The sequence below is a fragment of the Methylobacterium sp. Gmos3 genome (assembly GCF_056430985.1).
This window is the reverse complement of the sequence record NZ_JBWJYL010000007.1, coordinates 219761-274926: the sequence shown is the minus strand read 5'-3', so window position 1 is coordinate 274926 and position 55166 is coordinate 219761. Positions and strand designations below refer to the sequence as shown.

The 55166-nt window shown below is 69.2% G+C and carries 54 protein-coding genes, 1 tRNA gene and 1 pseudogene (1 of these 56 cut by a window edge); 21 read left to right on the top strand and 35 right to left on the bottom strand.

Translation table 11 applies throughout. The features are described from left to right. The 11 genes from rpoC to tuf all read right to left on the bottom strand — a co-directional run. Nucleotides 1-1304: the start of a DNA-directed RNA polymerase subunit beta' gene (gene rpoC, locus ACS5Q7_RS16535; protein WP_478340387.1), read on the bottom strand. Its footprint begins 2905 nt before the window's first position; 1304 of the gene's 4209 nt are visible here — the first part of the coding sequence; the start codon lies at nt 1302-1304; its stop codon lies beyond the left edge, outside the window. A 173-nt stretch (nt 1305-1477) separates the two neighbouring features. Beyond that, nucleotides 1478-5602, bottom strand: coding sequence for a DNA-directed RNA polymerase subunit beta (gene rpoB / locus ACS5Q7_RS16530; protein ID WP_478340386.1), 4125 nt, complete (start codon nt 5600-5602; stop codon nt 1478-1480). A gap of 242 nt (nt 5603-5844) precedes the next feature. Next, nucleotides 5845-6225 carry a 50S ribosomal protein L7/L12 gene (gene rplL / locus ACS5Q7_RS16525; RefSeq protein ID WP_478340385.1) on the bottom strand — a complete coding sequence of 127 codons (381 nt, stop codon included), beginning with the start codon at nt 6223-6225 and terminating at the stop codon, nt 5845-5847. Nucleotides 6226-6276: 51 nt separating this feature from the next. Then, nucleotides 6277-6795, bottom strand: coding sequence for a 50S ribosomal protein L10 (rplJ, locus tag ACS5Q7_RS16520; RefSeq protein WP_378967013.1), 519 nt, complete (start codon nt 6793-6795; stop codon nt 6277-6279). Between the two features lie 980 nt (nt 6796-7775). Further along, nucleotides 7776-9419 (bottom strand): B12-binding domain-containing radical SAM protein, encoded by a 1644-nt coding sequence (locus tag ACS5Q7_RS16515; protein ID WP_478340384.1) that lies wholly within the window; start codon nt 9417-9419, stop codon nt 7776-7778. 144 nt (nt 9420-9563) lie between these two features. Continuing rightward, complete coding sequence (gene rplA / locus ACS5Q7_RS16510; protein WP_478340383.1) at nt 9564-10262, bottom strand: 50S ribosomal protein L1; 699 nt, start codon at nt 10260-10262, stop codon at nt 9564-9566. 10 nt (nt 10263-10272) lie between these two features. Next, complete coding sequence (gene rplK, locus ACS5Q7_RS16505; protein WP_478340382.1) at nt 10273-10722, bottom strand: 50S ribosomal protein L11; 450 nt, start codon at nt 10720-10722, stop codon at nt 10273-10275. Nucleotides 10723-10849: 127 nt separating this feature from the next. Further along, complete coding sequence (gene nusG, locus ACS5Q7_RS16500; protein ID WP_238248993.1) at nt 10850-11383, bottom strand: transcription termination/antitermination protein NusG; 534 nt, start codon at nt 11381-11383, stop codon at nt 10850-10852. 42 nt (nt 11384-11425) lie between these two features. Further along, complete coding sequence (secE, locus tag ACS5Q7_RS16495) at nt 11426-11722, bottom strand: preprotein translocase subunit SecE (protein ID WP_243952353.1); 297 nt, start codon at nt 11720-11722, stop codon at nt 11426-11428. A 170-nt stretch (nt 11723-11892) separates the two neighbouring features. Next, nucleotides 11893-11969, bottom strand: a tRNA-Trp gene (locus tag ACS5Q7_RS16490). A gap of 137 nt (nt 11970-12106) precedes the next feature. Beyond that, nucleotides 12107-13297 (bottom strand): elongation factor Tu, encoded by a 1191-nt coding sequence (tuf, locus tag ACS5Q7_RS16485; RefSeq protein WP_478340381.1) that lies wholly within the window; start codon nt 13295-13297, stop codon nt 12107-12109. A gap of 287 nt (nt 13298-13584) precedes the next feature. Here tuf and ACS5Q7_RS16480 point away from each other — a divergent pair, with 287 nt between their 5' ends. From ACS5Q7_RS16480 to ACS5Q7_RS16460, 5 genes are all read left to right on the top strand, one after another. Continuing rightward, nucleotides 13585-14445, top strand: a complete 861-nt coding sequence (locus ACS5Q7_RS16480) for an outer membrane protein (protein ID WP_478340380.1) — start codon at nt 13585-13587, stop codon at nt 14443-14445. A 92-nt stretch (nt 14446-14537) separates the two neighbouring features. Then, nucleotides 14538-15185: a maleylacetoacetate isomerase gene (gene maiA / locus ACS5Q7_RS16475; protein WP_478340379.1), complete on the top strand. Its 648-nt coding sequence runs from the start codon at nt 14538-14540 to the stop codon at nt 15183-15185. Between the two features lie 129 nt (nt 15186-15314). Next, nucleotides 15315-16646: an NAD(P)/FAD-dependent oxidoreductase gene (locus tag ACS5Q7_RS16470; RefSeq protein ID WP_478340378.1), complete on the top strand. Its 1332-nt coding sequence runs from the start codon at nt 15315-15317 to the stop codon at nt 16644-16646. Nucleotides 16647-16667: 21 nt separating this feature from the next. After that, nucleotides 16668-16970: an EthD family reductase gene (locus ACS5Q7_RS16465; RefSeq protein WP_478340377.1), complete on the top strand. Its 303-nt coding sequence runs from the start codon at nt 16668-16670 to the stop codon at nt 16968-16970. Next, a complete protein-coding gene (locus ACS5Q7_RS16460; RefSeq protein WP_478340376.1) occupies nt 16967-17281 on the top strand; it encodes a hypothetical protein in 315 nt (104 codons plus the stop codon). The genes ACS5Q7_RS16465 and ACS5Q7_RS16460 overlap by 4 nt, the downstream gene beginning before the upstream one ends. Before the next feature lie 4 nt (nt 17282-17285). Here the strand turns inward: ACS5Q7_RS16460 and ACS5Q7_RS16455 are convergent, their stop codons facing one another. From ACS5Q7_RS16455 to ACS5Q7_RS16445, 3 genes are all read right to left on the bottom strand, one after another. Next, the gene (locus tag ACS5Q7_RS16455; protein WP_478340375.1) at nt 17286-20594 is read right to left on the bottom strand and encodes a PAS domain-containing protein; all 3309 of its coding nucleotides are present in this window, start codon (nt 20592-20594) and stop codon (nt 17286-17288) included. Continuing rightward, nucleotides 20591-21868, bottom strand: a complete 1278-nt coding sequence (locus tag ACS5Q7_RS16450; protein ID WP_478340374.1) for an O-antigen ligase family protein — start codon at nt 21866-21868, stop codon at nt 20591-20593. The genes ACS5Q7_RS16455 and ACS5Q7_RS16450 overlap by 4 nt, the downstream gene beginning before the upstream one ends. Nucleotides 21869-22348: 480 nt before the next feature. Further along, nucleotides 22349-22855, bottom strand: a complete 507-nt coding sequence (locus tag ACS5Q7_RS16445; protein WP_478340373.1) for a thermonuclease family protein — start codon at nt 22853-22855, stop codon at nt 22349-22351. 153 nt (nt 22856-23008) lie between these two features. Here ACS5Q7_RS16445 and ACS5Q7_RS16440 point away from each other — a divergent pair, with 153 nt between their 5' ends. Then, on the top strand, nt 23009-23215 hold the full coding sequence (locus tag ACS5Q7_RS16440; protein WP_478340372.1) for a hypothetical protein: 207 nt from the start codon (nt 23009-23011) through the stop codon (nt 23213-23215). On the opposite strand, the gene ACS5Q7_RS16435 is transcribed toward ACS5Q7_RS16440, so the two are convergent. Then, nucleotides 23212-23886: a L,D-transpeptidase gene (locus tag ACS5Q7_RS16435; RefSeq protein WP_478340371.1), complete on the bottom strand. Its 675-nt coding sequence runs from the start codon at nt 23884-23886 to the stop codon at nt 23212-23214. The two genes, ACS5Q7_RS16440 and ACS5Q7_RS16435, sit on opposite strands and share 4 nt — an antisense overlap. Before the next feature lie 113 nt (nt 23887-23999). On the opposite strand from ACS5Q7_RS16435, the gene ACS5Q7_RS16430 reads away from it, so the two are divergent. Beyond that, a complete protein-coding gene (locus ACS5Q7_RS16430; RefSeq protein WP_478340370.1) occupies nt 24000-24443 on the top strand; it encodes a VOC family protein in 444 nt (147 codons plus the stop codon). Nucleotides 24444-24460: 17 nt separating this feature from the next. Here ACS5Q7_RS16430 and ACS5Q7_RS16425 read toward each other — a convergent pair whose 3' ends face one another. Continuing rightward, a complete protein-coding gene (locus ACS5Q7_RS16425) occupies nt 24461-24904 on the bottom strand; it encodes a cyclic nucleotide-binding domain-containing protein (RefSeq protein ID WP_478340369.1) in 444 nt (147 codons plus the stop codon). A gap of 99 nt (nt 24905-25003) precedes the next feature. Here ACS5Q7_RS16425 and ACS5Q7_RS16420 point away from each other — a divergent pair, with 99 nt between their 5' ends. Continuing rightward, nucleotides 25004-25774 (top strand): thioredoxin domain-containing protein, encoded by a 771-nt coding sequence (locus ACS5Q7_RS16420; RefSeq protein ID WP_478340368.1) that lies wholly within the window; start codon nt 25004-25006, stop codon nt 25772-25774. A 6-nt stretch (nt 25775-25780) separates the two neighbouring features. On the opposite strand, the gene ACS5Q7_RS16415 is transcribed toward ACS5Q7_RS16420, so the two are convergent. Further along, a complete protein-coding gene (locus ACS5Q7_RS16415; protein WP_478340367.1) occupies nt 25781-25978 on the bottom strand; it encodes a hypothetical protein in 198 nt (65 codons plus the stop codon). Nucleotides 25979-26167: 189 nt separating this feature from the next. Between ACS5Q7_RS16415 and ACS5Q7_RS16410 the strand changes: the two genes are divergently transcribed. After that, nucleotides 26168-26356: a con-10 family general stress protein gene (locus ACS5Q7_RS16410; protein WP_238248473.1), complete on the top strand. Its 189-nt coding sequence runs from the start codon at nt 26168-26170 to the stop codon at nt 26354-26356. A gap of 129 nt (nt 26357-26485) precedes the next feature. Here ACS5Q7_RS16410 and ACS5Q7_RS16405 read toward each other — a convergent pair whose 3' ends face one another. Together ACS5Q7_RS16405 and ACS5Q7_RS16400 are read right to left on the bottom strand one after the other, a co-directional pair. After that, nucleotides 26486-26845: a hypothetical protein gene (locus tag ACS5Q7_RS16405; protein ID WP_478340366.1), complete on the bottom strand. Its 360-nt coding sequence runs from the start codon at nt 26843-26845 to the stop codon at nt 26486-26488. 386 nt (nt 26846-27231) lie between these two features. Continuing rightward, the gene (locus tag ACS5Q7_RS16400; protein ID WP_478340365.1) at nt 27232-28035 is read right to left on the bottom strand and encodes a response regulator; all 804 of its coding nucleotides are present in this window, start codon (nt 28033-28035) and stop codon (nt 27232-27234) included. 315 nt (nt 28036-28350) lie between these two features. Between ACS5Q7_RS16400 and ACS5Q7_RS16395 the strand changes: the two genes are divergently transcribed. Continuing rightward, nucleotides 28351-28560 carry a NepR family anti-sigma factor gene (locus ACS5Q7_RS16395; RefSeq protein WP_478340364.1) on the top strand — a complete coding sequence of 70 codons (210 nt, stop codon included), beginning with the start codon at nt 28351-28353 and terminating at the stop codon, nt 28558-28560. Between the two features lie 82 nt (nt 28561-28642). On the opposite strand, the gene ACS5Q7_RS16390 is transcribed toward ACS5Q7_RS16395, so the two are convergent. Then, complete coding sequence (locus tag ACS5Q7_RS16390; protein WP_007568853.1) at nt 28643-28819, bottom strand: DUF1328 domain-containing protein; 177 nt, start codon at nt 28817-28819, stop codon at nt 28643-28645. Between the two features lie 192 nt (nt 28820-29011). Here ACS5Q7_RS16390 and ACS5Q7_RS16385 point away from each other — a divergent pair, with 192 nt between their 5' ends. From ACS5Q7_RS16385 to ACS5Q7_RS16375, 3 genes are all read left to right on the top strand, one after another. Then, on the top strand, nt 29012-29203 hold the full coding sequence (locus ACS5Q7_RS16385) for a hypothetical protein (protein ID WP_478340363.1): 192 nt from the start codon (nt 29012-29014) through the stop codon (nt 29201-29203). A gap of 286 nt (nt 29204-29489) precedes the next feature. After that, nucleotides 29490-30401, top strand: coding sequence for a DUF2865 domain-containing protein (locus tag ACS5Q7_RS16380; RefSeq protein WP_478340362.1), 912 nt, complete (start codon nt 29490-29492; stop codon nt 30399-30401). A gap of 42 nt (nt 30402-30443) precedes the next feature. Then, entirely contained in the window at nt 30444-31391 is a 948-nt protein-coding gene (locus ACS5Q7_RS16375; protein WP_478340361.1) for an MBL fold metallo-hydrolase, read from the top strand. On the opposite strand, the gene ACS5Q7_RS16370 is transcribed toward ACS5Q7_RS16375, so the two are convergent. Together ACS5Q7_RS16370 and ACS5Q7_RS16365 are read right to left on the bottom strand one after the other, a co-directional pair. Next, nucleotides 31349-32128 carry a DUF1499 domain-containing protein gene (locus ACS5Q7_RS16370; protein ID WP_478340360.1) on the bottom strand — a complete coding sequence of 260 codons (780 nt, stop codon included), beginning with the start codon at nt 32126-32128 and terminating at the stop codon, nt 31349-31351. The genes ACS5Q7_RS16375 and ACS5Q7_RS16370 overlap by 43 nt on opposite strands. Nucleotides 32129-32169: 41 nt before the next feature. Next, nucleotides 32170-33993, bottom strand: coding sequence for an AsmA family protein (locus ACS5Q7_RS16365; protein WP_478340359.1), 1824 nt, complete (start codon nt 33991-33993; stop codon nt 32170-32172). Nucleotides 33994-34257: 264 nt separating this feature from the next. Here ACS5Q7_RS16365 and ACS5Q7_RS16360 point away from each other — a divergent pair, with 264 nt between their 5' ends. Continuing rightward, nucleotides 34258-34998, top strand: a complete 741-nt coding sequence (locus tag ACS5Q7_RS16360) for a CoA transferase subunit A (RefSeq protein WP_478340358.1) — start codon at nt 34258-34260, stop codon at nt 34996-34998. A 20-nt stretch (nt 34999-35018) separates the two neighbouring features. Continuing rightward, nucleotides 35019-35678 (top strand): 3-oxoacid CoA-transferase subunit B, encoded by a 660-nt coding sequence (locus ACS5Q7_RS16355; RefSeq protein WP_478340357.1) that lies wholly within the window; start codon nt 35019-35021, stop codon nt 35676-35678. Between the two features lie 272 nt (nt 35679-35950). On the opposite strand, the gene ACS5Q7_RS16350 is transcribed toward ACS5Q7_RS16355, so the two are convergent. The 4 genes from ACS5Q7_RS16350 to ACS5Q7_RS16335 form a co-directional block, all read right to left on the bottom strand. Beyond that, entirely contained in the window at nt 35951-36634 is a 684-nt protein-coding gene (locus tag ACS5Q7_RS16350; RefSeq protein WP_478340356.1) for a metal ABC transporter permease, read from the bottom strand. Nucleotides 36635-36684: 50 nt separating this feature from the next. Next, complete coding sequence (locus tag ACS5Q7_RS16345) at nt 36685-37389, bottom strand: metal ABC transporter permease (RefSeq protein ID WP_478340355.1); 705 nt, start codon at nt 37387-37389, stop codon at nt 36685-36687. A 145-nt stretch (nt 37390-37534) separates the two neighbouring features. Beyond that, nucleotides 37535-40234 carry an aconitate hydratase AcnA gene (acnA, locus tag ACS5Q7_RS16340; RefSeq protein ID WP_478340354.1) on the bottom strand — a complete coding sequence of 900 codons (2700 nt, stop codon included), beginning with the start codon at nt 40232-40234 and terminating at the stop codon, nt 37535-37537. A 466-nt stretch (nt 40235-40700) separates the two neighbouring features. After that, complete coding sequence (locus tag ACS5Q7_RS16335; RefSeq protein ID WP_478340353.1) at nt 40701-41486, bottom strand: tetratricopeptide repeat protein; 786 nt, start codon at nt 41484-41486, stop codon at nt 40701-40703. A gap of 143 nt (nt 41487-41629) precedes the next feature. Here ACS5Q7_RS16335 and ACS5Q7_RS16330 point away from each other — a divergent pair, with 143 nt between their 5' ends. From ACS5Q7_RS16330 to ACS5Q7_RS16320, 3 genes and pseudogenes are all read left to right on the top strand, one after another. Then, entirely contained in the window at nt 41630-43027 is a 1398-nt protein-coding gene (locus ACS5Q7_RS16330) for a leucyl aminopeptidase family protein (RefSeq protein ID WP_478340352.1), read from the top strand. A gap of 70 nt (nt 43028-43097) precedes the next feature. Continuing rightward, nucleotides 43098-43310 (top strand): annotated as a pseudogene (locus tag ACS5Q7_RS16325) (DUF4160 domain-containing protein); the annotation flags it as partial. Between the two features lie 22 nt (nt 43311-43332). Continuing rightward, a complete protein-coding gene (locus ACS5Q7_RS16320) occupies nt 43333-43746 on the top strand; it encodes a DUF2442 domain-containing protein (protein ID WP_478340351.1) in 414 nt (137 codons plus the stop codon). On the opposite strand, the gene ACS5Q7_RS16315 is transcribed toward ACS5Q7_RS16320, so the two are convergent. The 4 genes from ACS5Q7_RS16315 to sugE form a co-directional block, all read right to left on the bottom strand. Next, nucleotides 43743-44915 carry a M20 aminoacylase family protein gene (locus tag ACS5Q7_RS16315; RefSeq protein ID WP_478340350.1) on the bottom strand — a complete coding sequence of 391 codons (1173 nt, stop codon included), beginning with the start codon at nt 44913-44915 and terminating at the stop codon, nt 43743-43745. The two genes, ACS5Q7_RS16320 and ACS5Q7_RS16315, sit on opposite strands and share 4 nt — an antisense overlap. A gap of 64 nt (nt 44916-44979) precedes the next feature. Next, nucleotides 44980-45435: a Cu(I)-responsive transcriptional regulator gene (cueR, locus tag ACS5Q7_RS16310; protein ID WP_478340349.1), complete on the bottom strand. Its 456-nt coding sequence runs from the start codon at nt 45433-45435 to the stop codon at nt 44980-44982. After that, nucleotides 45432-47888, bottom strand: a complete 2457-nt coding sequence (locus tag ACS5Q7_RS16305) for a heavy metal translocating P-type ATPase (RefSeq protein ID WP_478340348.1) — start codon at nt 47886-47888, stop codon at nt 45432-45434. The genes cueR and ACS5Q7_RS16305 overlap by 4 nt, the downstream gene beginning before the upstream one ends. A 47-nt stretch (nt 47889-47935) precedes the next feature. Next, entirely contained in the window at nt 47936-48256 is a 321-nt protein-coding gene (sugE, locus tag ACS5Q7_RS16300) for a quaternary ammonium compound efflux SMR transporter SugE (RefSeq protein WP_478340347.1), read from the bottom strand. Nucleotides 48257-48680: 424 nt separating this feature from the next. On the opposite strand from sugE, the gene ACS5Q7_RS16295 reads away from it, so the two are divergent. Next, complete coding sequence (locus ACS5Q7_RS16295) at nt 48681-49283, top strand: glutathione S-transferase family protein (protein WP_478340346.1); 603 nt, start codon at nt 48681-48683, stop codon at nt 49281-49283. On the opposite strand, the gene ACS5Q7_RS16290 is transcribed toward ACS5Q7_RS16295, so the two are convergent. Next, on the bottom strand, nt 49274-50521 hold the full coding sequence (locus ACS5Q7_RS16290) for an ATP-binding protein (RefSeq protein WP_478340345.1): 1248 nt from the start codon (nt 50519-50521) through the stop codon (nt 49274-49276). The two genes, ACS5Q7_RS16295 and ACS5Q7_RS16290, sit on opposite strands and share 10 nt — an antisense overlap. Before the next feature lie 15 nt (nt 50522-50536). Then, entirely contained in the window at nt 50537-51643 is a 1107-nt protein-coding gene (locus ACS5Q7_RS16285) for a lysylphosphatidylglycerol synthase domain-containing protein (RefSeq protein ID WP_478340344.1), read from the bottom strand. A gap of 214 nt (nt 51644-51857) precedes the next feature. Between ACS5Q7_RS16285 and ACS5Q7_RS16280 the strand changes: the two genes are divergently transcribed. After that, on the top strand, nt 51858-52151 hold the full coding sequence (locus tag ACS5Q7_RS16280) for a type II toxin-antitoxin system RelE/ParE family toxin (RefSeq protein WP_478340343.1): 294 nt from the start codon (nt 51858-51860) through the stop codon (nt 52149-52151). A gap of 2 nt (nt 52152-52153) precedes the next feature. Continuing rightward, on the top strand, nt 52154-52444 hold the full coding sequence (locus tag ACS5Q7_RS16275) for an addiction module antidote protein (RefSeq protein ID WP_478340342.1): 291 nt from the start codon (nt 52154-52156) through the stop codon (nt 52442-52444). Here ACS5Q7_RS16275 and ACS5Q7_RS16270 read toward each other — a convergent pair. From ACS5Q7_RS16270 to ACS5Q7_RS16260, 3 genes are read right to left on the bottom strand one after another with little or no spacing between them, the layout of a single operon-like run. After that, nucleotides 52425-53066: a uracil-DNA glycosylase gene (locus ACS5Q7_RS16270; protein ID WP_478340341.1), complete on the bottom strand. Its 642-nt coding sequence runs from the start codon at nt 53064-53066 to the stop codon at nt 52425-52427. The two genes, ACS5Q7_RS16275 and ACS5Q7_RS16270, sit on opposite strands and share 20 nt — an antisense overlap. Further along, nucleotides 53056-53814 carry a PIG-L deacetylase family protein gene (locus ACS5Q7_RS16265; RefSeq protein ID WP_478340340.1) on the bottom strand — a complete coding sequence of 253 codons (759 nt, stop codon included), beginning with the start codon at nt 53812-53814 and terminating at the stop codon, nt 53056-53058. The genes ACS5Q7_RS16270 and ACS5Q7_RS16265 overlap by 11 nt, the downstream gene beginning before the upstream one ends. A gap of 3 nt (nt 53815-53817) precedes the next feature. Further along, nucleotides 53818-55056, bottom strand: a complete 1239-nt coding sequence (locus tag ACS5Q7_RS16260) for a glycosyltransferase family 4 protein (RefSeq protein WP_478340339.1) — start codon at nt 55054-55056, stop codon at nt 53818-53820. Nucleotides 55057-55166 lie beyond the last annotated feature (110 nt).

Genomic DNA, 55166 nt, shown 5'->3' with positions numbered 1-55166 from the left:
CCCAGACGGTGGAGCGTCGGCGCGCGGTTCAGCATCACCGGGTGCTCGCGGATCACCTCATCGAGGATGTCCCAAACCTCCGGCTTCTCCTTCTCCACGAGCTTCTTGGCCTGCTTGACGGTGGCCGAGAAACCCTTGGCGTCGAGGCGCGCGTAGATGAACGGCTTGAACAGCTCCAGAGCCATCTTCTTCGGCAGGCCGCACTGGTGCAGCTTCAGCTCCGGGCCCACCACGATGACCGAACGGCCCGAGTAGTCGACGCGCTTGCCGAGCAGGTTCTGGCGGAACCGGCCCTGCTTGCCCTTCAGCATGTCGGCCAGCGACTTCAGCGGACGCTTGTTGGCACCCGTGATGACGCGACCACGGCGGCCGTTGTCGAACAGGGCGTCGACCGCCTCCTGCAACATCCGCTTCTCGTTGCGGATGATGATGTCCGGCGCGCGCAGCTCGATCAGCCGCTTCAGGCGGTTGTTGCGGTTGATGACGCGGCGGTACAGGTCGTTGAGGTCGGACGTGGCGAAGCGGCCGCCGTCCAGCGGGACCAGCGGGCGCAGGTCCGGCGGGATCACGGGGATCACCGTCAGGATCATCCACTCCGGCTTGTTGCCGGACATCTGGAACGCCTCGATGATCTTGAGGCGCTTCAGCAGCTTCTTAGGCTTCAGCTCGGAGGTCGTGACCGCGATCTCCTCGCGGAGGTCGTTGGCGATCTTGTCGAGGTCGAGCTCCTGGAGGATCCGGCGGATCGCCTCGGCGCCGATCATGGCGGTGAAGCTGTCCTCGCCGTACTCCTCCTGAGCGCGCAGGTACTCCTCCTCCGTCAGGAGCTGACGCTCCTTGAGGGGGGTGAGGCCCGGCTCGATGACGCAGTACGACTCGAAGTACAGGATCCGCTCGAGGTCCTTGAGGGCCATGTCGAGCAGGAGGCCGATGCGCGAGGGCAGCGACTTCAGGAACCAGATGTGCGCGACGGGGGCGGCCAGCTCGATGTGGCCCATGCGGTCGCGCCGGACGCGCGCCAGCGTCACCTCGACGCCGCACTTCTCACAGATGACGCCCTTGTACTTCATGCGCTTGTACTTGCCGCACAAGCACTCGTAGTCCTTGATCGGCCCGAAGATGCGCGCGCAGAACAGGCCGTCGCGCTCGGGCTTGAAGGTCCGGTAGTTGATGGTCTCGGGCTTCTTGATCTCCCCGTAGGACCAGGAGAGGATCTTCTCCGGCGACGAGATCGAAATCTTGATCTGGTCGAAGCTAACCGGCTGGGGCTGCTGGTTGAAAAGGTTCATGACCTCTTGGTTCATGATCCGCTCCTCGGCTCGACGCCGCCGGCCCCGCGCCGGGCCGCAGCGTCTTCAAAAAAAAGGGCCGGCGCCGCGCCCTCACGGGCTCTGCTGCCGTCGTGCCGGAGGCTCCTCCCCTCCCCGCTCGACCGTGGCGGCGCGAACGCCGCCACGGGAGGTGTTTTGCTACACGATCACTCCGCCGCGTCGGCGGGCGGCTCCAGCTGGTCGTTCGCCGCCTTCTTGGAGGACGTCAGCTCGACGTTGAGGCCGAGCGAGCGCATCTCCTTGACGAGCACGTTGAACGACTCGGGGATGCCCGCCTCGAACGTGTCGTCGCCGCGCACGATGGCCTCGTAGACCTTGGTGCGGCCGGCCACGTCGTCCGACTTGACGGTGAGCATCTCCTGCAGGGTGTAGGCGGCGCCGTAAGCTTCCAGCGCCCAGACCTCCATCTCGCCGAAGCGCTGACCGCCGAACTGCGCCTTACCGCCCAGCGGCTGCTGGGTGACGAGCGAGTACGGGCCGATCGACCGGGCGTGGATCTTGTCGTCCACGAGGTGGTGGAGCTTCAGCATATAGATGTAGCCCATCGTGACCTTGCGGTCGAAGGGCTCGCCGGTGCGCCCGTCGTAGAGCGTCGACTGCGCCGAGCGGTCCAGCCCGGCCATCTCCAGCATCTGCTCGATATCCGCCTCCTTGGCGCCGTTGAACACCGGAGTGGCCATCGGCACGCCGCGACGGACGTTGTTGCCCGCCTCCAGCAGATCCTCGTCGGACAGGCCTTCAAGCTCCGAGGGGGAGTAGATGGACTGCATCTCCTCCTTCAGGGGGGCGATGTCCTGGTTCTTCAGATAGGCATCGACCGCCTTCGCGACCTTGCGACCCAAGCCCGCAGCAGCCCAGCCCAGGTGCGTCTCGAGGATCTGACCGACGTTCATCCGGCTCGGCACGCCGAGCGGGTTGAGCACGATATCGGCATGGGTGCCGTCCTCAAGGAACGGCATGTCCTCGATCGGCACGATCCGCGACACGACACCCTTGTTGCCGTGACGGCCGGCCATCTTGTCGCCCGGCTGGATCTTGCGCTTCACCGCCACGAAGACCTTGACCATCTTCATGACGCCGGGGGGCAGCTCATCGCCGCGCTGCAGCTTCTCGACCTTGTCGAGGAAGCGCTGCTCGAGGCGCTTCTTCGACTCGTCGTACTGCTTCTGCATCGCTTCCATCTCGGTCATGAGACGGTCGTCGATGACGGCGAACTGCCACCATTGCGAACGGGGGTAGTCGTTGATCAGCTCGCGGGTGAGCGTGGTGTCCTTCTTGAAGCCCTTCGGCCCGGCCACCGGCGCCTGACCGATCAGCACATCCGCCAGACGGGCGTAGGTGTTGCGGTCGAGGATCGCCTGCTCGTCGTCGCGGTCCTTCGCGAGACGCTCGATCTCCTCGCGCTCGATCGCCTGGGCGCGCTCGTCCTTGTCGACGCCGTGCCGGTTGAACACCCGCACCTCGACGATGGTGCCGGTGACGCCCGGGGGCACGCGCAGGGACGTGTCGCGCACGTCCGAGGCCTTCTCGCCGAAGATGGCGCGGAGGAGCTTCTCCTCCGGCGTCATCGGGCTCTCGCCCTTCGGCGTGATCTTGCCGACGAGGATGTCGCCGGCATGGACCTCGGCGCCGATGTAGACGATGCCCGCCTCATCGAGGTTCTTGAGCGCCTCTTCCGAGACGTTCGGGATGTCGCGGGTGATTTCCTCCGGACCCAGCTTGGTGTCGCGGGCCATCACCTCGAACTCCTCGATGTGGATCGAGGTGAACACGTCATCCTTCACGATCCGCTCGGAGAGCAGGATCGAGTCCTCGAAGTTGTAGCCGTTCCACGGCATGAACGCGACGAGCACGTTCCGGCCGAGCGCCAGCTCGCCGAACTCGGTCGAGGGACCGTCGGCGATGATCTCGCCCTTCTTCACCGACTCGCCGACGCGGACCAGCGGCTTCTGCGTGATGCAGGTCGACTGGTTGGAGCGCTGGAACTTCTGCAGCCGGTAGATGTCGACGCCCGGCTTGTTGGCGTCGGCCTCTTCCGTGGCGCGGATGACGATACGGGTGGCGTCCACCTGATCGACGATGCCCGTGCGCCGGGCGGCGATGGCCGCGCCGGAATCGCGGGCGACCACCGCCTCCATGCCGGTGCCCACGAACGGGGCGTCGGCGCGGACGAGCGGCACCGCCTGGCGCTGCATGTTCGAGCCCATGAGGGCGCGGTTGGCGTCGTCGTTCTCGAGGAACGGGATGAGCGCCGCCGCCACCGACACGAGCTGCTTCGGCGACACGTCCATGAGGTCGACGCGCTCGGGGCCGACGACGATCACCTCGCCCGCCCGGCGGCAGACCACGAGGTCTTCCGTGAGCTTGCGGGCCTCGTCCATCTGCGCGTTGGCCTGGGCGACGTAGTACTTCGCCTCTTCCATGGCCGAGAGGTAGGCGACCTCATCCGTCACCACGCCGTCGCGGACGCGGCGGAACGGGGTCTCGATGAAGCCGTACTTGTTCACGCGGGCGAAGGTCGCCAGCGAGTTGATGAGGCCGATGTTCGGGCCTTCCGGCGTCTCGATCGGGCAGATGCGGCCGTAATGGGTCGGGTGCACGTCGCGCACCTCGAAGCCGGCGCGCTCGCGGGTCAGACCGCCCGGGCCGAGCGCCGAGAGACGACGCTTGTGCGTGACCTCGGAGAGCGGGTTGGTCTGGTCCATGAACTGCGACAGCTGCGACGAGCCGAAGAACTCGCGCACCGCCGCCGCAGCCGGCTTCGCGTTGATCAGGTCCTGCGGCATCACCGTGTCGATGTCGACCTGGCTCATGCGCTCGCGGATGGCGCGCTCCATGCGGAGCAGGCCCAGCCGGTACTGGTTCTCCATGAGCTCGCCGACCGAGCGCACCCGGCGGTTGCCGAGGTGGTCGATGTCGTCGATCTCGCCCTTGCCGTCGCGCAGCTCCACGAGGGCCTTCACCACCGCCAGCATGTCTTCCTTGCGCAGCGTGCGCACGGTGTCGGCGGCGTCGAGGTCGAGACGCATGTTCATCTTCACGCGGCCGACCGCCGAGAGGTCGTAGCGCTCGGAATCGAAGAACAGCGAGTGGAACATCGCCTCGGCGGTGTCGAGCGTCGGCGGCTCGCCCGGACGCATGACCCGGTAGATGTCGAACAGCGCGCCTTCACGGCCGGAGTTCTTGTCCACGGCCAGCGTGTTGCGGATGTACGGCCCGATGTTGACGTGGTCGATGTCGAGCACCGGCAATTCGGTGACGCCGACATCATCCAGCGACTTCAGCAGCTTCTCGGTGATCTCCTCGCCGGCTTCGGCCCAGATCTCGCCCGTCTGCATGTTGACGAGGTCCTCGGCGATGTACTGGCTGACGAGATCCTCGTCGGTCGCCTTGAGGAACTTCACACCCTTATCGGTGATCTGGCGGGCGTTGCGGGCGTTGAGCTTCTTGCCCGCCTCCAGCACGACCTCGCCGGATTCGGCGTCGATCAGGTCGGTGGTGGCCTTCATGCCCTTCATGCGCTCGGCATCGAACGGCACGCGCCAGTCGGCGCCGTCGCGGTCGTAGACCACGCGGTTGTAGAAGGTCGAGAGGATTTCCTCGCCGTCGAGGCCCAGAGCGTAGAGCAGCGAAGTCACCGGCAGCTTGCGCTTCCGATCGATGCGGACATGCACGATGTCCTTCGCGTCGAACTCCACGTCGAGCCACGAACCCCGGTACGGGATGATGCGGGCGGCGAACAGGAGCTTGCCCGAGGAGTGGGTCTTGCCCTTGTCATGGTCGAAGAAGACGCCCGGCGAGCGGTGCATCTGCGAGACGATGACGCGCTCGGTGCCGTTGACGATGAAGGTGCCGTTCTCCGTCATCAGGGGCATGTCGCCCATGTAGACGTCCTGCTCCTTGATGTCCTTCACGGACTTGGCCTGGGTGTCCGGATCGACATCGAACACGATGAGGCGCAGCGTCACCTTCAGCGGAGCCGCGAAGGTGATGCCGCGCTGGCGGCACTCGTCCACGTCGTATTTCGGGGGCTCGAACGTGTAGCGCACGAACTCGAGCAGGGCCGTCGCGGCGAAGTCCGAAATCGGGAAGACCGACTTGAACACGCTCTGCAGGCCCTCGTCGGCGCGGCCGCCCTCCGGCTCGTCGACCATCAGGAACTGGTCGTAGGATGCCTTCTGAACCTCGATGAGGTTCGGCATCTGCGCCACTTCCTTGATCTTGCCGAAGAACTTCCGAATGCGCTTGCGACCGACCAGCGTATTGGCCATGTGACCTCGCTCCATTCCGCGTGCCCGTTGCCCGGGGAAGCGCGAGGCTCCCGCACCGTGGCTGTGACGCGCGCCCCGCCGGACCACGCCACCCGTCCAGAATTCCGCCGAACCCGTTCCAGGGCCCATCGGTCGCCCGAAGCGACCTTAGCCCGCGGGTGCGAACACCCGCGGGCTCCGGTCCCGGTCAGCCCAGAGCGGACCGCCGGGGAATGATGGGCCGATGCCGGCCCATCGCCGTCTTACTTGAGCTCGACCTTGGCGCCAGCCTTCTCGAGCTGGGCCTTGAGCTTGGCGGCGTCGTCCTTGGACACGCCTTCCTTGACCGGCTTCGGAGCGCCCTCGACCAGGTCCTTGGCTTCCTTGAGGCCGAGGCCGGTGATCGCGCGGACCTCCTTGATGACCTCGATCTTCTTGTCGCCGGCGTTGGCGAGCACGACCGTGAACTCGGTCTGCTCCTCGGCGGCGGCGGCAGCGCCACCACCGGCGGCCGGGCCGGCGGCGACGGCGACGGCGGCAGCAGCCGAGACGCCCCACTTCTCTTCGAGCATCTTGGCGAGCTCGGCGGCCTCGAGAACGGTCAGCGACGACAGGTCGTCGACGATCTTGGCGAGATCAGCCATGGTGATGTCCTTTCAGAATATCGGTTCGAACGGTTGGGATTTGAAGGGGCCTCAGGCGGCCTCGTCCTTCTTGGCATAGGCCCCGAACACGCGGGCGAGCTTGGCCGCCGGCGCCGTGCTGAGCTGAGCGATCTTGGTCGCGGGAGCCTGGATGAGGCCCACGAGCTTGGCGCGCAGTTCGTCGAGCGACGGGAGCGAGGCGAGCGCCTTCACACCATCGGGGTTCAGGGAGGTCGTGCCCATCGCGCCGCCAAGGATCACGAGCTTGTCGTTGGTCTTGGCGAAGTCGACCGCGACCTTCGCGGCTGCGACCGGATCGCCCGAATAGGCGAGCAGGGTCGGGCCCTTCAGGAGCGGCTTGATGGAGGCGACATCCGTGCCTTCCAGAGCGATGCCGGCGAGGCTGTTCTTGGCGACCTTCACGGTGGCGCCGGCCTGCTTCATCTGCGAGCGCAGCTTCTGCATGTCGGCGACCGTGAGGCCCTTGTAGTGGGCCACGACGACGACGGCGCTCTGATTGAACACGCCGTTGAGCGTCGAGACGAGATCAGCCTTTGCTGTCCTGTCCACTGGGCTCTCTCCGGTTGGCGGAGCCTGGGTTGGCTCCGCCGGTTGCACATGCCGCCCGGACGTGCTCGGCCTCGCGAAAGACCGTGAACGTCCGAACGACGCTTCGCGGCCCTGTCCCCGACGAACCCCTGAGCGGGACCCCGCGGGTGAGTTGGTTCAAACCGATTGCCTGCCTGGGCCGAAGCCAAGGCGCGGCTGTCGTCAAACGTCGGTCATCCCCGTCTGTGCAGGCTGGGGGATTAAGCCGGCGAACCGGCGCCTGCAGTCTCGGACAGGACACGGCCGGACTGGGCTCCACCGGGCTTGTCGCCCACTGGATCCCGCCGGCCAGTGACGCCCGGTTGCCCGGACGACATTTCGAACGGAAACCGGCCTATCGGCCGTCTCCCTTAGTCAAGTGAATAGCGTGAGGCGCGGTGTATAGAACCTAGCAAGCCGCCTGCCAAGAGCCGAAGCGCGACTTTTCCGCCGCAGGCAAGGGGCAAAGGCCGGAATGGCTGCCATGCATCGCCTCGCGCAGCTGGCAGCGGCGATCCCGGTGGCTTTGCTTTTTCGCGAGTCGGGGATATCTTCCTTGGCGAGGACCCGCGGGAGGCACCCCGCGAGCTCTCTTATCAGACGATCAGGGCTAGATCATCAAAGCGAGATGGATGGCGAACCGCCACCCATCTCGCGTTTTCGCGATGGTGATTCTCACCATCAGCGGAAACATGATCAACGTCCTCACCTCCTCCGACAGGCCTGCTCTCTGGCGGCGGCCGGCTAGCTCCGCCACAGGCTTCCATGCCCGAAGCCGTCGCATCGGAGGATGATCGACTGACCGGCCAAGCTTAGGACCGGCGTCTCAGACTGTCACGTCTTGGCCCCGTCCTTGAGGGCCTATTTTCGCATCGAGGCAAAGCTTCCTTCGCCTCAATGGCTTATCCACACGACTTACACTGGTCTTTCGGTGGCCGGACAAAACCCGCGGTGGTTGCGACCTAGGCCGCCTCGCGCTCCGGCACGAATCGCCGCCGGGCGTTCTCCCACCATGTCCGCTCCTGCGCTTCTTTCGCCTCGGCGGCCTTGGCCGCGTAGAACGAGGCGTTGTGCTCGCCGCGCAGGGCCTCACGCGTGAAGCGGATCAGGTGGTGGGCGACGAAGCCCATGTTGAACACCGCCTCGATCTGCCCGCGCTTCAGGGCGAAACCCGCCGCCCGCCAGAACGGACCGCGATAGTCGGAGAACAGGCCGACCCGCGTGATGATGTTGAAGCCGAGGATCAGCCCGCGCCGCAGGTTGGTGAAGGTGAGCTTTCCCGCCGTCGGCGTGACGATCCGGTGCGGATAAGTCGTCTCGCACTGGTGCTTGAACCGCTCGAAGATCTTCTCCGGATCGTAGGCGTGGGCGATGGCCCGCCGCCAACTGGAGACCACCGTATCGTGCGGGCGCTTGAACAGGACGTTCGATTCGAGCGCCGCATCGTGGACGAGGCGGCCTTCCTTCTCCAGCCGGTCCCAAAGGGGGGTCTTCGGCAGGGCCTGGAGCAGATTGATCGTCAGCACGGGGATCGCAGAGCGATCGATGAAGTCGATCAGGTTCTGCTCGGACTGGTCGGAATCCGAGTCGAGGCCGAGGATGATGCCCGACGTGACCTCCAACCCGTAGGAGTTGAGGGTCGAGATGGCCTCGTACATCGGCACGGCGGCGTTGTGGGTCTTGTCGATGCCCTTCAGCGCCTCGGCCTCCGGCGTCTCGATGCCGACGAACACCGTCATGAAGTTCGCCTGCCGCATCAGCTCGAGAATCTCGGGCTGCTTGGCCATGTTGAGGGTCGCCTCGCAGGCGAACTGAAGCGGGTAGTTGTTCCGCTTCTGCCACTCCACCAGCACCGGCAGCATCTCGCGCGTCGCCTTGCGGTTGCCGATGAAATTGTCGTCCACGAAGTAGACGACCGCCGGGTGGCCCGGCTGGCTGACGATGGCATCGAGCTCGGCGCAGAGCTGCTCAGGCGTCTTGAGACGGGGCTGGCGGCCGTAGAGCTGGGGGATATCGCAGAACTCGCAGCGATACGGGCAGCCCGACGAGAATTGCAGCGAGCCGATCAGGTAGCGCTTGAGCGGCACGGCCTCGTAGGCCGGCGTCGGGAAATCGGCGAGGGCCAGACGGTCGCCGGTCTCGTAGGTCTCCTGCGAGGCGGGGCGTTGGACGCCGGCATCGAGGCGGGCGATCAGCCGGTCGGTGGCATCGCCGATCTCACCGATATGGAGACAGTCGAAATCCGGGTACTTCTCCGGCGCGCCGGAGACCGAGGGGCCGCCGAGAACCGCGAGCTTGCCGGCCGCCTGGGCCCGCTCGCAGATGTCGTGGATCTGCCCTTCCTGGATGTGCATGCCGGAGACGAACACCGCGTCCGCCCAGGCGAAATCGGCCGCTGTGGCGCGCTTGATGTTCTCGTCGATGAAACGGCACTCCCAGGTCTCGGGCATGTAGGCCGCGATGACGAGGAGCCCCTGGGGCGGCATGAACGCCTTCACCCCGCCCATCAATGGATAGGCGTGGGAGAATGTGCCGAAGGACGGCGTGTAGGCGGGGAAGACGCAGAGGATGCGTCGACGGGACGTGACGGAGACGGTGCTACGCATGGGGGCCTATCTAGCACAGCTAATCGCGTCGGCGCCCCCTTCGCGGCCACGAAGGTGCGATTGAACGCGCCGACCTGCGCTGGAAACACAAAACGCCCAGCCGTTGCCGGCCGGGCGCTTCGCTACGTCGCAGGTTGCGAGCGATCAGGCGGTCAGAACCGTGTTCGGCTCGACCTTCACGCCCGGACCCATCGTCGAGGTGACGGCGATGCGCTGGACATAGGTGCCCTTGGCCCCCGCCGGCTTGGCCTTGGCGACCGCATCGGCGAACGCCTTGATGTTCTCGACGAGCTTGTCGACGTCGAACGAGACCTTGCCGACGCCGGCATGGATGATGCCGGCCTTCTCGACGCGGAACTCCACGGCGCCGCCCTTGGCGGCGGCCACGGCGCCCTTCACGTCCATGGTGACGGTGCCGACCTTCGGGTTCGGCATCAGGCCGCGCGGGCCCAGCACCTTACCGAGACGGCCAACCAGCGGCATCATGTCCGGGGTCGCGATGCAGCGGTCGAAGTCGATCTTGCCGCCCTGGACGATCTCGAGGAGATCCTCGGCGCCGACGATGTCGGCACCCGCCGCCTTGGCGTCATCCGCCTTGGCGCCACGGGCGAAGACCGCCACGCGCACCGTCCGGCCGGAACCGTTCGGCAGGTTGCAGACGCCGCGGACCATCTGGTCGGCGTGGCGCGGATCGACGCCGAGGTTCATGGAGACCTCGACGGTCTCGTCGAACTTCGCGGTCGCCCGCTCCTTCACGAGCTTGACCGCCTCGGCGATCGAATAGAGCTTGGTCGGCTCCAGGCCCTCGCGGGCGGCGCGGATGCGCTTTCCTTCGCGTGCCATGTGTCCCTCCTCAGGCCGTAATTTCGAGGCCCATGGCCCGGGCGGAACCCCGGATCATGGCAACGGCCGCCTCGACGGAATCACAGTTGAGGTCGGGCATCTTCTTCTCGGCGATCTCGCGAAGCTGGGCCTCGGTGATCTTGCCGACCGTCGGGCCCTTGCCCGGGGTCTTGGAGCCGGAGGCCGGCTTCTTGCCGATCTTCAGGCCAACCGCCTTCTTGAGGAAGAACGTGACCGGGGGCTGCTTCATCTCGAAGGTGAAGGACCGGTCCTGATACGCGGTGATGATCACCGGAATCGGGGTGCCCTTCTCCATCTGCGCGGTCTTCGCGTTGAAGGCCTTGCAGAATTCCATGATGTTGAGGCCGCGCTGACCGAGCGCGGGGCCGATCGGCGGCGACGGGTTGGCGGCGCCGGCCGGGACCTGAAGCTTCACGTAGCCCGTGATCTTCTTCGCCATAGGGACTGCTCCCAATGTTCATCCGCCCCCACGCTGCCGAGGCGCGGCGGGTCGGACGGTTGCAGGTCGCGGTGCGATCCGAAGCTCCCGGAGGCGAAGCCGGGCGGATCTCCCGCGGGTGTTACGCTCAGGCCTTCTCGACCTGGGCGTATTCCAGTTCCACCGGGGTGGCGCGGCCGAAGATCGACACGGCCACCTTCAGGCGGGAACGGGCATCGTCGATTTCCTCGACGGTGCCGTTGAAGCTCGCGAACGGGCCATCCGCCACGCGGACGGTCTCGCCGATCTCGAAGGAGATCGAGGGCTTGGGACGGTCGACGCCTTCGGCGACCTGACCCTTGATGCGCTCGGCCTCGGCGTCCGGGATCGGCACCGGCTTGGACTTGTCCGCGCCGAGGAAGCCCGTGACCTTCGGGGTGTTCTTGATGAGGTGGTAGACCTCGTCGGTCAGGTCGCACTTCACCAGCACGTAGCCCGGGAAGAACTTGCGCTCGGCATCGACCTTACGGCCGCGACGAACCTCGACGACCTTCTCGGTCGGGACCATCACCTCGTCGAACAGGTCGGTCAGCCCGCGTTGCGCGGCCTGGTCCTTGATGGACTGGGCGACCTTGTTCTCGAAATTCGAATAGGCGTGGACGATATACCAGCGCTTGGACACGGCTTTCGCTCAACTCCGATGAAGTCCGGGGCGTGACGCCCCTCAGAGCCCGAGGATCAGGCCGACGATGAAGCGCATGGCCTGATCGACCACGGTGAAGAACAGGCTCGTCACCACCACCATGATGAAGACCATCATCGTGGTGATCGTGGTCTCGCGGCGGGACGGCCACGTGACCTTGCGTCCCTCGTCGCGCACCTGCGAGAAGAACTCGCCGGGCCCGACACGCTTCTGGGGCACCTTGGCAGGCGGAGTCTGACGGGCCGGCGGCGCAACATCGCGGCCGCGGTTCGTGCCGCGGGCGAGGTCCACCTTCTTCGTCGCTTCGTTCGATGCCATGGCGCCAGATTCGTTGACGGATTCGTGCCTTTCGGCCGCGTTCAAAAACGCGAACGACCGGCGCCGAGGGCCATTCCGGCCCACACCGACGGTCGTTTCAGATCTCGGATCGAAGCCGCTCTAGCGCAAGTCGGGAGACTTGTCGACCGAGGAGCGGCAGGCGCCCGGACTGGCAGGAGTGGAGGGACTCGAACCCGCAACCTCCGGTTTTGGAGACCGGCGCTCTGACCAGTTGAGCTACACTCCTGTGTGCACCGCTCGCGCGGCGCGAAGGCTCCATGCCGCAACCGCATCGCGGATGCAAGGGCCGCCGCGCCACCCGGAGGCCGAAAAAGGAAAAGGCCGGCACGAGGCCGGCCCTTCCCGTCATCGCTGTGGAAGCGATCAGTCGTTGATGGCGGCGACGACGCCGGCGCCGACGGTGCGGCCGCCCTCGCGGATGGCGAAGCGCAGCTTCTCTTCCATGGCCACCGGCACGATCAGCACCACGTCCATGGTCACGTTGTCGCCCGGCATCACCATCTCGGTGCCCTCGGGCAGCGTGCACACGCCGGTCACGTCCGTCGTGCGGAAGTAGAACTGCGGACGGTAGTTCGTGAAGAACGGCGTGTGGCGGCCGCCCTCCTCCTTCGTCAGGATGTACGCCTCGGCCTTGAACTTCGAGTGCGGCTTCACCGAACCCGGCTTGCACACCACCTGGCCGCGCTCCACGTCCTCGCGCTTCGTGCCGCGCAGCAGAACGCCCACGTTGTCGCCCGCCTGGCCCTGGTCGAGCAGCTTGCGGAACATCTCGACGCCGGTCACCGTCGTCTTCGTCGTCGGGCGGATGCCCACGATCTCGACTTCCTCACCGACCTTCACGATCCCGCGCTCGACGCGGCCCGTCACCACCGTGCCGCGACCCGAGATCGAGAACACGTCCTCGATCGGCATCAGGAACGGCAGGTCGATCGGGCGCTCCGGCTGCGGGATGTACTCGTCCACCGACTGCATCAGCTTCAGCACGGCGTCGTGGCCGATCGCCTTGTCGCCGTTGTCCAGCGCCACCTTGGCCGAGCCCTTGGTGATCGGGATGTCGTCGCCGGGGAAGTCGTACTTCGACAGAAGCTCGCGCACCTCCATCTCGACGAGCTCGAGGAGCTCCTCGTCGTCCACGAGGTCGACCTTGTTCAGGAACACCACCAGCGCCGGCACGCCGACCTGACGGGCCAGCAGGATGTGCTCGCGGGTCTGCGGCATCGGGCCGTCGGCCGCCGACACCACCAGGATCGCGCCGTCCATCTGCGCCGCGCCCGTGATCATGTTCTTCACGTAGTCGGCGTGGCCGGGGCAGTCGACGTGCGCGTAGTGGCGGTTCGTCGTCTCGTACTCGACGTGCGCGGTCGAGATCGTGATCCCGCGCGCCTTCTCCTCGGGGGCCTTGTCGATCTGGTCGTAGGCCGTGAACGTCGCGCCGCCCGTCTCGGCCAGCACCTTCGTGATCGCCGCCGTCAGCGACGTCTTGCCGTGATCCACGTGCCCGATCGTGCCGATGTTGCAGTGCGGCTTCGTACGAGAGAACTTTTCCTTGCCCATGATTCCCGTTCCTGCGGAGGGGGCAACGCGGGCGCCCCGGATCCAGCTCGGCCGCCCCGATGCTTGACGGGGGCGAAAAGCGCCGACCGCTTAGAGGGTCGGCAGGCCGGGATCAAGGGCTGCGACGAATTCGCGTGCAACTGTCAAGCCTGTCTCGCCCGCTGAGTGCAGACCGCGCCGCGGCCCCGCTTTGGGAGACTACTGTGTCTTAAAGGGCATAGCCGCTTCGAGGACCGGCGATTAACTTGGCCGCAGATACAAATGTACAAACACCGGGTCTCGCCGCAATGATGAAGAAAGTCCTGCTCTCCGCCGCCGCGACGGCTCTGATGGCGACCGCCGCCTCGGCTGCCGATCTGCCGCGCCGCGCCGCCCCGCCGCCGGTCTTCACGCCGGTGCCGGTCTTCACCTGGACGGGCTTCTACGCCGGTCTCGAGTCGGCCTACACCTTCACCGACAACCAGCGCATCAACACCAGCGGCCTGAACGCCGTGACCGCCGGCAACGTCGCCGCCGGCCGCCGCCCCGCCGCGGTGACGACTTCGCAGGATGGCATCGCCAACATCGGCGGCACCGCCGGTTACAACTACCAGTTCACGCCGGGCGCGGGCATCGTCGTCGGTGTCGCGAACAGCATCGACTGGACGGACATCACCAAGAACCGCTTCATCCTCGGCGCCCCGCTCGCCGGCGGCGTCCTGCCGAACCCGAGCCAGTACCGCCAGAGCCTCGACTGGCTCGGCACCCTCACCGGCCGCGTCGGCTACGCCTTCGACCGCGTCCTCGTGTACGGCACCGGCGGTCTCGCCTATGGCAACGTCTTCCACGACGTGAACTTCTACACCCCCGGCGGCGCCCTGCAGTTCGCCGGCCGCTACGACGACTTCAAGACCGGCTATGCCTACGGCGGCGGCATCGAGTTCGCCCTGCCGACCGACAGCTTCCTGAACACCTTCGCCGTCGGCCGCTACCTCGGCATCAAGTACGACGCCATCACCATCAAGGCCGAGTACATCCACTACGATCTGGGCACCCAGAACGTCGTGGTGAACGCGATCGGGACCGGCGCCCCGTCGTACCTCTCGCGCTTCCGCACCGAGGGCAACATCGTCCGCGCTGGCTTCAACTACAAGTTCGGCGGCTTCTAGGACTTCCGACGGGGAGATTTCCCCGCGATAGAAAAAGGGCGGGTGCCGGAGGCGGCGCCCGCCCTTTTTGTCGAACGGGAGGAGCGTGTCGCATGCACATGTACGGCAACTGGCGGTCCGCCGCCGCCTTCCGGGTGCGAATCGCCCTGAAGCTCAAGGGGCTGGCCTACGAGGAGACGTTCATCGACCTCGACGCCGGCGACCAGCACAAGCCCGAGTTTCGCGCCATCAACCCGCAGGGCGCGGTGCCGGCCCTGTTCGACGGCGATGGGCCGCCGCTCACCCAATCCCTCGCGATCCTCGATTACCTGGAAGAGACGAAGGGCGGCGAGCGCCTGCTGCCGGCGGATCCCCGCGAACGGGCGCGGGCGCGATCGCTCGCGCAACTCGTGGCCTGCGACACCCATCCGCTCTACGTGCCGCGGGTGCGCACCTTCCTGATGGAGGAGTACGGACTGCCGAAGGAGCGCATGATGACCTTCGTGCGCCACACCTTCGAAACGGGGCTGAAGACCCTGGAGACGCGCCTCGTCTCGGAGCCGGGCACCGGCCGATTCTGCCAGGGCGACGCGGTGAGCCATGCCGACCTCTGCCTAGTGAGCCTGTGGGTCGGAACGGGCATCTTCGGCGTCGACACGGCCCCCTTCCCCACCGTGAAGCGAATCGCCGAGACCTGCCTGGCCATGCCGGCTTTCGCCGAATCGCACCCCCTGCGCCAGCCCGGCGCGCCGCAGCCCTGACGCGACAACGCGGCGCGGCGAAGCAACGGAATCCGCCGCGCGGGAATAACTGGCAAAGCGATCCCGCGTCGGTCTATGCAGTTCCTTCATCGGCGCGACGGTCGCGGCGCCGAGATACTTGAGGCATCCATGGTCCCAGCGGGAAGCGAGTCAGCTCCTCATCGAGTTGTCGTGGTGGGCGGCGGCGCCGCCGGCCTGCAACTGGTGACCAAGCTCGGAGACCGGCTCGGGAAGCGGCGGAAGGCCGAGATCTCGCTGGTCGATCGGGCGCGCACCCATATCTGGAAGCCGCTGCTGCACGAGGTCGCCGCCGGCAGCCTCGATGTCGGCCATCACGCGGTGGATTACCTCCATCACGCGCACCAGCACCATTTCCGCTACCGGATCGGCCAGATGATCGGCCTCGACCGGGCGGCGCGGCAGATCACCCTGGCCCCGAGCTTCGACGCCGAGGGGCGGCAGGTCACGCCCGCGCGCACGGTCGGCTACGACACGCTGGTGATCGCGGTCGGCTCGACCACCAACGATTTCGGCACGCCCGGCGTGGCCGAGCACGCCATCGCCCTCGACACGCAGGAGCAGGCGGTGCGCTTCCACCAGCGCCTCGTGAATGCCAGCCTGCGGGCCCACACCCAGGACGGGCCGGTGCGTCCGGGCCAACTGCACGTGACGGTCATCGGCGCGGGCGCGACGGGGACCGAACTCGCGGCCGAGCTGCACCGCACCCTGCGTGACGTGGTGGCCACGGGCCTCGACAAGATCGATCCCGACAAGGACATCCGCATCACCCTCGTGGAGGCCGCCGACCGGGTGCTCCCGGCCGTGCCGGAACGGCTCTCAGCCGAGGTGATGCAGATGCTGCGCAAGATCGGTGTCGACGTGCGCCTGAAGGCCCGCGTCACCGAGGTGCGGGCCGATGGCGTCGCGCTGGCCGACGGCACGTTCCTGCCGTCGGAACTCGTCGTCTGGGCGGCGGGGGTGAAGGCCCCGCCCTTCCTGCAGGGAATCGGCGGGCTCGAGACCACCCGCACCAACCAGCTGGTCGTCACGCCGACCCTCCAGACCACCCGCGACCCGGACATCTTCGCGATGGGCGATTGCGCCTATCTCGTGGAGGCGGGCTCGGACCGGCCGATCCCGCCGCGCGCCCAGGCCGCGCACCAGCAGGCGACGCACCTGATCGGGCAGATCGAGGCCAAGATCGCCGGCAAGCCGCTGAAGCCGTTCAAGTATCGCGATTTCGGCTCGCTGGTCTCGCTCGGCCATTACTCCACGGTCGGGAGCCTGATGGGCTTCATCCGGGGCCGGAACATGCTGATCGTCGGCCTGTTCGCCCGGATGATGTACCGCTCGCTGTACAAGATGCACGAGCGCGCCCTGCACGGCAGCGTGAAGACGACCATCGACGCGATGGCCCGCGCCCTAACCCGGCGCACGGTCTCGCGCGTGAAGCTGCACTAGCAGACCAAAAGGGAGAACGCCGTGATCCTCGTGAGCGTGATGTACCCGGCCGGACCGAAGTTCGACATGGGCTATTACCTGAACACCCACATGCCGCTGGTGCGCGAGCGCTGGTCGAGCCTCGGCCTGCACGAGGCCACGGTGGTGACGGGCAAGGGCACGCCCGATGGCGGCCCGGCGCCGTTCCAGGTGATGGCGCTGCTGACGTTCGAATCGGCCGAGGCCTTCGCCAAGGCGGCCGAGGCGCACGGCGCCGAGATCTTCGCCGACATCCCGAACTTCACCGAGGCCCAGGCCCAGGTGCAACTCAACGACTTCGCGTGATCGACGTCATCGAAGCGGTCAAGAAGGCCGATCCGTCGCTCGGCCCCTATGTCCTCGTCCTGCGCGGCGACGCGCGGGCGCTCGCCGCGCCCGACCGTTTCACCCCGGAGGCGCAAGCCTGGATCGATGCGAACGCGCCGGGCGGCCGCCTCGTGCGGGTCGACGTAATGCTCAGCCCCTATCCGGGGGCCGCGCCGGCGCCCCGCAGCCTGAGCGTCGCGGCCCTCGCGGATCCGCGCCAGCTCGCGGCCTTCGCGACGGCCTGGACCGCCGATCCCCTCGAGGACGAGGACGAGGCGCCCGCCGCCTGAGCCCTCAGGCGGCGCGCAGGGTGCGGATGACCCGCAGGGTCTTGGCCCGCTGCACCTCCAGCCGTCGGATCAACGCCGAGAGGTCGCTGCCCGCATGGGCGGCGGCCTCCAGTTCGCGGCATAGGTCCGAGAGGCCGGCGAAGCCGAGCATCCCCGCCGCCGAGACCATGGCATGGGCGTCGTGGGCGATCTCCTGCCGGTCGTTCGCCGGCACGCGGAAGCGCTGCGAGAGTTCCCCCGCCAGCAAGTCGAGGAGGCCGTCCACGCGCTCCGGCCCGAAGCGCAGGCGCATGGCGTCCAGCACTTCGGCATCGAGGGTCTGCGGATCGACGGGCGGCGCGGCAGGATCCGCCTTCGCGAGGCGCTTGCGGGCGCCGGGCGCCGTCCAGCGCTCGATCGTCGCGCACAGGTCCTGGCGCTTGAACGGCTTGCCGACATGGTCGTCCATGCCGACCTTGAGCAATTCCTCGATCTGCTCCGGCAGGACGTTGGCCGTCATCGCCACGATGGGCACGTCGCTCGCGGGGCCGGGGAGGCTGCGGATGCGGCGCGTGGCGGCGAGCCCGTCGACCCCCGGCATCTGGACGTCCATCAGCACGAGGTCGAAACCGCGTCCCTTCGCGAAGGCCGCCTCGACGGCCGCCAGCGCCTCGGCGCCGTCCACCGCCACGGAAACCTCGTAGCCCTGGGCTTCCAGCACCGCGCAGGCGAGTTCGCGGTTGATCGCGACATCCTCCGCCAGGAGGAGCCGCAGATGGCGCCTCGCCTCGGCAAAGGGGGCGGCGGGCGGGTGCGCCGGGGCCGGGCCGTGGACCGGCTCTTCCCCGCTCGGAAGGAACAGGGTGAACCAGAAGGTCGAGCCCTCGCCCTCGCGGCTCTCGACGCCGATCCGGCCGCCCATCAGTTCGACGAGCTGGTGCGAGATGGCGAGACCGAGCCCGGTGCCGCCGAAGCGGCGGCTGATCGAGCCGTCGACCTGGCTGAAGCGCCGGAACAGCCGCGCCTGGTCCTCCGGCGCGATGCCGATGCCGGTATCGGTGACGGCGAAGCGCAGGGCCTCGCCCTGGCGATAGACGCTGAGGGTGACGGAGCCCTCGGGGGTGAACTTCACCGCGTTGTTCAAGAGGTTCAGCAGCACCTGCTGCAGCCGGCTCGAATCGCCGACCACGAAGCGCGGCAGGCCGGGATCGAGTTCGACGTTGATGGCGAGGCCGCTCTTGAGCGCCGCCCCGCGCACGATGGAGATCGCCGCCTCGATGACGGACACCAGCGGGAAGGACAGGGATTCGAGGGTCAGTTCGCCGGCATCGACCTTCGAGAAGTCGAGGACGTCGTTGACGACGGTCAGAAGGGCCGCGCCCGAATTCTGGATCAGGGCGAGGCGCCTGCGGTCCTCGCCGTGGATCGTATCGCCGTCGAGGAGCAGGTCGGCATAGCCGATGATGCTGTTGAGCGGCGTGCGGATCTCGTGGCTCATGGCCGCGAGGAAGTTGCTCTTGGCCGCGCTCGCCCGCTCGGCCTCGGCACGGGCGACCTCGGCGTCGTGGGTCGCCGCCCGGAGGGCAGCCTCCGTCGCCTTGGAATCGGTGATGTCGAGATGCAGGCCGACCATGCGCAGCGGGCGGTCGTCGGTGCCGAACACCGTGCGCCCGCGCCCGTAGATCCAGCGATCCCCGACGCGGAACTGCGCCGCATAGGTGCTGCGGGAATCGATGGCCCGGCGGACCTCGTTCCACGCATCGGCCGCATCGTCGGAATGGACGAGGGCGGTCCAGGCGGCGGCGCTCAGGAGGCGCGGCTCGCCGTTCGGGCAATCGAGCCCGTGCATCCGCGCGCTCTCCGGGGCCAGGGAGACCACGCCGGTCTGCATGTCCCAATCCCAGGTGCCGGCTCCCGCCGCCTCCAGGGCAAGGCCGAGCAGCTGGCGGGCGTCCTCCACCGCGATGCGGGCGGTGACGATGTCATCGACATCGAGGGCCGTGCCGAGCCATTCGAGGATGTCGCCCTTGGCATCGAGCAGGATCGGCGAGATCGAAATCTGGTGCCAGCGGTACACGCCATCGTGGCGGCGGATCCGCCACTGGCCGGAATAGCCGATCCCGCTGTCCAGCGCCCGCTTCCATGCCGCCTCCATGGCGTCGGCATCGTCGGGATGGTTGCGGGCCAGCCGCTCGGTCCGGCCCGCGCCGATGGGGCCGTAATAGGTGCGGAACTGCGCGTTGAGGTAGGTCGCCTCGCCGTCGCTGACGCGCATGGTCCAGACGAGGAGCGGCAGGCTCTCCGCGAGGCCCCGGTAGCGCACGTCGCCGCGGCGGACGGCATCCTGCACCTGGCGCATCTCGGTGACGTCGATGAGCACGCCGACGAGCCTCGTCACCGCGCCCGCCGCATCGGTCTGGGCGACGCCGCGCACCACCACATCGCGGATCGTGGCGTCGGGGCGCAGGATCCGCGCCTCGTAGGCGAAGGAGCCCCCCGCCGCGATGGCACCCGCCACCGTCGCCCGGACGCGGGCGCGGTCGTCGGGGTGATAGAAATCGGCGAGGTGTCCCATCGTGGGCGGGGGCTCACCCGGATCGTGGCCGGCGATCCGATAGAGGCCCGGAGACCATGTCACCCGCCCGTCCGCGAGGGTGACGTCCCAGGTGCCGATGGAGGCGAGCCATTCGGCCATCATCAACTGGGCGTCGGCGCTCTCCTGCGCGCGGGCGCGCAGTTCGATCTCGCCGTTCTGCTTGAAGATGACGGCCTCCCGCGCCTCCACCGTGGCGGCGGCCTTGGCGCGCTCGGCATCGGACAAGGCGAGCCTCAGATGGGCGATCACCGTTTCGGCGAGATCGGCGAAGGTCGCTTCCTCGTCCGCCGTGAAGTCGCGCGGGGCCGTGTCCACGAGACAGAAGGTGCCGAGGGGCAAACCCGGCTCCAGCGCGAGCGGGATGCCGGCATAGAAGCGGATGCCGCGCTCGCCCTTCACCCCGGCGAGATCGCGGAAATCGGGATGCTCCCAGGTGTCGCGGGCGACGATGGGCGCGCCGCGCTCGACGGTGAAATGACAGAAGGTCTGGCGCCTCGGCGCCGTGGTGGGGATCAACTCGCAGGGGGTCTTCAGCCAGACCTGCTCCTCGCCCATCAGCGCGACGAAGGCCCCCGCGACGCCGAAGATGCGCTTGGCGACCCGGCAGACCGCCTCGAAATGCGGTTCCGGCGCGGTGCCGAGGATTCCGAGTGCGGCCAGGGCCTCGACGCGCACGGCCTCGGTGCGGGCCGCCGCCGGCTCGCTCGCGTCAGGATGCCGACCGATGTCCTGCATCATGAGTTGCGAACCATGTCGTCCCTCGATGGCGTCGGAGATCTATTCTGCCAGGACAATCTGGCGGCTTCCAGAGCCCAGACCATGCCGAGCATCATGTAGACGTGGCGCCATTTCTCAATATCGATTTGGAAGGCCTGAAGAAAGAACATGAACAGCGCCGGCCAGACGATCTGCGCGTACTTGGTGAAGGGCGAGCGACGGGCGAGCAGCCGGAAGCCGACGAAGGTCGTGGCGCCGACGAGGAGGATGAAGGCCGCCCCGCCGATCCAGCCGCCATTGGCGAAGGAGCCGATGTAGGAATTGTGCGGCTCCAGGCCGAAGAACAGGCGCCAGTGCATCGGCCCCATGCCGAGGGGCCGCTCCATCAGCATCGGGATGCCGCGAAGCTGGTTGCCGAACCGCCCGGTCTCGCCTTCATCGTAATCCTGCGTGAGCGCGGCGCGGGTCTCGAACATCTGCCGCACCGAGTCGAGGCTCAGGAGGCCGGCGATGGCGACAAGCCCGAGGCCGAGGGTCGCGACGGTGAGGAGCACGATCCGCCGCCGCAGCCGCGCGGAATCGCTCGCCGCGTAGACGGACACCACCATGATCGTGACGGCGACGATCGTGCCGCCCCAGGAGCCGCGCGAGAACGACAGGAAGATCCCGGCGAGGATCACGAGCAAGCCCATCAGGCTGAGAGCGGGGCGGCGCGCCGTGCCGGTGATCAGGGCGTGCAGCAGGTACAGGGCGCCGAGGGTGAGGAAGGAGCCGAACACGTTCGGATCCTGGAAGGTGCCGGAGGCGCGGCCGTACCGGTAGAACAGGTCCTCGATCCCGAGGAGGTCGAGATACCCGACGATGCCGGCCGCCGCCGAGAACAGGCAGCTCGCGGTATAGGCCTTGAGTGCCAGCTCCATCCTGGCCTCCGTGTCGTCGGCGAAGAACATCGCGAAGAAGACGCCGGTGGTGCAGAGGTAGACGAGCTGGATCGTCCACGTGGCCGGGAACTCCTCGTCGAGATAGGGCAGCAGCGCGACGACGATCGCCGTGAGGTACAGGAGCAGCAGCGCGAGCAGCGGCACCACCCCGCGATGCAGCCGAACGCCGAGGCACACCCACAGGACGATGGTCGGGATGGCGATCACATCGTAGGGCGACGTGTCCGAGAAGGCGAAGCACGCGAAGAAGATGAAGGCCGCGAACAGCGCCCCGGCGATGCCGTGCAGCAGCGTGAGCAGCGGCAGCCCGGGCGCGGGCGCGATGGCCCCGGCATGGGCGGCGGACTGAGCCATGGAACGCGACTCCGCGGGCTGGATACGCTGGCCCGGCTCCCCTTCTTCGCGTGGAAAGGTTTCAGGCCCGTAACGGGGCCGTGTCCGCCGACCCACTTCGAAGTGCAAAGCGCGCCCTCGAAGGGTCCGGCGCAGAACACGAGCGTGTTCCCCACCTTCGACGCCGGGTCTGAACTCATGAGGCGGACGGCGACATAGGCCGGAAACATCGACCCGGCAGTTTCGCGACTCGGGAGGGCCGGCCGATGCTTCAGGACGATTTCGACAGCACCCGCAACCGGATGATCGACCGGGTCCTGCTTGCCGCCGCCCTGGTCTCGTTCTGCTTCGGCCTCACCGCCATGCTCGCCGGCCTGCTGCGGTGAACGAACGCATGAGCCGGCGTGCGGACGAGGCGGGCCGGGCGGCGCTCATGCTGGTGGGCGCCGGGATCGTCCTCATCGCCCTGGCGCTGGCGCTCGGCGGATTTCCCTGAGGGGTTCAGTGTGTCGCGGGCTCGGTGCCGGCGGCGGCTTCCAGGCGGCGGTGGTCGTGGCGCCAATCGGCCGGGGGCTCGAACGTGCCGGCCCAGATGCCCTTCCGGGTCGCCCAGGCGCGCGCCTCCTGCCGCACATAGGCGCTGGTGACGGACCGGCTCGCGAGGGCGTAGCCCTGGCTCACCAGCCAGGCCGAGAGGTCGTCGCCACCGGCCTTGCAGGTCGCCATCAGGCGGCCCTTGGCATCGGCGTTATGGGGCTCGCAGGTGACGGGTCCTTCCCCGATCCGCTTGCGCAGCAGGCGCGTGGCCTCGTGCCCGCAGGGGTAGGAGCGGCCGGTGGCGGTCTCGCAGTGCTGCCCGGCCTCCGGCGCGTCGATTCCGTAGAGGTGGACGCGGGTGCCGTGCAGGTCGAGCGTGTCGCCGTCCACCACGGTGGCGGGACCGGTCAGGGGTTCGGCCAGGCAAGGGGTGCAGCCGAGGAGGGCGAGGGCGAGAACGAAGCTCCGCATCGAAAGTATTGGATCCACGATGTCCTGTGAGGATGTCGGTCGAGGCGACGATCCCTGTCGGATGTTTGTGGCGGTTTTGGTGAAACGTTGACTTAACGGGGTGTGGCGCGCACCGGCCGTGGAACGGCGCGCGCGGCGTCCGGTTGATGCCACATGCGCACCTTCAGCACCCTCGCTTACGGTTTCGCCGCGGCGCTCGCCCTCATGATCGCGGCGGCCCACGTCATCGGCCCGCCGAACCCGGACGACGGGCGGCGCGGCGGCCTCACGGCGGCGACGGTGCTGGGCAGCGACGGCTCGCAGGCCGACGCCGCGCCGAGCCCGATCCCGAGGACGGCCGATGCGACCCCGTCGAGCTAGAGGGTCGAGACGCGGGAACGCCCGCCGCGCTTGACGATCACGCGGGCGCCCACCGGCACGCGCTCGTACAGGTCGGCGACATCCTCGTTGAGCATGCGCACACAGCCGGAGGACATCTGTTCGCCGATGCTCCACGGCTCGTTGGTGCCGTGGATGCGGAACAGGATGTCGCGGTTGCCCTGGTAGAGGTAGAGCGCCCGCGCCCCGAGGGGATTGTCGAGCCCGCCCTTGCGGGTGCGCGGCAGGTCCGGATGCAGGGAGACCATGGTCGGCGTCGGACTCCAATCCGGCCAGACGCCCTTGCGGCCGACCCGCGCCTCGCCCTTCCACGAGAAGCCCGCCTTGCCGACGCCGACACCGTAACGCAGCGCCGTGCCGCCCTCCTGCACGAGGAAGAGCTGGCGCTGGTCGATGTCCACGACGATGGTGCCGGGCGCCTCCAGGCCGGTATAGGCCACGGTTTGCCGCCGGTACTTCGGATCGAGCCGGCCGGTATCGACCAGGGGGATGTCGAAGGGCTTGTCCGCCTTGGCGCCGATGTACCAGGCCGAATCGTCGTCCTGCGCCAGTTGCGCCTGACGGGTCTGGCAGGCGCCGAGCGACAGGGCGGCCGTCAACGCGAGACAAACCGGCGTGATACGGCGGCGGCTGTTCGGGCGTGAGACGGCCATGATCGTCCTTCTATACTCGTGAAGTGACTGACTAGCCCGTTCACGCCCGCGCCGATGTAGCTTTTGCGCCGCATCCAGTGCCCTAGATCGATGGGGCCCGCAGGAGGCCCCCCATGCCCGAGACGCAAACCCAAACCGCCGAGATGGCCGAGGCGCCGGTGGTGGACCTCCGCCCGGCGATCCACCTCGACCATTGCGTCATCCATGTCAGCGATTGGGATCGCTCGAACGCCTTCTACCGGGATGTGGTCGGCGCCGAGGTGATCGCGCGCGGCCCCGGCTTCGCCTACCGCTTCGGTGGCGTGCAGCTGAATTGCCACGGGCCGGGCGTGACGCCGGAGCCGGTGGCGGCCCAGCCCGTCCTGCCCGGCAACAGCGACCTGTGCTTCCGCTGGTCGGGCAGCGTCGAGGAGGCCATCGCCCATCTCAAGGCGGCGGGCGTGCCGGTGGAACTCGGCCCGGTGGAGCGCCACGGCGCGGCGGGAGCCGGCCAGAGCGTCTATTTCCGCGATCCCGATGGATCGCTCCTCGAATTCATCACCTACCCGACGTCATGAGGGCGCGCGGGGAAGGCTCAGCCCCGGCTTTCCGCGAGCGCCTGGTTCGTCTGTTCGAGGCGCGTCGCCAGGACGCGCATCAGCGCGATGCTGATCTGGGGGAATTGCGCGAGCAGTTCGAGGAACACCCCCCGGTCGATGCGCAGCGCGGTGACGGCGGTTTCAGCCGTGACCGTGGCGGAGCGCGGTTGATCGGCCAGGATGCCCATTTCGCCGACCAGGGCATCGGCACCGAGGAGCGCGAGGCGCACCGGCCCGACCGGTCCGTCGATGCTCACTTCCGCGCTGCCTTCCAGGATGACGTAGGCGGCGTCCGACACGTCGCCCCGCGCGAAGAAACGCTGGCCGGGCTCGAAATGCACCCGCTCGCTGGTGAAGGCGAGGAGCTTGAGGCGCGCCGGCTCCACCTCCCGGAACAGCGGGACTTGGCGGAGGGATGTAACCTCGGTGTCGAGGGTCATGCGAAGCTCCGCGACCGGGAGGACAACCGGATGATGCGTCTTCGCCCGGCGGACTTATCCATGCGGCTTGTCCGGTCTTTGTCCAGCCCCGCGCGGAGGTTGACCCTCGCGAGCCTCCTGTGTCTCGCCTCCGCCGGGCTCGCCGAGGCGCGCTTGGCCCGGGTCGAACTCGACGCGGTGGCCGTGGCGCCGAAACCCGGCGCGCGGGCTCCCCTCGACCTCCCCGTCACCGATACGCTCACCGGCCGAACCACGCGCCTCGGCGCCTTGATTGACGGGCATCCGGTCCTGCTCCTGCCCGTGGACTATACCTGCGGCAATGTGTGCGACCCGATGATCGGGCTCTCCGGCGATGCCCTCGACAAGACGGGGCTCGATCCGACGGACCGGCGCCTCGTCCTCGTCGGCATCGACCCGAAGGACGACGCGGCGACGGCCAGAGCCAGGGTCGCCGCGATCTGGGGCGACCGGCCGGGGCATCCCGTCGCGCTGGTGGCGGATGCGGGTGGCATCGCCCGGCTCACCGGGGATCTCGGCTATCGCTACGCCTACGACGAAGCCAGCGACAGCTTCGCCCATCCCGCCGCCGCCCTGCTCCTGACGGGAGACGGACGGCTCGCCCGGGTGCTTTCCCCCCTCGCCCTCGACGGGAAGGACCTTCGCCTCGCCCTGACCGAGGCCGGCGAGGGACAGGTCGGCGCCCTTTCCGACCGCCTCGCCCTGCTCTGCTACGGCTACGATGCGGCAAAAGGCGTCTACACGCCCTTGATCGGGCGGATCCTGACGGTGGCGGCCGCCGCGACGGTCCTGGCCATCGCGGGGCTGATCCTCGTCCTCATCCGCGTGCGCCGCCGGCAGGAAGCCGCCTGACGCGCATCAACGCTTGGTGGCAAGGCCCTCCTTGTGCGCGTCGGGGGCGTCGCGCTTGGCGCTGGCGTTGGGCTGAGGCGAGTCGACCGGGTCGTCATGGGTGGTCGGCCGGGCCGCATCCTCCGGTGCCGGCATCGGCGGCAAGGGCGTCTCGTTGGGAGCGACTGTCTTGGCGTCGCCGTTCACCATGTTGCGATTGGTCATCCGCTGAAATCCTGCACTGCAACAAACGGCCAAACCGTGCTGGCCGCGATGTAGTCGCCAACGTTTTTGCGAGCGCGGGGGTTGCTGCCAAGCTCAGGTGCGGTTTCCGGCCCAGCTCGCAGGCCTAGCAGGAACCTTGGTTATTGCTGAAGGTTGATGCCGAGTGCAGCGAAGCCTGAGGAGGAACTGATGGCATCCGGAAACTCGACCTCGAAGCGGGGCTTTGCCTCGATGAACATCGAGCGTCAGCGCGAAATCGCGAGCAAGGGCGGCCGCAGCGTGCCGGCCGAGAAGCGCTCGTTCTCGCAGGACCGTGAACTGGCGTCGTCCGCTGGTCGCAAGGGCGGTCAATCGACCGGGACCGGCCGCGGCGAGTGATGTGTGAGGTTTAAGTCGCGTACGGCGCCGCGTCCCCCCGGACCGGCGCCGTTTTCATGAGCGCCGTCTTGAGACGGCAACAAAAAGCCCCGCACGAAGCGGGGCTTTTTTGTTGCTGGGTGGGCGGCGTCAGGAGATGCAGCGACCAGGAACCATCCGCCGCGCCTCGGGGCTCACCAGCGAGCTCAGCGGCGCCTCGCAGCCCTCGCGCTGGTAGCGGCGGACGGGCTTCACCGGCATCGGGCCGGTCGGGATCTCCATTTCGCTCGCCATCGGGCCGCGCGACCCCTTGTCGATGCCGGCGACACGGGTCGGGCTCAAGGCGATGGAGACGGGGCGCATGCCCGGGAGGGCGATCGGCGCGCTCGGCGCCGCGACCGGCATGAGGGGCGCCCAATGATCGGCGGTGTCCCTAACCACCGGCTGGGCAAGCACGGTGAGAAGAGCAGCAGGGGCACCGATTCCGAGGATGACACCAGACCGCCGCATCGCCGTGACCTCACGAAGAGCTTGACAGGATGTTCCGATAACGCCGACTGCGATCTTCGGTTCCTCCACTGTCACGCTTCTTTAATGAATCAGTATTCGCACTGCGCGGCGGCGTGCGTGCGGCGCCGCACGCCCGTTATCCACACCCCCTGCCTGTGACACGAAAAACACGGCCACCACTAAAAATAGCGGAACCGGGGTGCCCTGGCGCCGTTTCCTTTTCACCCGGCCACTTGGTCCTCCCCGCATTCCCCTTGTGCATCGGCCGGAACCTCTTTGACGGGCTGGAGCATGGCTCCGGCCCGTTTCTTTATGCGCGGACACGAAAAAGCCCCGGCCAGGACCGGGGCTCTTGTCGAACGTGTAAGGACCAGTCGCCAGATCGCTTACGCGGATTTGGCCTCGCGGCGCCGCGCCGTCTGCTGGAAGAACAGCGCCTGGCTGATGACGGCCGAGACGTTGGCAGGCTGGAACGGCTTGGCGATGAGGAAGGCCGGCTCCGGCCGCTCACCCGTGAGGAACCGCTCGGGATAGGCGGTGATGAAGATCACCGGCACCTCGAAGGTCTTCAGCAGGTCGTTGACCGCGTCGAGACCGGACGAACCGTCGGCCAGCTGGATATCGGCCAGGATCAGGCCCGGACGGTTCTCGCTGCCGGCGATCTTCACCGCCTCGGTGCGCGTCCGTGCGACGCCGATGACGTTGTGGCCCAGGCCCTCGACCAGCGCTTCGAGATCCATCGCGATGAGCGGCTCGTCCTCGATGATGAGGATGCCGGTCGCCATGTCGGCGGCGAGCTCGCGCCCGGCCTCGTCCACGAGGTCGCGGACCTCGGCGACGTCCACGCCCAGAATGGTCGCGGCATCCTCTTCCGAGAAGCCTTCGAGGCAGGAGAGCAGGAAGGCCTGCCGGGGCAGCGGGGTGATCTGGCCGAGACGAACCTCCGCCGGGAGATCGTGCTGGACCTGCTCGCTGCGGCCGTTCACCGAGAGCGAGTTCCAGATCCGCGTGAACACGCGGAACAGGTCCGCCTTGATGTTCGTGCTACGCCCGAGCGTATCGGGCTCGTTGACCAGGGTCTCGAGGGTCGCCGCCACGTAGGCATCACCCGCCACTTGGCTGCCGGTCAGCGCACGCGCGTAGCGGCGCAGGTACGGCAGATGCTGCACCACCAGTTGCGATGTCGACATTCGTTCTACCTGTGCCTCGCCTTTGACCTCGGACACCGCCCCGCCGGAATGACGGAAAAGGTGCCCGGACCGTGGCTATTTGGATCCTTGGCCTCCCGCCCAACGCGGGGACCGCAGCTCCGTTCCGCAAAAGCGGAACCGAAATGCGGAGCGGACGTTGCCGCCGAAGCCATGACGTAACTTGAGCCGCAGCACAATGTGGCCTTGTGAGTGCACGCAACAAGGGGCGCTTGGATGACGGTGGAGAGATCTGGAGAGGATCTCCGGAGCGAGAAGTCCGTTGCCCGAGCCAATGCCGAGACGGCTGAAGGTGACATGTTGGCCGAACGACCCGAGAGTGACGACGCCCACGACGAGACCGTGGCGGCGGGACCCCGCAAGGCGGCGACCCTGACGCCGCAGATACGTGACCGCATCGCGCTGCAATTGCGCTCGATGTACGACACGGTCGCCAACCAGCCGGTGCCTGATCGCTTCGCCGAACTGATCGCCCGGCTCGATGCCAACGACCGCGATCCGGTCTGACCTGTCTTTTCCGATATCCTGAAACGAAGAGGGCCGCCCATGTCCTGGGCGGCCCCTGTCGTGTCAAATCAGGCGACCCCGGTCAGAGGGTCGGCGAACGGCCGCGCATCAGGCCGACGACCGCCGAAATGGCGAAGAGGACGATCGCGACGAAGAACACCAGCTTCGCGGCTTCCATCGCGGTGCCGGCAATACCGCCGAAACCGAGCAGAGCGGCGACGAGTGCGACGACGAGGAAAGTGACGGCCCAACCCAGCATCTCGAAGATCCTTCTATAGCTCCGGCACGTCCGACGGTCCGTGCTGTGATTGCCTTGAAAACGCCAAGTTTCAGCTCCGGTTCCCATCCTAGGAGCCATTGTGTCGCGACTCTTCGTGTAGGGGTTCGGGAGGAACGGTCGGCAGCGGCCTGCGTTCGTGGAATGGTCGGGGACGTCTTCGCGAGGTGAGCGATGCCGGGTTTCGGGTTCAGGACTGCACGCAAGACGCGCCGCTCGGGCATCGGCGCCATTCCGGCCCGGCTGTCGGAGTTCGGGAAGGCGATGTCCGATCTCGCCGCCAGCATCGTCCGCGGCCTCGCCCCGGCGCCCGTGCTTCAACCGATTCCGGTCCGCGTGCGCGACCGTCGGCGGCACGGGGGCTGAAGCGGACTCGTGCTACGAAGATTGTCTTTGTGATTTGTCCGACAGTCGAAATCGGTCATGTCAGCGCGAGGCGTGACGCTTAGACGATACAAATTCGCTGAAGTTGCATTAATCAGTTGTTTACCGGTGTTGCCCGGCGCCGCTCCGCGCGCCTAATTCGCGCTTTGCGGGAAATCGGGCGCACCGGGGGCGAATCGTGCTGCAGGTGTTGCGACAAGTCTTGGGAGAACGTCGCCTCAACGCGGCGTTCGCCGCCGCCTTCGATTCGGGCGGAAGCCGCCGACAGATGATCGGCACTCTGCTGGCCGGGCTCATCCTCGGTCTCGGCTCGGTGTCCGTGGGTAGCACCCTCGTCCAGGCTTCGGAGAGGGATGGCATCGCCGGCTTCTTCGAGATGCTGTTCGGCGGCGGGGCGCCACGTCAGGCCGAAGTCCGGCCGCCGCCCCAGCCCACCCGCTACAATTCCCTTCCGCGCCCGAGGCTCGACCGGACGCCGAGGCGCGTGGTCCACACGCCCCGGCCGGAGGCGTTCCGCTACGCGACGGCCGAGCGCCGCCGTCCGGCGAAGCGGGCCGAGGTCGCGGCGCTCTCGCCGGGCCGGAGCGGTGACACCACGGTCTGCGTGCGCCGCTGCGACGGCTACCTGTTCCCCCTGGGCGCGCTGCGCGACACCGCCGACCTGCCCCTCCACCGTAACGCCTGCGCCGCCGCCTGCCCGAACGCGGCGACGGAGGTCTTCACCCTCGCGGCCGGCGAAACGGAACTGGATCACGCCGTCGGCCCGAACGGAATGCCCTATCGGGCTTCGGCGCTGGCCAATGTCTACCGCCAGCGGCGGGTGGCTGATTGCTCGTGCCAGCCCATCGGCGGGGCGGTCCACGCCGCACTGGAAGCGGACACGACGCTGCGACCCGGCGACATCGTCGCCACGGGCTCGAGCGCACAGGTCGTGACCCGTGTCCGCGCCGGCCGGGTCGACCTGCGCGACTATCGCCGCGCGGCCATCGGCAAGGGCGAGGTGCGGGCCATCGAGGCACGGGTCGGCACGATCCGCCGCGAGGCCGCCGCCCGCAGCTTCCGGCAGCAGCTCCGCGCCGCCGAGCGCAGCCCCATCGTGCAGGTGGCGGGCGCGGGCGACATCGCTCTTCCCGCTCGCTCGGGCCCCCGGGTGGTCTCGCCCTCGCCCTACAGCCGCTGAGATCCGGTCTTGCGCGCGCGCGAAATGCGCTAGATGCGGGCCATGGCCGATCCCGACGACACCACGCCCACCCTGAATTCAGCCCTGCCGGAGCCGGGGCATCTCGAAGAGGTCGCGCCGATGATCCGGCGCCGGGTCGCGGGCAATCGCAGCCCGTTCACGGCCACAGGCACCTGCACCTACATCATTGGGCATGGCCGGGTGGCGGTGATCGATCCCGGCCCCGACGACCCCGCCCATCTCGACGCGCTGATCGCCGACCTGTCGGGCGAGACCGTCGAGGCGATCCTCGTCACCCACACCCACAAGGACCATTCCCCCGGCGCCCGCCGCCTGAAGGAAGCGACCGGCGCACCGATCCTCGGCTGCGGCCCTCACCGCGCGGCGCGGCCCCTGGGCGAGGGTGAGATTCCGGCCCTCGACGCCAGCGCCGACCGCGCCTACCGCCCCGACCGTGAAATGCGCGAGGGCGATTCGGCCACCGGTCCGGGCTGGACGCTCACGGCGATCGAAACCCCCGGCCACACGATGAACCACCTCGCCTTCGCCTTCCCGGAGGCCGACGCGCTGTTCTCCGGCGACCATGTGATGGCGTGGTCCACCACGGTGGTCGCCCCGCCGGACGGGCAGATGCGCGCCTATATGGAGTCCCTCGACAAGCTGCGCGGACGCGGTGAAGCGGTCTACTGGCCGGGCCATGGCGGCCCGGTGCGCGAGCCCGCCCGCTTCGTGCGCGGCCTCGCCGGGCATCGCCGCCAGCGGGAGGCCGGGATCCGTGCCCGCCTCGCCGCCGGGGATGAACGCATCGCGGAGATCGTGGCGGCGGTCTACCAGGGGCTCGATCCGCGCCTGCGCGGGGCGGCGGCGCTCTCGGTCTTCGCTCATCTCGAGGATCTGGTGTCGCGCGGGCTCGCGGGGTGCGAGGGCCCGCCCCTGCTGGACAGCCGCTACTTCGTGGCGAGCGCCAGGGTGGACACGTCGTCGAGATAGGCGCGGATGCGGTCGGCATTGCCGCCGAAATCGCGGCTTCCGAGGCGCGAGGCCGAGCGCACGTCGATCCGCGCCCCGTCGGCGCGGGGGCGCACCCGCACAGTCACGTCGTCGGGCAGGTTGAGCACGAGGCCGCGGGCAATGGCGTCGATGCGCCCCTGCCCCATCCGCCCGCCGGGGCGGATCGCCTCCACGATCTGCCACTTGCGCTTCAGGGCCGCCTGCCGGGCGAGCTCGAAGGCTTGGTCGGCGTCGATGTCGAGGGTGAGCGGCGCGACCAGAGGATAGGCCTCGCGCTGAGCCTCCCGCGCGGCGCGGGGCGGCTCGGGCGGGATGCGCCCGTCCCGCGCGGCGAAGGCGACGCGCGAGCGCGAGAAGGCGGGCGGCGAATCCGGATCGGTCGAGATGTCGGACAGGGCGGGCAGACGCGCCCCGCGCAGGCCGGCATAAGCCGGGTAGGCCAGAACCAGCAGGGCCAGGAACAGGCCACCCAGCGCCGCGCCGAGACCCCGCGCGCCCTCGCGCCACACCCGCACGAAGGCGAAGGCCGCCGCCAGGATCGCCAGCACCGCCACCGACAGCCCCGCAGCCAGGGCGACGAGGGCGGCGGACACGTCGGCACGCGGATCGCGCACGACGAGGAGCGCGATGCCCGTCGCGAGGAGCGAGAAGACCGCGAGGTGCCGGGCCAGGGGGCCGGCGCGGGTAACGGGGTCCTCGACGAGCAGGCGGCGCATGGCTTTCCCTTATGCGTCGGCGTCGCGCGCCACCAGTGCGCTCAAGGCGCGTAGGCGCGGATATCGACCGGCAGGCCGAGAGCCGCCGGGACTTGGAGGATGCCGCGCATCCGGGCGAGCGAGGAGTTCTGGCCCGCCGGGTCGTCGGCATCGCCCCGTTGCGCTTCGGTGGTGAGCGCGTCCCATGGCCCGGCGATGGCGATGCGCACCGTGCGGGCGCCGTTCGGCGATTGGCGCGGGGCCAGCAGCGCCATCATGTCGAGGCGCTGGTCCGGCAGCGAGACCTGTCCCCGCAGGGTCGCGGCGACACCCGCGCCGCGCAGGTCCGCCTCGGTGATCTCGCCGATCCCGTCGGTGAAGCGAAGGGCGATCGTGGCCTTCTCGAAGCCCGTACGGCCGTTGCGCCGGGCGAGCGCCCCCGGCGCGAGGCCGCCGTTGCGGTGGATGACATCGGCCAGGTCGAGCCCCGAGAGCGCGCCGCCCTCGATGGAAACGCTGGCCCGGCCGCCGATCCCGCCGATCAGCGCGGCGACGTCCTTCCCGTGGCTTTCGAGGGAGAACTGCCCCTGCAGCGGCCCCGTCACCCAGCGGCTGCCGCCGAGATCGCTCATCAGCCCGCCGAGATCGACCTGATCGAGCCCCCCTTGCGCCTTCATGTCGGTCTCGGCCGGGTTCGCGCCCCTGGTGAGGGTGAGCCGGCCCTTGAGCACCCCATCCCTCAAGCGGGCGCGGTTGACCGCGACCTCGACGGCGGCGTCGCGCACCAGCACGCTGGCGGCGAGATCGCCCAACGTGACAGGCCCGACTTGCCCCTCGGAGGCCGACATGCGCAGGTCGAGATCGCCCCGGCTGAGGGGCGCGAGGGCGACGGGGGCGCTGCCATCCTCGAACAGCTTCACCAGGGCGCCGGCAAGCGGCGCGAGGTCGAGCCGTTCGGCCGCGAGCGTCGCCTGGATGGAGAGGCGCGGCGTCTCGCCACTCCCCAGTGAGACAGCGCCCGCCCCCTCCATGACCGTGCTGCCGGTGCCGATCCGCAGGATCGGCCAGGACACCGCCCGACCCTGCGCCTCGAAGGTGCCTTCCAGGCTGAAGCTGTTCGTCAGCGGGGCGAGCGGCGCGTCGCGGCCGAGCCAGGCCAGGGTCTGCGGCAGGGAGGTCGTCTCGAACCGCGCCCGGCCCGAGAGGGAGGGCGAGCCCGCCGCCTCGGCGGGCAGGAGGGCGAGGCCGTCGAGGGACAGGGCCCCGCCCGGCCATGTCGCCTCCGCGACGAAGGGGCTGCGGTGGCCGTCGATCAGGTCGGACGGCCGCAGGCGCGACAGCGAAAGCCGGGCCGGCACGCCGCGCCATGTCAGGCTCGCCTTGGCCGCGACCGCGCCGCTCCAGAACGGCCACGCGACGTCGAGATCGATGCCGCGCACCTCCTCACCGCCGCCGAGATCGGCCCCGGTGATGGTGACACGCGGTGGGTGCTGCCCGCCACCGACGCCCTCGCGGATGCGCGACACCGGGCTCGTCCAGGCAGCGCGTTCGGCCGCGAGCCGACCGCCCTCGAAGCGCAATCCGCCGATGGGCGAACGGCCGGTGGCGAGGCCGACCGGATCGATGTCGGCGATCAGGCGGTCGCTCTCGATGAGGGTCGGCCCGCTCGCATCGGCGATGCGCACCGCTCCCAGTGAGAGGGCGGGGAACGGCAGCAGCCGGAAGGATGCGGGGCCGGACGCCGTCAGGGTCAGGCCATAGGCGGCCAGCGGCCCGTTCGCGACGGCGACGGCCCGGTCCTTCCCCATCGGCCAGTCGCGCAGGCCGAGCCCGGCGACGGCGAGGGCGCCGATGGCGAGGAAGAGGAACAGGCGGCGCGGCGACATCGGGCTCCGGAAAAACCACGCCGCGACGCGGCCTGCGGGCCGGCGCGGCCCGGCAGGGCTCGTCGAGTGTCCAAGTCCTTAACGGCTTCCGACGCTTTTGTCTGCCCGCGCGATCCCATCCACACGGGGGGCTGTGAGTCGCGTGCATGACGGATCGGCCCCGCTGCCGCTCGGGGCACTGGACCCGGCGCCCGGAATCGGGAAGAGCAGGCCCGGATCATGCTTACCGGCTCAGCAGAGGCCGACGGGAGGAAGGACGGTTCGATGCGGAAGGTCTTTAAGGGTCCGACGGAGGCGCTGGCCGGCCTCCTGCGCGACGACATGATGATCATGTGCGGCGGCTTCGGCCTGTGCGGCATCCCCGACGAGCTGATCGACGCGGTTCAGGCGTCGGGCGTGAAGGGCCTCACCATCGTCTCCAACAACGCCGGCATCGACGGTGTCGGCCTCGGCAAGCTCCTGGAGACCCGGCAAGTCGCCAAGATGATCTCGTCCTACGTCGGCGAGAACAAGGAATTCGCCCGCCAGTATCTCGGCGGCGAACTGGAGATCGAATTCAACCCGCAGGGCACGCTGGCCGAGCGCATCCGGGCCGGCGGCGCGGGCATCCCCGCCTTCTTCACCAAGACCGGCTTCGGCACCAAGGTGGCCGAGGGCAAGGAGACCCGCCAGTTCGACGGCGAGGATTACGTGATGGAGCGCGGCCTCTTCGCCGACCTCGCCATCGTCCACGCCCATACCGGCGACACCGAGGGCAACCTCCGCTACCGGATGACCGCGCGCAACTTCAACCCGATGATGGCGACCGCCGCCAAGGTCACGGTCGCGCAGGTCGAGCACCTCGTGCAGCCGGGCGAGATCGACCCGGACACGATCCACACGCCGGGCATCTTCGTAAAGCGGATCATCGCGGTGAACACCGGCGAGAAGCGCATCGAGCAGCGCACCACCCGCAAGCGCGGCGACGCGACCCCGGCCGCTGCGGCCGGCGGCGGCACGCACTGATCGAGGGAGAGGAGACCACCATGGCCTGGACCCGCGAGCAGATGGCGGCACGCGCCGCCAAGGAACTGGAAGACGGCTTCTACGTGAACCTCGGCATCGGCATCCCGACGCTGGTGTCGAACTACATCCCCGACGGCATGTCGGTGCAGCTGCAATCCGAGAACGGGATGCTCGGCATGGGCCCCTTCCCCTACGAGGGCGAGGAGGACCCGGACCTGATCAACGCCGGCAAGCAGACGATCACCGCCCTGCCGACGACGAGCTACTTCTCCTCCGCCGATTCCTTCGGGATGATCCGGGGCGGGCACATCAACCTGTCGATCCTCGGCGCCATGCAGGTGGCCCAGAACGGCGACCTCGCCAACTGGATGATCCCCGGCAAGATGGTGAAGGGGATGGGCGGCGCCATGGACCTCGTGGCGGGCGTGAAGCGCGTCGTCGTGGTGATGGAGCACGTCGCCAAGAACAAGGACGGCACCGAGAGCCCGAAGCTCCTCAAGGAATGCGACCTGCCGCTCACCGGCACGCACGTGGTCGATCTGGTGATCACCGACCTCGGCGTCTTCACCATCGACAAGAAGGGCGATGGCGGCATGACGCTCATCGAACTCGCCGACGGTGTCAGCGAGGAGGATATCCGCGCCAAGACGGAAGGCGAGTACAAGGTCGGGCTGAAGTAAGCCCTCCGCGATGCCCTCCCCCCTCGGCGGGGGAGGGTGGCCCCCAAAGGGGGTCGGGAGAGGGGAGCGACGGTGCCGGATGCGGCACCGCCCCCCGGATCACCAAACCCCGTCATTGCGAGCGAGAGCGAAGCAATCCAGACGGCACAGTCTCATCCGGACGGGTCGCGCCCTGGATTGCTTCGGCTCCGCCTCGCAATGACGGTCAGGGTGTCTGGGGCCGCCTGGATGCCACAACGGCCCCGCAAGCGGGGAGAGGGGAAACCCTCGCCTTACATCGGCGGGGTCAGGCCGTCCTTGCCGACCGCGACGAGCTTGCCGTCCATCTTGCCGCCGTCCTTGTCGACCACGGCGAACACCTTCGCACCCGGCTTGAGCGCGGTGTTGTCCGCCGGCTCGAAGGCCACGATCGGGGCCGAAGGCGGCACGACGATCTGCTTCGAGCCATCCTTGTCGTAGGTGACCGTAAGCGTCCGCTCACCGCCGGCCGCCGCCTTGTCCGCCTTCACCGTGCCGTTCGTCATGGCGCTCTTCACCTTCGGGCCGGCGGAGGTCTCGGCCTTCACGGTGCCATTGGTCATCGCGCTCTTCACCTTGGCGCCGCCCGTGGCGGTGTGGTCGGTGATCGCGTCCCAGCCGTAATGGCCCTCGGCGGTGCCGCGCATCGAATCGGGGAACAGCACCACCTCCAGCGCCGTCATCGGGTTCTCGCCCTTGGTGGCGGTGCCGATGAACGTGCCTTCCTTGATCTGGTCGAGGCTCGACGGGACCACCGACACGACCTTGGCGCCGGTGAGCGCGATGGTCTCGGTGCCGCCGGACTCGGTCTTGAGGGTGAGCGAGCTGGCATCGGCCTTGTCGATGGTGCCGCGCACGCGCTCCAGGGCGGACGCTCCGGTGATGCCGGCGAGCGTGACGAGGCCGGCGGCGGCCAGGCGAAGGGTAGCAGACGTCATGGGGACTTGGCTCCGATGAGGGGGGACAGGAATTTCGGGGACCGAACCGGTCACATCGGCGGGGTCAGGCCGTCCTTGCCGACGGCCACGCGCGTCGCCGTCAAGCCGCCGTCGTTGCGGGTTGCGACCACGAACACCTTCGCGCCCTTGCTGAGAGCGGTTCGCCCGGCGGGCTCGAAGGTTACGACCGGGGCGGACGAGGGCACGAGGATCGTGCTCGACTGGCCGCTGCCGTAATTGACGGTGAGCGTCTTGGTGCCGTCCTTGCCGGCCTCGGTCTTCACCGTGCCGTTGGTCATGGCGCTCTTGACCTTCGGGTGCGCGGTGCTCCCCGTGGTCTCGGCCTTCACGGTGCCGTTGGTCATGGCGCTCTTCACCTTGGCGCCCCCGGCCCCCGTGGTGTCGGCGATCTCATCCCACGGATATTGCCCCTCGCCCGTGCCGCGCATGGCCTCGGGGAACAGCACGACTTCGAGGGCCGTCATCGGGTTCTCGCCCTTCGTGGCGGTGCCGATGAAGGTGCCTTCCTTGATCTGGTCCAGGCTCGCCGGGATCACCCAGGACACCTTGGCGTCGTCCGCCAGCGCCAAGCGCTCGGTCTTTCCGTCGCGGGTCATCAGGATGAGGGCGTTCGGCTCCACCGACTCGATCGTGCCCCGCAACCGCTCGGGCGGGGCGGCCTGGGCGATGGCCGTCAGGCCAAAGAACCCGGCGACGGCGAAGCCGGCCAACGTTGTCCTCACGAATGACGTCATGAATCATGTCCTGGCTGCGGGACCAGAACATGGGGCGCGCCCGAACGGCGACAAGCTTGCGCACGATTGATGTGTGCGCACCGTCACGGCACGAAAAAGGGGCGGCGCCAACGGCACCGCCCCTTTCGTCACACCGGATCGTACCTTACGCCGCGAGCGAGCGCAGCACGTAGGGCAGAATGCCGCCGTTGCGGAAATATTCGAGCTCGTCGAGCGTATCGATGCGGCAGGTCAGCGGGACCTGCTTCACCGAGCCGTCCGAGGACTTGATCTCGGCGGTCAGCGTCTGGCGCGGCTTCAGCTCGCCCGCCAGACCCTTGATCGTGACGGTCTCGTCGCCCTTGAGGCCCAGCGAATCCCAGCTCGTGTCGCCCTGGAAGACCAGCGGGACGACGCCCATCCCGACGAGGTTCGAGCGGTGGATGCGCTCGAAGCTCTCGGCGATGACGGCGCGGATGCCGAGCAGCTTGGTGCCCTTGGCCGCCCAGTCGCGCGAGGAGCCGGTGCCGTATTCCTTGCCGGCGAAGACGACCAGCGGCGTGCCCTCGGCGGCGTATTTCTGCGCCGCGTCGTAGATGAACATCTTCTCGCCGGAGGGCTGGAACAGCGTGTAGCCGCCCTCGACCACGTTGCCCGACGGATCGCGGACCATCTGGTTCTTGATGCGGATATTGGCGAAGGTGCCTCGCATCATCACCTCGTGGTTGCCACGCCGCGTGCCGTACTGGTTGAAGTCCTGCACGCGCACCTGGTGCGATTGCAGGTACTCACCGGCCGGTGAAGCGGCGCGGATGTTGCCGGCGGGCGAGATGTGGTCCGTCGTGATCGAGTCGAGGAACAGGCCGAGGATGCGCGCACCCTCGATGTCCGTGACCGGCGCCGGGGTCTTCTGCATGCCGACGAAGTAGGGCGGGTTCTGCACGTAGGTCGAGCCGCCGTTCCAGGCGAAGGTCTCGGCCTCCGTCACCTCGACGCCCTTCCAGTTGTCGTCACCGCCGAACACATCGGCGTAGCGGCTCTTGAACAGCTCGGAGGTGATGGTCTTCTCGATGAAGCTCTGGATCTCGGCGGCCGAGGGCCAGATGTCCTTGAGGTAGACCGGCTGACCATCCGATCCGGTGCCCAGCGGCTCCTTCACGAGGTCGATCTGCATCGAGCCGGCCAGCGCGTAGGCGACGACCAGCGGCGGCGAGGCGAGGTAGTTCGCCCGCACGTCGGGGTTCACCCGGCCCTCGAAGTTGCGGTTGCCGGAGAGCACGGCGGCGGCCACGACGTCGTTGTCGTTGATCGCCTTCGAGATCGCCGCCGGCAGCGGGCCTGAATTGCCGATGCAGGTGGTGCAGCCGAAGCCGACGAGGTTGAAGCCCAGCGCGTCCAGGCTGTCCTGAAGGCCCGCCTTCTCGAGATACTCGGCCACGACTTGGCTTCCGGGCGCGAGCGAGGTCTTCACCCACGGCTTGGAGCGCAGGCCCTTGGCGACCGCGTTGCGGGCGAGCAGGCCGGCGCCGATCATCACGCTCGGGTTCGAGGTGTTGGTGCAGGAGGTGATCGCCGCGATCACCACGTCACCGTGGCCGATGTCGAAGTTGGTGCCCTCGACGGGGAAGCGGCCGGAGATGTCGCCGCCCTTCTTGAACTCGCTCTGCATGGAGCCGGCGAAGCCCGCCTTGGCGTCGGCGAGCAGGACCCGGTCCTGCGGGCGCTTCGGGCCGGCCAGCGAGGGCTGCACCGTGCCCATGTCGAGCTCGAGGGTGTCGGTGAAGACCGGGTCCGGGGTCTGGGCGTCGCGCCACATCCCCTGCGCCTTGGCATAGGCCTCGACCAGGGCGATCCGGTCGTCGGCGCGGCCGGTGACCTTCAGGAAGTCGATTGTCTTCTGGTCGACGGGGAAGAAGCCGCAGGTGGCGCCGTATTCGGGGGCCATGTTGGAGATCGTGGCGCGGTCGGCGACGGGCATGTCGTCGAGGCCGGGGCCGTAGAACTCCACGAACTTGCCGACCACGCCCTTCTTGCGCAGCATCTGCGTGACGGTGAGCACGAGATCGGTGGCGGTCGTGCCCTCGGGCAGCTTGCCCGACAGCTTGAAGCCGACGACCTCGGGGATCAGCATCGAGAGCGGCTGGCCGAGCATGGCCGCCTCGGCCTCGATGCCGCCGACGCCCCAGCCGAGCACGGCGAGGCCATTCACCATCGTGGTGTGCGAATCGGTGCCGACGAGGGAATCCGGGTAGGCGATCTCTTCCGCGCCTTCCTTCTTCGTCCAGACCGTCTGCGACAGGTATTCGAGGTTCACCTGATGGCAGATGCCGGTGCCCGGGGGCACGACGGAGAAGTTGTCGAAGGCCGACTGGCCCCACTTCAGGAAGGTGTAGCGCTCGCCGTTGCGGGCGTATTCGAGGGCGACGTTCTCGCCGAGCGCCTTCGGGGTGCCGAACTCATCGACGATGACCGAGTGGTCGATCACGAGATCCACGGGCACGAGCGGGTTGATCTTCTGCGGGTCGCCGCCGAGCGCCACCATCGCGTCGCGCATCGCGGCGAGGTCGACCACCGCCGGCACGCCGGTGAAGTCCTGCATCAGCACGCGGCTCGGGCGGAAGGCGATCTCGACCTCGGCCTTGCCCTTCTGCTCCAGCCAGCCCACGGCGGCGGCTACATCGGCCTTCTTGACCGAGCGGTCGTCCTCGAACCGCAGAAGGTTCTCCAGGATCACCTTCATGGAGAAGGGCAGCGCGGTGGCGGAGGCGAGGCCGTTCTTCTCGGCCTCGGGGATCGAGTAGTAGGTGTAGGTCTTGCCCCCTGCGGTCAGGGTCTGGCGGGCCTTGAAGCTATCGAGAGATGCCACGGCTGGTCGTATCCTCGCTGCGAGATGTCGAACACGCGCAGGCATAACCCGCGCCACGAAGGTGTTCGGCCTGTTTAGCGCCCGACGGGCGCGCGCCGCCCCGGGAGTGCCCGGATCGAACGGTGCGCGGGGGGCGATTTGGACGCCCTGAATGCCGCGCGGCGCAGCCGTCGCCCGTATAGAACGTTTCGAATGTGCCCGCTACGGGGGCGTGATGACACGAACGGGCGGGTGTCGTGCGTGGCGCTCCTGCCGTTCCCTCGTTTGAGGTCCGGTCACTGACCGCCGATCCCAACGTTCCCCCTCATCCTGAGGTGCCGGCGCGAAGGGGCGGCCTCGAAGGAGGGCTCAAGGGATCGGGCGGCAGGCGGGAGCCCTCCTTCGAGGCCCGCTGATGCGGGCACCTCAGGATGAGGCGGAGGTTGGGATCACGCGGGCGACGGAGCCCTCGAAGGGAGGTGCGAGGTCAGCCCCGCTGCGCCTTCGCCAAGCCTTCCTTGAACTTGTTCGGCGAGGCGGCCAGCCGGCGCAGCGAGGCGACGTTGGCGGCGGCTTCGTCGGGACCCATGTCCTGACGCAGCACCGACTCGGCCTCCGCGTAGCGCCCCTTGAGGCCCAGCACGAGGGCGAGGTTCGCCCGCATCTTCGCGTCGGCGCCGGGCAGGGAGACGGCCAGCCGCATCGTCTCCTCGGCCTTGTCGAGGTCGCGCGACAGCGCATACGACAGGCCGAGATTCGACAGGAGCGAGGGCTCGTTCGGGCGGATCTTCAGGGCCGCCTCGTAGAAGCTCTGCGCGCGGGCCTGATCGCCCATCTGCGCCGAGGCCGAGCCTTCGGCCGAAAGGATCCGCCAATCGGGGTTGGACGGGGTGTGGGCGTTGGACAGAACTTCGAGCGCCTCGCGATAGCGCCCGGCCTCCACCAGCGACTTGCCGTAGGCGCCGAGGATCACCGTATCCTTCGGGTTGCGCAGGGCGGCCTGCTGCAGCACGGCGCTGGCCTGGTTGATTTGGTCCGTCGCCCGCAAGGCACGGGCGTAGCGGAACGCGGCGCGGGGATCGTTGGGGTTGGCCTTGTAGGCCTCGGCGAGGCCGTCGAGATCGCGGCGGGCGGTCGCGGCGGCAGAAGCGCCGGCATTCACGGTGCCGAGGGAGCCGGTGGTCTCGGGGCCGTCGGTGTTGCAGGCGCCGAGCGCCAGGGCGACGGCGAGGACGACGAACCCGCGACGGGCATTCGAGGCCGAGATCATCATACGCTCCGCACGCGCTCGGACGACGGCGGCCCGGATCGCGCGGACCCCGCTTCTCCGTCCCGTCGCCACGGTGATAGACCGTTAAGCCTAATCCGGGGTTAAGGGCGCGCCGGGCGCCCGTCCCGCACCATGCGCGAGGGTCCATGAGTCAGTCCGCAGCGGCACAGGGCAGCTCCATCACCGAGCTTCTGCCGGCCGACACGCCCGCCATCGGCGTGACCTGCCTGCGCGCGAGCGGCTGGGAAGACACCCTCACCGCCGCCGAGCGCGCCTTCGCCTGGGCGACCGACTTCACCGCCAAGGCGGGGAGCCTCGCCTACTTGCCGGCGGCGGATGGAAGCCTGTCGCGGGTGCTGTTCGGCCTCGGCGACCCGGACGCACCGGGCGCCGACCCGCTGATCGGCGGGCGCCTGCCGACGATGCTGCCGGTGGGCGCCTATCGCCTCGACGGCGCGCCGGACCCGTTCACCGCATCCCTGGCCTGGCTCCTCGGCAGCTATCGCTTCGACCGCTACCGCAAGGGCGACGGCGCAAAGGCCTGCCTCGTCGCGCCGGAGGACGTCGACGGCGCGGAGGTAACGCGCATCGCCGAAGCGGTGGCGATGGGCCGCGACCTCGTGAACACCCCGGCCAACGACCTCGGCCCCGCCGAGATCGAGGCCGCCGCCCGGGCCCTGGCCAAGAAGCACGGTGCGGCGATCCAGGTGGTGCAGGGCGACGCGTTGGCGCGCGAATTCCCCCTGATCCAGGCCGTGGGCGAGGCGGCGACGCGCCCTCCCCGCCTCATCGACCTGACCTGGGGGCCTGAGGATGCGCCGCGCGTGACGCTGGTGGGCAAGGGTGTGGCCTTCGATACGGGCGGCCTCGACATCAAGCCCTCCTCGGCCATGCTCCTGATGAAGAAGGACATGGGCGGGGCCGCCGTTGCCCTGGCGACGGCCGACATGGCGATGGGCGCGGGGCTGAACCTGCGCTTGCGACTGCTGATCCCGGCGGTGGAGAACGCGGTGGCCGGCAACGCCTTCCGCCCCGGCGACGTGCTGCGCAGCCGCGCCGGTCTCACGGTCGAGATCGGCAACACCGATGCCGAGGGCCGTCTGATCCTGGCCGACGCCCTGGCGCTGGCGGATGCGGAGGCGCCCGACCTGATCCTCGATTTCTCGACCCTGACCGGCGCGGCCCGCGTCGCCCTCGGCCCCGATCTGCCGGCCTTCTTCACCGAGGACGAGGCCCTGGCGCAGGAGGTGGCGCAGGCCGGCGCGCGGGCGATGGACCCGATCTGGCGGATGCCCCTGCACCAGCCCTATGCGGCGATGCTCGATTCGAAGATCGCCGACCTGAACAACGTGTCGAACGGCCCCTTCGCCGGGGCGATCACGGCGGCCCTGTTCCTGCGCCGCTTCGCCCCGAAGACGAAGCGACACGGCCATTTCGACCTCTACGGCTGGAACCCCTCGTCCAAGCCCGCCCGCCCCGAAGGCGGCGAGGTGCAGACCGCGCGGCTGGCCTATGCGCTGCTGAAGGCGCGGTATGGGGGATGAGGAGCGCTAAAACTGGGGGCAGTCCCGGGGCATAATTTCCCAAGCGAGCGGGTTTTGATAGCGATCGGCCATGCCGGTCGTCTATCGATTCGATGGGTTGCGTGTGGTCATCTATCCGAACGACCACCGCCCCGCCCATGTCCACGTGAAGGGTTCGGAGGGTGAAGCAGTCTTCATCCTGCACTGCCCTAAGGGACCGCCGAGCCTGCGGGAAAGTTTCGGCTTCAACCGGCGCGACCTTGGCCTGATCATTGACGAGGTGGCTCGGGTGCTCGCAATCTTATGCGCGGAATGGAGTGCCATTCATGGCCGTCACTCAGCAGGACGTCCGACAGGCCGAGGAGCGGATGGCCGCGCTGCGGCGGAACGGCTTCGCTCTGTCGGCACGCTACGACAGGGAGGCCGACCGCATCGTGATCGAACTGAGCACGGGCGTTCAGGTCGCCTTTCCGCCACGCCTCGCCGAGGGGCTGGCAGAGGCTGGCCCCGGCGAACTCGCGGTCATCGAGATCAGCCCGTCCGGTCTCGGTCTGCACTGGCCCATGCTGGATGCCAACCTCTACGTGCCCGCCGTCCTTCAGGGCATCCTGGGCTCGGAAGGCTGGATGGCGGCACAACGCGAAGCCGGGGGAGGCCGTCCCCGCTCTGCCCTGACGGCTGCGCCCGCGCGGGAGAACGGCCACACGGGCGGGCGACCGCCCAAGGCCGTTGCCAACTAACTCCCCACGGGCAACCCGGTCTCGATCAGCCGCGCCCAGAGAGCGGCGCCGTAGGGGGCGGCTTCGTCGTTGAAGTCGTAGAGCGGGTGGTGCAGCGAGGCGCTGTCGCCGTTGCCGATGAACATGTAGGCGCCGGGCCGGCGGCCGAGCATGTAGGAGAAATCCTCGGCCGTCATCATCGGCGCCACCGCGCGGTCGACCTGCTCCGGCCCGACCAGCGATTCCGCGACGCCGGCCATGAAGTCGGTCTCGGCGGGGTGGTTCTCGGTGACGGGATAGCTCGATCCGAATTCGACCCGGCCCGTGGCCCCGAAGCCCGCTGCGACGTCGCGCACCAGCGCTTCGAGCCGCGCCTTCACTGCCTCGCGGACCTCCTGCGACAAGGTGCGAACCGTGCCGCGCATGGTCACGCACTGCGGCAGGACGTTGAACGCCTCGCCGGCATCGAGCGCGCAGACCGAGACGACCGCCGATTGCAGCGGGTCGAGGTTGCGCGAGACGATCGTCTGCAGGGCGATGATGACGTGGCTGGCCACCAGCACGCTGTCGATGGCGTTCTGCGGCAGGGCGGCGTGGCCGCCGCGCCCCTCGATGGTAATGGTGAACCGGTCGGTGGACGCCATGATCGGGCCGGGCCGCACGGCGAAGGTGCCGAGTGCCATGCCGGGGATGTTGTGCATCCCATAGACCGATTCGATGCCGAACCGCTCCATCAGCCCGTCCTCGACCATCGCCTCGCCGCCGCCCCCGCCCTCCTCGGCGGGCTGGAAGATCAGCACGGCGCTGCCGTCGAAATCGCGGGTGTCGGCGAGGTACTTCGCGGCGCCGAGGAGCATCGCCATGTGGCCGTCATGGCCGCAGGCGTGCATCTTGCCCGGCACGGTGGAGCGATAGGGCAGATCGCGCACTTCCTGGATCGGCAGGGCATCCATGTCGGCGCGCAGGCCGATGGCGCGGTTCGAGCTTCGTCCCCGGCCGCGCACCACGCCGACCACCCCGGTGCGGCCGATGCCGGTGGCGACCTCGTCGCAGCCGAACTCGCGCAGGCGTGCCGCGACGAAATCCGCCGTGCGCTCCACGTCGTAGAGCAGCTCGGGATGGGCGTGGAGCGTGCGCCGCCACGAGGCCATCGGGCCGGACAGGGCTTGGATCGGTGCGGGGACGGGCATGCCGGCCTGAATTCGTTGGAGACGCGTCCTGGAGCCCCGAGCAAGCCGGAGGCCAGATGCGGCGTCAACCCGCCAGAGGCCGCCGCGTGAACGTCTTCCCCCGCGCAGGTGGCGGCGCGCCGGCCGCGAGATCGTCGAGGATCGGGCAATCGGGCCGCTCGTCGCCACAGCAATCGGCCGACAGACGCTCCAGGCTGCGCGCCATCCCCTCAAGTGCGGCGATGCGGCGATGCAGCTCCGCGATCCGCGCCTGCGCGATGGCCTTCACCGCCGCACTCGGGCGCTCCCGGTCGCTCCACAGGGCCAGCAGTTCCGCGATGGCCTCCACGTCGAAGCCGAGATCGCGGGCGCGCCTGACGAAGTGCAGGGTGCGGATCTCGGCCTCGCCGTAATGGCGGTAGCCGGCGGCCGAGCGCGCGGCCGGCGGCAACAGGCCCCGCGCCTCGTACCAGCGGATCATCTTGGCCGACACGCCGGTGAGCCGGGCGGCCTCTCCCACGGTGACGGTGTTCTCGCTCATGCCGGCCTCGGCGCGGCACGGCGCAACCGCAGGGCGTTGCCAAGGACGAACAGGCTCGACAGCGCCATCGCCCCCGCCGCCAGGATCGGCGACAGGGACGGCCCGCCAAGCGGCACCAGCAGCCCCGCCGCGAGGGGGATCAGCGCCGCGTTGTAGGCGAAGGCCCAGAACAGGTTCTGCCGGATGTTGGCCATCACCGCCCGCGACAGGTCGAAGGCGGCGCCCAAAGCCTCCGGCGCACCGGACATCAGCACCACATCGGCGCTCTCCACCGCGATATCGGTGCCCGTGCCGATGGCGAGCCCGACATCGGCCTCCGCGAGCGCCGGGGCGTCGTTCACCCCGTCGCCCACGAAGGCGACCGGTCCGTGCGCCGCGCGAAACCGCCGGACCGCCTCGGCCTTGCCGCCGGGCAGCACGCCCGCCGCCACCTCCGCGATGCCGAGGCGCTGCGCGACCCCGGCGGCGGCGCCGGGATCGTCTCCCGTCACCATCGCCACGGTGATGCCGCGCCCGCGCAGGGCGGCGACCATCTCCTCCGCGCCCGCCTTCACCGGATCGGTGACGGCCAAGGCCGCCGCGTGGCGCCCGTCCAGCACGAGGTGGACCGGGCTCATGCCGGCCTCGGCCCATTCCTTTGCCCGTGCCATCAATCCGGCATCGTGGACAATGCCGAGGCGGTCGAGATAGCGCGGGGCGCCGACGGCCACCGCGCGGCCCTCCACCCGGCCGGCGACGCCGAAGCCCTCGACGGCCTCGAAGCCCTCCGCCTCCGGCAGGGCGAGCCCACGCCCCCGCGCCGCCGCGATGATCGCCCCCGCGAGGGGGTGTTCGGAGCGGCCCTCGAGCCCCGCCGCGAGGCGAAGGGCCTCGTCCGGGGCGAGGCCGGAGATCGTCTCGCAACCGGCGAGCGTCGGGCGCCCCTCGGTGAGGGTGCCGGTCTTGTCGAGGGCGACGACCTTCACCCCTTCCAGCGCCTGCAAGGCGGCGCCGTCGCGGAACAGCACGCCGCGCTCGGCCGCCCGGCCGGTGCCGACCATGATCGCGGTGGGGGTCGCGAGCCCCATGGCGCAGGGGCAGGCGATGATCAGCACCGCCACCGCATGGACGAGGGCCGGACCCAGGGCGGGCGCCGGCGCGAGGAGCATCCAGGCGAGGAAGGTGAGGATCGCGAGGCCGATCACCGCCGGCACGAACCGGCCGGTCACGCGATCGACCAGCGCCTGGATCGGCAGCTTGCCGCCCTGCGCCCGCTCGACCATGGCGGCGATCTGCGCGAGCACGGTCGCGGCCCCCACCGCGCCGACGCGCAGGTCGAGGCTGCCCCCGCCGTTCAGCGTGCCGCCGACCACCTCGGCGCCCGCTGCCTTGCGGACGGGCGCCGGCTCGCCCGTCACCATGCTCTCGTCGACGCGGCTCTCGCCCGCGATCACCATGCCGTCGGCGGCGATGCGCTCGCCGGGGCGCACCCGCACCACGTCGCCGACCCTGAGGGACGCCAGCGGCACCTCGCGCTCGGCGCCGTCGCGGACCACCCGCGCGGTCTTCGGCGACAGATCCATCAGCCGGGCGATGGCCTGGCCGGTGCGTCCGCGCGCCCGCGCCTCCAGGGTGCGCCCGAGCAGGATCAGGGTGACGATGACGGCGCTCGCCTCGAAATAGAGATGCGCCGCGCCGTCCGGCATCGCCTGCGGGGCGAGCGCCGAGACCAGGGAGTAGAGGTAGGCCGCGCCCGCGCCGAGGGCGACGAGGGCGTTCATGTCCGGGTGGCCGCGCAGGAGGCCGGGAATGCCGGTGGCGAGAAAGCGCCGCCCCGGCCAGGCCAGCACGAGGGTCGCCAGCAGGGCCTGGAGCAGGGGGAAGGCCGGCATTCCGTGGCCGGCGAAGTGCCCGCCCATGTCGAGGATGACGATGGGCGCCGAGAGCAGGGCGGCAGCGATGAAATCGCGCCGCAGCGCCCGCGCCTCGGCCTCGCGCCGCTCGGCCTGATCGACCTTGGCGGCCTCCTCCGGCAGCAGGGCCGAATAGCCCGCCGCCTTCACCGCCGCCGCGAGGTCGGCGGGCGCGACGACGCCCTCCCCGTGCCGCACCAGCGCCTGCCCGGCGGCGAGGTTGACGCTCGCCTCGGTGACGCCGGGTACGGCGGCGAGCGCCCGCTCGACCTTGCCGACGCAGGAGGCGCAATGCATCCCCTCGATCGGCAGAACGGTCTCGGCGGTGGCCACGGGGTAGCCCGCCGTCTTGAGGGCGGCGGCGACTTCGGCGGGGGCGTGTCCGCCGGAGAGCGCGAGGCTCGCCCGCTTGGTCGCGAGATTCACTGAGACGTCGCTGGCACCGGGGAGGGCGCTGAGCACCCGCTCGACGCGCGAGACGCAGCCCGCGCAGGACATGCCCTCGACGGGCAGGCTCAGGCGGGTCCGCCCGGGCACGGAGGAGGAAGGGATCGTATCCATGCCCCCTCAGATGGACCTTCCCATCGTGGGAAGGTCAAGGGCTGCCGTCATGCGGCGGTGGCGAGCTTCATCGTCACGAGGCCGGACACGATGAGCCCCGCCGCGACGAGGCGCGCGAGGCTCGCGTCCTCGCCCAGCACCATGATGCCGACGATGAAGGCGCCCAGCGCGCCGATGCCGGTCCAGATCGTGTAGGCGGTGCCGAGCGGCAATGTCCGCATGGACAGGGCCAGGAGGCCGACGCTGCCGATCATCGCCACGACCATGATCACGGTCGGCCACACGCGCGTGAAGCCGTCCGACTGCTTCATCGCGAAGGCCCACACGACCTCGAGCAGACCGGCGACGATGAGGATGATCCAAGCCATGGCGGCCCTCTCCGTAAAGGGCCGGGCCGTCCCGGACTTCAACTCCCGCGTGCGGGAGGGAGGACGTGGCCTCTCGCGGCTGAGCTAGGCCCTCGGCTCCCGGGGTTCAAGTCCGCCGGGCCTCGCTTGACGCTTCCGCGTGATTTCCGCGAACTGGGCAACGACCGATCACATCGAGGCGGCCCCCACCCTCTCCCCTCATCCTGAGGTGCCCGCGTCAGCGGGCCTCGAAGGAGGGCTCCAGGGATCGCGCGGCAGGCTGGAGCCCTCCTTCGAGGCCGCCGCTTCGCGACGGCACCTCAGGATGAGGTATTCGAAGCGGCTGTCGCCGCATCTCAGGATGAGGGGAATATCTGAAGAAAGCTGGTTGAACCAACGCGTTTGCGTGTGATCCTAGGCCGTTGATTCCGGTGAGGGACCCGCGATGCAGCCGCTGACGATCTATGGTGATTCCGGCTCGGGGAACTGCCTGAAGGTGAAGTGGGTCGCCGCCCATCTCGGCCTGCCCTTCACCTGGGAGGAGGTCGATGTGCCGGCCGGTGGCACGCGGACGCCCGCCCTGCTCGCCCTCAACCCGGCGGGACGCGTGCCCTTCGTGGTACTGCCCGGCGGTGAGGTGCTCTCCGAGTCGAACGCGATCATCGCCTACCTCGCGGAGGGCTCGGCGCTGATCCCGTCAGCCGCGCTGGCACGGGCGCGGATGCTGCAATGGATGTTCTGGGAGCAGTACAGCCACGAGCCCTACATCGCCGTGCGGCGCTATCAGCTCCACTACCTGCGCCGCGATCCGGCGGAGCTCGATCCGAAGCTCAAAGAGCGGGGCGAGGATGCGCTGCGCCTGATGAAGGCGAGCCTCGGCCGCGCGCCCTACTTCGCCGGCGAGGCGCTGAGCCTCGCGGACGTGGCCCTCGTCGCCTATACGCGCATGGCGCATGAGGGTGGGTTCGACCTCACCCCCTACCCCCACCTGCGCGATTGGATCGGCCGCGTCGAGGACGGGCTCGGGATCGGGCCGTATCAGGCCTGATCCGCCCCGGCCCGATACTCGGGCAGGCTGACGCGGGCCACGGTGCCCTTCCCGACATCGCTCTCGATGGTCAGCCGGCCCCGATGGCGGCGCAGGCTGTGCTTGACGATGGCGAGGCCGAGACCGGTGCCGCCGCGCGCGCGGCTCGAGGCGACATCGACCCGGTAGAACCGCTCGGTCAGCCGGGGGATATGCTCGGGCGGGATGCCGGGGCCGTCATCGGCGACGGTCAGCACGATGCGCGCCCCGTGGTGAGGGTTGTGCTCGCGGGCGAGGCCGACGCGGATCTCGCCGCCGCCATACTTCACGGCGTTCTCGATCAGGTTCTCGATGACGCGCATGAGTTCGTCGGCGTCGCCCTGGACCGGATAGGGTCCATGGCCGTCGAGGAGCGTGACGCTCGCCCCGCGGGCGGCGGCCAGCGGCGCCTGCGTGTCCACCATCTGCCGGGCGAGCCCTCCGAGATCGACCGTGCCGGTCGGCGCAAGGTGCTCGCGCAGCTCGATCCGCGAGAGCGACAGCAGGTCGTCGATCAGCCGCCGCATCCGCTGCGCCTGGACGCGCATGATCTCCAGGAAACGCTCCCGTGCCGCCGCGTCGTCGCGGGCGGGGCCTTGCAGGGTCTCGATGAAGCCGAGGAGCGACGAGAGGGGCGTGCGCAGCTCGTGGCTGGCATTGGCCACGAAATCCACCCGCATCGATTCGAGCCGGTGGGCCGAGGTGAGGTCACGCAGGAACAGCATCGCGCCGGGTCCGGACCCGTCCGGCATCCGCAGGGGGCCGATCTGGATCTCGAAGGCCTGCTCGATCGGCACGCGCGTCTGGTAGGCGACCCGCTGCGGCGGGCCTCCGCTCAGCACCGCCTCCACCGCGTCGGTGATCTCGGGGTTGCGGAGAGCGAAGGCGAGAGGGTGCGACAGGTGCAGGGCCGGCAGAAGGGAGCGCGCGGCCGGGTTGGCTTCCAGCACGCGGGTGCGCCGGTCCACCAGGATCACCGGATCGGGAATATGGGCGAGCAGCGCCTCGGCGACCGCGTGGCGCGGGGTACTTGCGATGGGCCGGGTCGGCGGCTGCGCCCTCCTCCGCCCGGCGATCAGCCCGCCGAGGCCGACGGCGACCACGAGGCCCAGCGCCGTGACGACACCGAGGCTCCCCTCCCAGACGAGCACGGCGAACATCGATCCGCCCGCGATCGCCGCGCCGCTCCAGGCCGCCGGCCTTCGAGGATCGTCGATCACGGCGCGGTCTCCCGGTCAGCCTTCGCGCTGATCCGGCCAGGGCTTGCCGGAGGGGCCGGCGGTGCCCTCGGGCGGGGCGGCCAGCCGCTCCGCCTCGCGGTCGCGGGCGCCGCCCGCCCGCTTCACGATCTCGTACAGGCCGAGCATCGCCAAAGCGGTCACGAAGGGCACGACGTAGTAGCAGCCCCGGAACAGCAGCAGCGAGGTCAGCACCTCGTTGCGCGGCAGGCTCGACAGGGCCAGCAGGATCGTGGCCTCGAACACGCCGATCCCGCCCGGTGCGTTGGAGGCGATGCCGAGCATCGCGGCCAGCACGTAGATCGCGAGGAAGGTGGTGAAGGCGATGCCCGTCTGCTGCGGCAGGAGCACGTAGAGCACCGCCGCCGCCGCGCAGACATCGCCGATGCCGACGATCATCTGGCCGATGGAGACCGAGGCGCCCGGCAATTCGAGCCGCCATTGCTTGACCGTGACGCTGCGGCGCTTGGCCGAGACCCAGGCGAGGTAGCCGAGCACGGCGAGCAGCGCCGCGAAGCCGACGCCCTGGTTCAGCCGGATGGAGGTGAAGGCGAGCCCGGCGAGCTGCCCCGCCTCGATGATGAGGGACAGGCCCAGCACCACGCCCATGCCGAGCCAGAAGGTGAAGCCGGCGATCACCGTGAGCGCGGCGATCTTCGAGGCGGAGAGCCCCTGGCGGGCGTAGATCCAGTAGCGGATCGTCCCCGCCGTCAGCAGGGGGAAGCCGAGGGTGAAGCTCACCGCGTAGCTCGTGAACGAGGCGAGCGCGGTGATGCGGTAGGGCACCTTGATCCGCAATTGCCGCAACGCCAGCGCGTCGTAGCCGGTGAGGAACAGGTAGCTGATTCCGACGAACAGGAAGGCGAGGCCGAGCTGCCGGGCGGACGCATTGTGCAGGGCGTCGGTCACCTCCGCCCAGGACACGCTCTGCACGAGCTTCCACAGTACGCCGAGGGATACGGCCACCAGGACGATGCTGGCGACGGTACCGATCCATGCGAAGCGGTTGCGGCTGAAGCGCATCTTGCCCGCGTCGCCGCGCTTCGCGTCCTCGACCGGTTTGGCCGAGGCGACATCATCCCGATGCTGCCCCTGGAAATTCATGCCGTTCGGCGTCCGTCCCCTCGCTCGCGCGGGCCGGACGGGTGCGAAGCCCCATGCCGGATCATCCCGGACCGCGGCCCGTCGCCCGCCATGTAAGCCGAACCGGCGGTGATGGCCAGCGAGGCCGTATGCAATCCGAAGAAACAAGAGGTGATGGCGGAATCGGCTCGACACGGCCCCTTGCGAGTTTGTAGCTCAAAAGCTACATCGCGGCATGACGACGACGATCCGGCAGACGCGCGTGTTCTCCGCCTGGCTGGCGGACCTGCGCGATGTCCAGGCCAAGGCGCGCATCAACGCGCGGATCCGGCGGCTCTCTCTGGGCAATCCCGGCCAACACCGCGTACTGCACGGCGGCGTCGCCGAATTGAAGATCGATTACGGCCCGGGCTATCGCGTTTATCACACGCAGCGAGGCGAGGAACTGGTGATCCTGCTTTGCGGTGGAGACAAGCGGACGCAAATTCAGGACATCGAGCGGGCGATAAGCATGGCCGGGGAGGTCTGACGATGGCACTCGACACCACTGTCTGGGACGTGGCGGAACACCTGCAGGACGAAGCCGCCATCGCCGCCTATATCGAAGCCGTGCTCGAGGATGGCGATCCGGGCCTCGTCGCCGCCGCCATCGGCGACGTCGCACGGGCGCGTGGCATGGCGCAGATCGCCCAGGAAACCGGTCGCTCGCGGGAAAGCCTGTATCGAGCCTTGTCCGAGAAGGGCAATCCCCAGCTCGATACGCTGATCGGCGTCCTGAAGGCGCTCGGATTGCGGCTGAGCGTCAAGCCGGCAGGCGCCTGATCTTCACCCGCAGCGCGGCCGCCGCCTCCGCGAGGCCCCGCCGGATTCGGGCCGGCACCTCGGGCGAGGTGCAGACATAGGTCGGGCTCGGGTGCGGAATTGCGATGACGGGCAGGCCCGGCCGCAGGTTCGCCAGCGCCGGGGCGCACTGGCCCGCGACGCGCCCGGCGAGGATGACCACGGCGAGGCGCGGCAGCAGGTCGAGGAGCGGCGCGAGGTAGGGCTTCGCCTCCCGCGCCTCGCTCCGGCGCGGGGCGCGGTTCAGGGCGCCCGGCGCGTGGATCACCCAGGGGACGGCGTTCCAGATCAGCGTCTCGGAACGGGGGATGCCCGCCTCGCGCAGGAAGCGGAACAGGTTGGCGGCCGTGCCGTTCGCGCTGTCGCGGGTGACGAAGCCGGTGCGCAGCACCATCGGGCCGGGCGTTTCGAGGAGCAGCATGAGCCGCGCGTTCACGCCCCCGTCCATGGGGTCGGGATCGGGGACCGGCGCGCCGCGCTCGGTGGCGATCCGGCGGGCGAAATCCCGGATCGGGGCGACATGGGGCAGGGAGGCCATCTCGCGACGGGCGGCGAGGGCGGCCGGGTCGGCGAGGCTCTTGGGCACCTCGGGCTCAGGCCGCATCGGCGACGGGGAAGGGCTGCGGCAGCGTCCCCGTGAGGCGGTAGCGCTCGGTGCCCGCTTCCCGCGCGAGGCGTTCGGCCAAGCCGTCCCGCCCGCCGAACTGGAAGCCGATCTGGCTGGCATAGGCGGCGCAAGACGCGAGCTTCCTCGCCTGCGCCTCCGCATCGAACGCGAAGGCCCGCGCCGGCAGATCCGCGAAGAGCGGCGCCATGGGTTCCTTCGGGGTCGCCTCGCGCACCGTGTAGGGGAAATCGCGCCACCACAGGATCGGCGCGGCGGGGGCGAGGCTCCGCAGGGCCCGCACCACCTGGACATGATCGACATGCCCGCCCACCGCCTGCGGCGCGAGGAGGAGGTCGGGCGCCTCGGCGGCGATGAGGTCGGCGAGCGCCGGGGCGATGTCCCGGTCGATCGCGTCGTCCGCGCGCACATCCGCGAAGAGCTCGGGCGCCGATGCGTAGCCCCGGTGCGGCGCCTCGCGGAACGGCAGGTGGCGGGGCGCCGCGAGGCCCAGCGCCTCCGCCGCCGCATCGTCCTCGGCCCGACGCAGGGCCATGTAGTCGATGTCGGGGGCCAAGCCCTTGTCGAGTTGGCAGGCGAGGGCGAAGCCCTGCGGCGCCGATACGCTCTGCGTGAAGACCGTCGCCATCACCACCCGCCAGCCACCGGCGGCGAGGGTGGTCAGCAGCCCACCTGCCGAGAAGGCGGCGTCATCGAGATGGGGCGAGAGCGCGAGGGCTGTCGGCATCGGTCAGAGCAGGTGCGGTTCTGCGCGGAAGCGGCAGGACGGGTCGAACGGCAGTTCGTCCGGCACGTCCTGCGAGGGATGCTCGCGCAGCACGTCCGCGTAGACGCCCATGATCTGCGCCCCCACCGCCCGCCAGGAATAGACCCGGCGGCACTCCTCCAGCCCGGCGGCGGCGATGCGGTGGCGAAGCTGTGCGTCCGTCACGATCCGCGTCAGCGAGGCGGCGAGCGCCGGGATGTCGCCGGGTTCGGTGAGGAGGCCGTTCTCCCCGTCGCGCAGGCAATCCGAAACGCCGACGGCGTGGCAGGAGACCACCGCGAGCCCCGCCGCCATGGCTTCGAGGATCGTGTTGGAAAACCCCTCCGCGTAGGTCGGCGAGGCGAAGACATCGGCCTCGCGGTAGAGGGCGGGGACGGTGTCGTACTCGGCGTAGCCGGTGAAGCGGATCGCGTCCGGCCCGAAGCCGCGTTCCTCGGCCAGCGCCTTGGCCGGGTCGACATCGGGGCCGATGCCGGAGATCGTCGCAGCGAAGGGCGTGCCCTGCTCGCGCAGGAGCGTCAGGGCCTCGATGAAGTCGAGCACGCCTTTCCGGCGGTCGACGCGGCCGTGGTAGAGCATCCGCACCGGGCCGGAATGCGCCTCCGGCAGCCCGTCCGGCGTGCCTTGCGCGAACCGGGCGGTATCCACCGCCCCCGGCACGATGGTGAAGCGGGCGGGGTCCGAGCCCAGCCGGTCGCACACCTCCTTCACAAAGGAGGTGCCGCCGATCAGCAGGGCGTTGGCGTGGTCGAGGACGGCGCGCATCCCGAGGCGGTGCGTCTCGCAGCACGAGCCGACCCAATGGCCGTCGCCCCCCTGGATCGAGACGACGTTCGGCACCCCGAGGCGCTTCGAGGCCAGCAGCACGGCATAGCCTGTAGGGTAGCCGTACTGGGCGTGGAGCACGTCGAAGGGTTGCTTGGCGTGCTCGGCGCAGATGGTCTCGACCATCGTGGCGATGTCGCGCTCGAAATCGCCGTTGGTCTGCTCGCCGACTTGTTCCAGGCCGATCACCTTCACCCCCGGCACGGGCGGGGGCGGGCCGCCGCCATAGACGCGGGTGCCGAAGGCATCGCCCCGGTACTGCGAGACCATGGTGACGTCGTGCCCGGCGGCGACGAGCTCGCGCAGCAGGTTCTGGGCGTAGACGCTCATCCCGGAAATGGCCGGGAAGTAGCGGCGGCTGAGGAAGAGGATTCTCATTGGGCTTGCCCGTTGCGCCAGCTTGTCCCTCCCCCCTCTGCGGGGGAGGGAGCGCGGCGGCGCTCACGACGCTCACTGCCGCCGGGTCTCCTGTCCGCTGGCGACGACCG

Excerpts from the sequence above, each read along its gene's own strand:
- tuf (WP_478340381.1), bottom strand. The coding sequence starts at position 13,297 with ATGGGCAAGGAAAAGTTCTCTCGTACGAAGCCGCACTGCAACATCGGC.
- ACS5Q7_RS16345 (WP_478340355.1), bottom strand. The coding sequence starts at position 37,389 with ATGACGTCATTCGTGAGGACAACGTTGGCCGGCTTCGCCGTCGCCGGG.
- secE (WP_243952353.1), bottom strand. The coding sequence starts at position 11,722 with ATGGCATCGAACGAAGCGACGAAGAAGGTGGACCTCGCCCGCGGCACG.
- ACS5Q7_RS16305 (WP_478340348.1), bottom strand. The coding sequence starts at position 47,888 with ATGGATACGATCCCTTCCTCCTCCGTGCCCGGGCGGACCCGCCTGAGC.
- ACS5Q7_RS16350 (WP_478340356.1), bottom strand. The coding sequence starts at position 36,634 with ATGACGTCTGCTACCCTTCGCCTGGCCGCCGCCGGCCTCGTCACGCTC.
- ACS5Q7_RS16380 (WP_478340362.1), top strand. The coding sequence starts at position 29,490 with ATGATCGGCACTCTGCTGGCCGGGCTCATCCTCGGTCTCGGCTCGGTG.
- ACS5Q7_RS16410 (WP_238248473.1), top strand. The coding sequence starts at position 26,168 with ATGGCATCCGGAAACTCGACCTCGAAGCGGGGCTTTGCCTCGATGAAC.
- ACS5Q7_RS16415 (WP_478340367.1), bottom strand. The coding sequence starts at position 25,978 with ATGACCAATCGCAACATGGTGAACGGCGACGCCAAGACAGTCGCTCCC.
- ACS5Q7_RS16265 (WP_478340340.1), bottom strand. The coding sequence starts at position 53,814 with ATGCCGACAGCCCTCGCGCTCTCGCCCCATCTCGATGACGCCGCCTTC.
- ACS5Q7_RS16365 (WP_478340359.1), bottom strand. The coding sequence starts at position 33,993 with ATGTCGCCGCGCCGCCTGTTCCTCTTCCTCGCCATCGGCGCCCTCGCC.
- ACS5Q7_RS16260 (WP_478340339.1), bottom strand. The coding sequence starts at position 55,056 with ATGAGAATCCTCTTCCTCAGCCGCCGCTACTTCCCGGCCATTTCCGGG.
- rplK (WP_478340382.1), bottom strand. The coding sequence starts at position 10,722 with ATGGCGAAGAAGATCACGGGCTACGTGAAGCTTCAGGTCCCGGCCGGC.
- ACS5Q7_RS16440 (WP_478340372.1), top strand. The coding sequence starts at position 23,009 with ATGCGCACCTTCAGCACCCTCGCTTACGGTTTCGCCGCGGCGCTCGCC.
- ACS5Q7_RS16455 (WP_478340375.1), bottom strand. The coding sequence starts at position 20,594 with ATGATGCAGGACATCGGTCGGCATCCTGACGCGAGCGAGCCGGCGGCG.
- ACS5Q7_RS16355 (WP_478340357.1), top strand. The coding sequence starts at position 35,019 with ATGGCCTGGACCCGCGAGCAGATGGCGGCACGCGCCGCCAAGGAACTG.
- ACS5Q7_RS16385 (WP_478340363.1), top strand. The coding sequence starts at position 29,012 with ATGCCGGGTTTCGGGTTCAGGACTGCACGCAAGACGCGCCGCTCGGGC.
- ACS5Q7_RS16375 (WP_478340361.1), top strand. The coding sequence starts at position 30,444 with ATGGCCGATCCCGACGACACCACGCCCACCCTGAATTCAGCCCTGCCG.
- ACS5Q7_RS16395 (WP_478340364.1), top strand. The coding sequence starts at position 28,351 with ATGTTGGCCGAACGACCCGAGAGTGACGACGCCCACGACGAGACCGTG.
- ACS5Q7_RS16405 (WP_478340366.1), bottom strand. The coding sequence starts at position 26,845 with ATGCGGCGGTCTGGTGTCATCCTCGGAATCGGTGCCCCTGCTGCTCTT.
- ACS5Q7_RS16295 (WP_478340346.1), top strand. The coding sequence starts at position 48,681 with ATGCAGCCGCTGACGATCTATGGTGATTCCGGCTCGGGGAACTGCCTG.
- cueR (WP_478340349.1), bottom strand. The coding sequence starts at position 45,435 with ATGAGCGAGAACACCGTCACCGTGGGAGAGGCCGCCCGGCTCACCGGC.
- ACS5Q7_RS16480 (WP_478340380.1), top strand. The coding sequence starts at position 13,585 with ATGATGAAGAAAGTCCTGCTCTCCGCCGCCGCGACGGCTCTGATGGCG.
- ACS5Q7_RS16425 (WP_478340369.1), bottom strand. The coding sequence starts at position 24,904 with ATGACCCTCGACACCGAGGTTACATCCCTCCGCCAAGTCCCGCTGTTC.
- ACS5Q7_RS16450 (WP_478340374.1), bottom strand. The coding sequence starts at position 21,868 with ATGGCTCAGTCCGCCGCCCATGCCGGGGCCATCGCGCCCGCGCCCGGG.
- ACS5Q7_RS16330 (WP_478340352.1), top strand. The coding sequence starts at position 41,630 with ATGAGTCAGTCCGCAGCGGCACAGGGCAGCTCCATCACCGAGCTTCTG.
- ACS5Q7_RS16370 (WP_478340360.1), bottom strand. The coding sequence starts at position 32,128 with ATGCGCCGCCTGCTCGTCGAGGACCCCGTTACCCGCGCCGGCCCCCTG.
- ACS5Q7_RS16335 (WP_478340353.1), bottom strand. The coding sequence starts at position 41,486 with ATGATGATCTCGGCCTCGAATGCCCGTCGCGGGTTCGTCGTCCTCGCC.
- ACS5Q7_RS16360 (WP_478340358.1), top strand. The coding sequence starts at position 34,258 with ATGCGGAAGGTCTTTAAGGGTCCGACGGAGGCGCTGGCCGGCCTCCTG.
- ACS5Q7_RS16390 (WP_007568853.1), bottom strand. The coding sequence starts at position 28,819 with ATGCTGGGTTGGGCCGTCACTTTCCTCGTCGTCGCACTCGTCGCCGCT.
- maiA (WP_478340379.1), top strand. The coding sequence starts at position 14,538 with ATGCACATGTACGGCAACTGGCGGTCCGCCGCCGCCTTCCGGGTGCGA.
- ACS5Q7_RS16280 (WP_478340343.1), top strand. The coding sequence starts at position 51,858 with ATGACGACGACGATCCGGCAGACGCGCGTGTTCTCCGCCTGGCTGGCG.
- ACS5Q7_RS16270 (WP_478340341.1), bottom strand. The coding sequence starts at position 53,066 with ATGCGGCCTGAGCCCGAGGTGCCCAAGAGCCTCGCCGACCCGGCCGCC.
- sugE (WP_478340347.1), bottom strand. The coding sequence starts at position 48,256 with ATGGCTTGGATCATCCTCATCGTCGCCGGTCTGCTCGAGGTCGTGTGG.
- ACS5Q7_RS16435 (WP_478340371.1), bottom strand. The coding sequence starts at position 23,886 with ATGGCCGTCTCACGCCCGAACAGCCGCCGCCGTATCACGCCGGTTTGT.
- ACS5Q7_RS16430 (WP_478340370.1), top strand. The coding sequence starts at position 24,000 with ATGCCCGAGACGCAAACCCAAACCGCCGAGATGGCCGAGGCGCCGGTG.
- ACS5Q7_RS16275 (WP_478340342.1), top strand. The coding sequence starts at position 52,154 with ATGGCACTCGACACCACTGTCTGGGACGTGGCGGAACACCTGCAGGAC.
- rplA (WP_478340383.1), bottom strand. The coding sequence starts at position 10,262 with ATGGCACGCGAAGGAAAGCGCATCCGCGCCGCCCGCGAGGGCCTGGAG.
- ACS5Q7_RS16285 (WP_478340344.1), bottom strand. The coding sequence starts at position 51,643 with ATGAATTTCCAGGGGCAGCATCGGGATGATGTCGCCTCGGCCAAACCG.
- ACS5Q7_RS16470 (WP_478340378.1), top strand. The coding sequence starts at position 15,315 with ATGGTCCCAGCGGGAAGCGAGTCAGCTCCTCATCGAGTTGTCGTGGTG.
- ACS5Q7_RS16515 (WP_478340384.1), bottom strand. The coding sequence starts at position 9,419 with ATGCGTAGCACCGTCTCCGTCACGTCCCGTCGACGCATCCTCTGCGTC.
- rpoB (WP_478340386.1), bottom strand. The coding sequence starts at position 5,602 with ATGGCCAATACGCTGGTCGGTCGCAAGCGCATTCGGAAGTTCTTCGGC.
- ACS5Q7_RS16315 (WP_478340350.1), bottom strand. The coding sequence starts at position 44,915 with ATGCCCGTCCCCGCACCGATCCAAGCCCTGTCCGGCCCGATGGCCTCG.
- ACS5Q7_RS16400 (WP_478340365.1), bottom strand. The coding sequence starts at position 28,035 with ATGTCGACATCGCAACTGGTGGTGCAGCATCTGCCGTACCTGCGCCGC.
- rplL (WP_478340385.1), bottom strand. The coding sequence starts at position 6,225 with ATGGCTGATCTCGCCAAGATCGTCGACGACCTGTCGTCGCTGACCGTT.
- ACS5Q7_RS16320 (WP_478340351.1), top strand. The coding sequence starts at position 43,333 with ATGGCCGTCACTCAGCAGGACGTCCGACAGGCCGAGGAGCGGATGGCC.
- ACS5Q7_RS16445 (WP_478340373.1), bottom strand. The coding sequence starts at position 22,855 with ATGCGGAGCTTCGTTCTCGCCCTCGCCCTCCTCGGCTGCACCCCTTGC.